Origin of the sequence: Vibrio qinghaiensis (assembly GCF_002257545.1) — a bacterium.
Classification (GTDB): domain Bacteria; phylum Pseudomonadota; class Gammaproteobacteria; order Enterobacterales; family Vibrionaceae; genus Vibrio; species Vibrio ordalii.
Map to the genome: position 1 here is coordinate 460,593 of NZ_CP022741.1, position 57,671 is coordinate 518,263.

At 46.0% G+C, this 57,671-nt stretch carries 51 protein-coding genes (2 of these 51 cut by a window edge); 31 read left to right on the forward strand and 20 right to left on the reverse strand.

All coding sequences use genetic code 11. From position 1 onward, the window contains the following. From CCZ37_RS02340 to luxS, 3 genes are all read left to right on the forward strand, one after another. Positions 1-2,699, forward strand: partial view of a M16 family metallopeptidase gene (locus CCZ37_RS02340; RefSeq protein ID WP_094499649.1) — the 3' portion only. It extends 157 nt beyond the left edge of the window; 2,699 of the gene's 2,856 nt are visible here — the last part of the coding sequence; the start codon falls outside the window, past its left edge; its stop codon occupies positions 2,697-2,699. Positions 2,700-2,801: 102 nt separating this feature from the next. Next, entirely contained in the window at positions 2,802-4,367 is a 1,566-nt protein-coding gene (gshA, locus tag CCZ37_RS02345) for a glutamate--cysteine ligase (RefSeq protein ID WP_094500782.1), read from the forward strand. Positions 4,368-4,431: 64 nt separating this feature from the next. Beyond that, positions 4,432-4,950 (forward strand): S-ribosylhomocysteine lyase, encoded by a 519-nt coding sequence (luxS, locus tag CCZ37_RS02350; protein WP_010319518.1) that lies wholly within the window; start codon positions 4,432-4,434, stop codon positions 4,948-4,950. Positions 4,951-5,044: 94 nt separating this feature from the next. Here luxS and CCZ37_RS02355 read toward each other — a convergent pair whose 3' ends face one another. Together CCZ37_RS02355 and CCZ37_RS02360 are read right to left on the reverse strand one after the other, a co-directional pair. After that, a complete protein-coding gene (locus CCZ37_RS02355; RefSeq protein WP_094499650.1) occupies positions 5,045-6,319 on the reverse strand; it encodes an HlyC/CorC family transporter in 1,275 nt (424 codons plus the stop codon). Positions 6,320-6,402: 83 nt separating this feature from the next. Beyond that, a complete protein-coding gene (locus CCZ37_RS02360) occupies positions 6,403-7,197 on the reverse strand; it encodes a cytochrome C assembly family protein (RefSeq protein WP_026027563.1) in 795 nt (264 codons plus the stop codon). A 306-nt stretch (positions 7,198-7,503) separates the two neighbouring features. On the opposite strand from CCZ37_RS02360, the gene ffh reads away from it, so the two are divergent. The 5 genes from ffh (at position 7,504) to rplS (ending at position 11,102) form a co-directional block, all read left to right on the forward strand. Continuing rightward, a complete protein-coding gene (gene ffh / locus CCZ37_RS02365) occupies positions 7,504-8,886 on the forward strand; it encodes a signal recognition particle protein (protein WP_010319521.1) in 1,383 nt (460 codons plus the stop codon). Between the two features lie 214 nt (positions 8,887-9,100). Continuing rightward, positions 9,101-9,349: a 30S ribosomal protein S16 gene (gene rpsP / locus CCZ37_RS02370; RefSeq protein WP_010319522.1), complete on the forward strand. Its 249-nt coding sequence runs from the start codon at positions 9,101-9,103 to the stop codon at positions 9,347-9,349. A gap of 29 nt (positions 9,350-9,378) precedes the next feature. Further along, positions 9,379-9,933 (forward strand): ribosome maturation factor RimM, encoded by a 555-nt coding sequence (gene rimM / locus CCZ37_RS02375; protein WP_013857691.1) that lies wholly within the window; start codon positions 9,379-9,381, stop codon positions 9,931-9,933. A 27-nt stretch (positions 9,934-9,960) separates the two neighbouring features. After that, entirely contained in the window at positions 9,961-10,707 is a 747-nt protein-coding gene (gene trmD, locus CCZ37_RS02380; RefSeq protein WP_010319524.1) for a tRNA (guanosine(37)-N1)-methyltransferase TrmD, read from the forward strand. A 41-nt stretch (positions 10,708-10,748) separates the two neighbouring features. Then, a complete protein-coding gene (rplS, locus tag CCZ37_RS02385) occupies positions 10,749-11,102 on the forward strand; it encodes a 50S ribosomal protein L19 (RefSeq protein ID WP_010319525.1) in 354 nt (117 codons plus the stop codon). An 80-nt stretch (positions 11,103-11,182) separates the two neighbouring features. Here rplS and yacG read toward each other — a convergent pair whose 3' ends face one another. From yacG to nadC, 8 genes are all read right to left on the reverse strand, one after another. Next, complete coding sequence (gene yacG / locus CCZ37_RS02390; RefSeq protein WP_094499651.1) at positions 11,183-11,380, reverse strand: DNA gyrase inhibitor YacG; 198 nt, start codon at positions 11,378-11,380, stop codon at positions 11,183-11,185. A gap of 89 nt (positions 11,381-11,469) precedes the next feature. Further along, positions 11,470-12,210, reverse strand: coding sequence for a cell division protein ZapD (gene zapD / locus CCZ37_RS02395; protein ID WP_010319527.1), 741 nt, complete (start codon positions 12,208-12,210; stop codon positions 11,470-11,472). Between the two features lie 32 nt (positions 12,211-12,242). After that, positions 12,243-12,851: a dephospho-CoA kinase gene (gene coaE, locus CCZ37_RS02400; RefSeq protein WP_094499652.1), complete on the reverse strand. Its 609-nt coding sequence runs from the start codon at positions 12,849-12,851 to the stop codon at positions 12,243-12,245. Further along, positions 12,842-13,723 carry a prepilin peptidase gene (locus CCZ37_RS02405; protein WP_094499653.1) on the reverse strand — a complete coding sequence of 294 codons (882 nt, stop codon included), beginning with the start codon at positions 13,721-13,723 and terminating at the stop codon, positions 12,842-12,844. Before CCZ37_RS02405 ends, coaE begins: the two co-directional genes overlap by 10 nt. Before the next feature lie 38 nt (positions 13,724-13,761). Continuing rightward, positions 13,762-14,988, reverse strand: a complete 1,227-nt coding sequence (locus CCZ37_RS02410) for a type II secretion system F family protein (protein WP_047688859.1) — start codon at positions 14,986-14,988, stop codon at positions 13,762-13,764. A gap of 42 nt (positions 14,989-15,030) precedes the next feature. Beyond that, positions 15,031-16,719, reverse strand: a complete 1,689-nt coding sequence (gene pilB / locus CCZ37_RS02415; protein ID WP_094499654.1) for a type IV-A pilus assembly ATPase PilB — start codon at positions 16,717-16,719, stop codon at positions 15,031-15,033. Positions 16,720-16,727: 8 nt separating this feature from the next. After that, the gene (locus CCZ37_RS19560) at positions 16,728-17,147 is read right to left on the reverse strand and encodes a type IV pilin protein (protein ID WP_279627423.1); all 420 of its coding nucleotides are present in this window, start codon (positions 17,145-17,147) and stop codon (positions 16,728-16,730) included. A gap of 259 nt (positions 17,148-17,406) precedes the next feature. Then, on the reverse strand, positions 17,407-18,294 hold the full coding sequence (gene nadC / locus CCZ37_RS02425; protein WP_010319533.1) for a carboxylating nicotinate-nucleotide diphosphorylase: 888 nt from the start codon (positions 18,292-18,294) through the stop codon (positions 17,407-17,409). A gap of 124 nt (positions 18,295-18,418) precedes the next feature. Here nadC and ampD point away from each other — a divergent pair, with 124 nt between their 5' ends. Continuing rightward, entirely contained in the window at positions 18,419-18,970 is a 552-nt protein-coding gene (ampD, locus tag CCZ37_RS02430; protein WP_234826552.1) for a 1,6-anhydro-N-acetylmuramyl-L-alanine amidase AmpD, read from the forward strand. 21 nt (positions 18,971-18,991) lie between these two features. Here the strand turns inward: ampD and fldB are convergent, their stop codons facing one another. Next, complete coding sequence (fldB, locus tag CCZ37_RS02435) at positions 18,992-19,510, reverse strand: flavodoxin FldB (protein WP_010319535.1); 519 nt, start codon at positions 19,508-19,510, stop codon at positions 18,992-18,994. 152 nt (positions 19,511-19,662) lie between these two features. Here fldB and xerD point away from each other — a divergent pair, with 152 nt between their 5' ends. The 7 genes from xerD (at position 19,663) to lpdA (ending at position 30,569) form a co-directional block, all read left to right on the forward strand. Beyond that, positions 19,663-20,571: a site-specific tyrosine recombinase XerD gene (xerD, locus tag CCZ37_RS02440; RefSeq protein ID WP_013857679.1), complete on the forward strand. Its 909-nt coding sequence runs from the start codon at positions 19,663-19,665 to the stop codon at positions 20,569-20,571. Between the two features lie 13 nt (positions 20,572-20,584). After that, entirely contained in the window at positions 20,585-21,358 is a 774-nt protein-coding gene (locus CCZ37_RS02445) for a thioredoxin fold domain-containing protein (protein ID WP_010319537.1), read from the forward strand. Positions 21,359-21,399: 41 nt separating this feature from the next. Beyond that, positions 21,400-23,139: a single-stranded-DNA-specific exonuclease RecJ gene (gene recJ, locus CCZ37_RS02450; protein ID WP_094499656.1), complete on the forward strand. Its 1,740-nt coding sequence runs from the start codon at positions 21,400-21,402 to the stop codon at positions 23,137-23,139. A gap of 303 nt (positions 23,140-23,442) precedes the next feature. Further along, on the forward strand, positions 23,443-24,210 hold the full coding sequence (gene pdhR, locus CCZ37_RS02455; RefSeq protein ID WP_010319539.1) for a pyruvate dehydrogenase complex transcriptional repressor PdhR: 768 nt from the start codon (positions 23,443-23,445) through the stop codon (positions 24,208-24,210). Between the two features lie 53 nt (positions 24,211-24,263). Next, entirely contained in the window at positions 24,264-26,939 is a 2,676-nt protein-coding gene (gene aceE / locus CCZ37_RS02460; RefSeq protein WP_010319540.1) for a pyruvate dehydrogenase (acetyl-transferring), homodimeric type, read from the forward strand. An 18-nt stretch (positions 26,940-26,957) separates the two neighbouring features. Beyond that, entirely contained in the window at positions 26,958-28,841 is a 1,884-nt protein-coding gene (gene aceF, locus CCZ37_RS02465) for a pyruvate dehydrogenase complex dihydrolipoyllysine-residue acetyltransferase (protein ID WP_094499657.1), read from the forward strand. A gap of 300 nt (positions 28,842-29,141) precedes the next feature. Next, positions 29,142-30,569 (forward strand): dihydrolipoyl dehydrogenase, encoded by a 1,428-nt coding sequence (lpdA, locus tag CCZ37_RS02470; protein WP_088720890.1) that lies wholly within the window; start codon positions 29,142-29,144, stop codon positions 30,567-30,569. A 101-nt stretch (positions 30,570-30,670) separates the two neighbouring features. On the opposite strand, the gene CCZ37_RS02475 is transcribed toward lpdA, so the two are convergent. Beyond that, positions 30,671-31,288, reverse strand: coding sequence for a LuxR/HapR/OpaR family quorum-sensing transcriptional regulator (locus CCZ37_RS02475; RefSeq protein WP_094499658.1), 618 nt, complete (start codon positions 31,286-31,288; stop codon positions 30,671-30,673). A 367-nt stretch (positions 31,289-31,655) separates the two neighbouring features. On the opposite strand from CCZ37_RS02475, the gene hpt reads away from it, so the two are divergent. Further along, positions 31,656-32,186 carry a hypoxanthine phosphoribosyltransferase gene (hpt, locus tag CCZ37_RS02480; RefSeq protein WP_010319544.1) on the forward strand — a complete coding sequence of 177 codons (531 nt, stop codon included), beginning with the start codon at positions 31,656-31,658 and terminating at the stop codon, positions 32,184-32,186. An 87-nt stretch (positions 32,187-32,273) separates the two neighbouring features. Here the strand turns inward: hpt and can are convergent, their stop codons facing one another. Next, a complete protein-coding gene (gene can, locus CCZ37_RS02485) occupies positions 32,274-32,942 on the reverse strand; it encodes a carbonate dehydratase (RefSeq protein ID WP_010319545.1) in 669 nt (222 codons plus the stop codon). A 250-nt stretch (positions 32,943-33,192) separates the two neighbouring features. Here can and CCZ37_RS02490 point away from each other — a divergent pair, with 250 nt between their 5' ends. From CCZ37_RS02490 to CCZ37_RS02505, 4 genes are all read left to right on the forward strand, one after another. Beyond that, complete coding sequence (locus CCZ37_RS02490) at positions 33,193-34,860, forward strand: SulP family inorganic anion transporter (protein ID WP_094499659.1); 1,668 nt, start codon at positions 33,193-33,195, stop codon at positions 34,858-34,860. Positions 34,861-35,001: 141 nt separating this feature from the next. Next, positions 35,002-35,922, forward strand: coding sequence for an ABC transporter ATP-binding protein (locus CCZ37_RS02495; RefSeq protein WP_026027559.1), 921 nt, complete (start codon positions 35,002-35,004; stop codon positions 35,920-35,922). Between the two features lie 5 nt (positions 35,923-35,927). Then, a complete protein-coding gene (locus CCZ37_RS02500; protein WP_094499660.1) occupies positions 35,928-36,698 on the forward strand; it encodes an ABC transporter permease in 771 nt (256 codons plus the stop codon). A gap of 243 nt (positions 36,699-36,941) precedes the next feature. Continuing rightward, positions 36,942-37,976 (forward strand): HNH endonuclease, encoded by a 1,035-nt coding sequence (locus CCZ37_RS02505; protein ID WP_157729195.1) that lies wholly within the window; start codon positions 36,942-36,944, stop codon positions 37,974-37,976. A 243-nt stretch (positions 37,977-38,219) separates the two neighbouring features. Here the strand turns inward: CCZ37_RS02505 and panC are convergent, their stop codons facing one another. The 7 genes from panC to sfsA all read right to left on the reverse strand — a co-directional run bounded on the left by panC (position 38,220) and on the right by sfsA (position 44,167). Further along, positions 38,220-39,101: a pantoate--beta-alanine ligase gene (panC, locus tag CCZ37_RS02510; RefSeq protein ID WP_094499662.1), complete on the reverse strand. Its 882-nt coding sequence runs from the start codon at positions 39,099-39,101 to the stop codon at positions 38,220-38,222. Positions 39,102-39,112: 11 nt separating this feature from the next. Then, on the reverse strand, positions 39,113-39,907 hold the full coding sequence (panB, locus tag CCZ37_RS02515) for a 3-methyl-2-oxobutanoate hydroxymethyltransferase (RefSeq protein ID WP_010319550.1): 795 nt from the start codon (positions 39,905-39,907) through the stop codon (positions 39,113-39,115). Next, positions 39,907-40,413: a 2-amino-4-hydroxy-6-hydroxymethyldihydropteridine diphosphokinase gene (folK, locus tag CCZ37_RS02520; RefSeq protein ID WP_094499663.1), complete on the reverse strand. Its 507-nt coding sequence runs from the start codon at positions 40,411-40,413 to the stop codon at positions 39,907-39,909. The genes panB and folK overlap by 1 nt, the downstream gene beginning before the upstream one ends. Further along, entirely contained in the window at positions 40,410-41,771 is a 1,362-nt protein-coding gene (pcnB, locus tag CCZ37_RS02525) for a polynucleotide adenylyltransferase PcnB (RefSeq protein WP_026028232.1), read from the reverse strand. The genes folK and pcnB overlap by 4 nt, the downstream gene beginning before the upstream one ends. Before the next feature lie 107 nt (positions 41,772-41,878). Next, positions 41,879-42,748: a tRNA glutamyl-Q(34) synthetase GluQRS gene (gene gluQRS / locus CCZ37_RS02530; RefSeq protein WP_094499664.1), complete on the reverse strand. Its 870-nt coding sequence runs from the start codon at positions 42,746-42,748 to the stop codon at positions 41,879-41,881. A 92-nt stretch (positions 42,749-42,840) separates the two neighbouring features. Beyond that, entirely contained in the window at positions 42,841-43,287 is a 447-nt protein-coding gene (gene dksA / locus CCZ37_RS02535; protein WP_010319554.1) for an RNA polymerase-binding protein DksA, read from the reverse strand. A 139-nt stretch (positions 43,288-43,426) separates the two neighbouring features. After that, positions 43,427-44,167 carry a DNA/RNA nuclease SfsA gene (sfsA, locus tag CCZ37_RS02540; protein WP_094499665.1) on the reverse strand — a complete coding sequence of 247 codons (741 nt, stop codon included), beginning with the start codon at positions 44,165-44,167 and terminating at the stop codon, positions 43,427-43,429. Positions 44,168-44,222: 55 nt separating this feature from the next. Between sfsA and hrpB the strand changes: the two genes are divergently transcribed. From hrpB to CCZ37_RS02590, 10 genes are all read left to right on the forward strand, one after another. Next, positions 44,223-46,691, forward strand: a complete 2,469-nt coding sequence (hrpB, locus tag CCZ37_RS02545) for an ATP-dependent helicase HrpB (RefSeq protein ID WP_094499666.1) — start codon at positions 44,223-44,225, stop codon at positions 46,689-46,691. Continuing rightward, positions 46,688-49,036, forward strand: a complete 2,349-nt coding sequence (mrcB, locus tag CCZ37_RS02550) for a penicillin-binding protein 1B (RefSeq protein ID WP_094499667.1) — start codon at positions 46,688-46,690, stop codon at positions 49,034-49,036. The genes hrpB and mrcB overlap by 4 nt, the downstream gene beginning before the upstream one ends. A 139-nt stretch (positions 49,037-49,175) precedes the next feature. Beyond that, positions 49,176-51,383 carry a patatin-like phospholipase family protein gene (locus CCZ37_RS02555; protein WP_244187292.1) on the forward strand — a complete coding sequence of 736 codons (2,208 nt, stop codon included), beginning with the start codon at positions 49,176-49,178 and terminating at the stop codon, positions 51,381-51,383. Between the two features lie 246 nt (positions 51,384-51,629). Next, entirely contained in the window at positions 51,630-54,227 is a 2,598-nt protein-coding gene (acnB, locus tag CCZ37_RS02560; protein ID WP_094499669.1) for a bifunctional aconitate hydratase 2/2-methylisocitrate dehydratase, read from the forward strand. A 260-nt stretch (positions 54,228-54,487) separates the two neighbouring features. Next, positions 54,488-55,114 (forward strand): PepSY-associated TM helix domain-containing protein, encoded by a 627-nt coding sequence (locus tag CCZ37_RS02565; protein ID WP_094499670.1) that lies wholly within the window; start codon positions 54,488-54,490, stop codon positions 55,112-55,114. 31 nt (positions 55,115-55,145) lie between these two features. Next, positions 55,146-55,661: a DUF2271 domain-containing protein gene (locus tag CCZ37_RS02570; protein ID WP_094499671.1), complete on the forward strand. Its 516-nt coding sequence runs from the start codon at positions 55,146-55,148 to the stop codon at positions 55,659-55,661. Positions 55,662-55,726: 65 nt separating this feature from the next. Then, positions 55,727-56,548, forward strand: a complete 822-nt coding sequence (locus tag CCZ37_RS02575) for a DUF4198 domain-containing protein (RefSeq protein ID WP_029627071.1) — start codon at positions 55,727-55,729, stop codon at positions 56,546-56,548. Between the two features lie 12 nt (positions 56,549-56,560). Continuing rightward, entirely contained in the window at positions 56,561-56,863 is a 303-nt protein-coding gene (locus CCZ37_RS02580; protein WP_094499672.1) for a hypothetical protein, read from the forward strand. Beyond that, positions 56,847-57,431: a DUF6162 family protein gene (locus tag CCZ37_RS02585; protein ID WP_094499673.1), complete on the forward strand. Its 585-nt coding sequence runs from the start codon at positions 56,847-56,849 to the stop codon at positions 57,429-57,431. The genes CCZ37_RS02580 and CCZ37_RS02585 overlap by 17 nt, the downstream gene beginning before the upstream one ends. Positions 57,432-57,466: 35 nt before the next feature. After that, a protein-coding gene (locus tag CCZ37_RS02590) for a metal ABC transporter solute-binding protein, Zn/Mn family (RefSeq protein ID WP_094499674.1) crosses the window boundary here: on the forward strand, positions 57,467-57,671 show its beginning. 719 nt of this gene lie beyond the right edge of the window; only the first 205 of its 924 coding nucleotides appear in the window; its start codon is at positions 57,467-57,469; its stop codon lies off the right edge, out of view.

Here is a 57,671-nt window from a genome sequence, read left to right on the forward strand (position 1 = left end):
AATATCAGCTCGATAATGGCCTTACTGTCGTGCTATCACCGGATCACTCAGATCCTTTAGTGCATGTCGATGTCACTTATCATGTGGGTTCGGCACGTGAAGAGGTTGGAAAATCAGGGTTTGCTCATTTCTTTGAACACATGATGTTTCAAGGAACGGAGCACGTTGGCGATCAAGAACATTTTCGTTTGATCACCGAAGCGGGAGGAACCATGAATGGGAGTACTAACCGTGACCGTACTAATTATTACCAAACCGTGCCTTCAAATCAGCTGGAAAAAGTGTTGTGGCTCGAATCTGATCGGATGGGATTTTTACTCAACGCGGTTTCTCAACGTAAATTTGAGATCCAACGTGACACAGTAAAAAACGAACGTGCACAAAACTACGACAACCGCCCCTATGGCTTGATGTGGGAAAAAATGGCGGAGGCGATGTATGCCGAAGGACACCCTTATTCATGGCAAACCATTGGTTATGTCGAAGATCTTGACCGAGTGGACGTCAACGATCTTAAAGCGTTTTTCTTACGTTGGTATGGGCCGAATAATGCAGTGCTGACCATTGGTGGTGATATTGATGTTCAGCAAACACTTGAATGGGTTAATCAATATTTTGGCACCATACCGGCAGGCCCAGCCGTTGATAACGCACCTAAACAGCTGGCCCAGTTGGCGCAAGATCGTTTCATCACCTTGGAAGATCGCATTCAGCAACCCATGGTTGTGGTGGGCTGGCCGACAGAATATCGCGGTGCTCAAAGTCAAGCCTCGTTAGATGCGCTTGCCAAAGTGTTAGGCAGCGGTACCAATAGTTATCTCTACCAAGCGTTGGTCAAAACTCAAAAAGCCGTCAATGCGGGTGCATTCCAAGATTGCGCCGAATTGGCTTGTACCTTCTATGTTTATGCCATGGCCCCTTCGGGTGAAAAGGCTCAGCTTGCTCCTTTGTATCGAGAGTTAATGCAAACGCTCAGTCAGTTTGAGCAGCAAGGGGTAGATCAGAGTCGACTTGATCAAATTACCGGTATGGCGGAAGCGAATGCGGTCTTTGCGCTGCAAAGCGTATCTGGAAAAGTGACGCAGCTTGCGTCCAACGAAACGTTTTATGGGCAGCCTGATCGCCTAGAGCAGCAATTAGCTCAGATTCATGCGGTCACCCCAGAGTCAATTCAACAGGCTTATCAGCGCTTCATTGCTCATCAACATAAGGTTACCTTAAGTGTTGTACCTAAACATAAAGCCGATCTTGCCGTTCAAAAAGCCAATTTCGTACCACCTAAAAGAGTGCTACCTGAGCATCAAACGATAACCGAAGATCAATTGGCTTATCGCCAGGTTGAAGATCAATTTGATCGCTCAATCATGCCTTCTGTGGCAAAAGGTGTGAAAGCACAAATGCCGACATTGTATGAACTCTATTTTGATAACGGTATTGAGTTATTAGCCACACAAACCAGCGAAACGCCGACCGTGCTAATTAATATCAATTTACCAGCAGGGGAGCGACACGCCGCGCGTGGCAAAGAAGGGTTAGCTAATTTAACCGCGGCGCTACTTGAAGAAGGCTCAACTCGACGCTCAGTGGAAGCGATTCAAGCTCAACTCGACACGTTAGGTTCGACTATCAGTGTTACTGCCAATGAGTATTCGACCAGTATTATCGTCTCTAGTTTGAAGAAGAATGTTGCAGCAACATTGGATGTGGTTGAAGAAGTTTTATTTCATCCTGCTTTCAAAGAGAGCGATTTTACACGGCTGAAACAACAGATGCTGGAAGGGTTGGTTTACCAGCACCAAACACCGGGCTGGCTTGCTTCACAAGCTACTCGTCAAGTGCTGTTTGGCAACTCTATTTTTGCGCGTTCAAGTGAAGGCACTGAGCAATCACTAAACGATTTAACCTTAGAAGATGTAAAACGCTTTTATGCGAAACATTACACGCCACATGGTACGCAAATCGTTGTGGTTGGCGACATTTCCAAAAAAGAGGTCGCTAAACAGTTAACCTTTTTAGGGCAGTGGCGTGGTGAAGCTTCTCCTTTGTTACGTCCCCAAGTGGTGAACTCACTGACAGAGCGAAAGATATATCTGGTTGATAAGCCTGATGCGCCGCAGAGCATCGTCCGTTTTGTGCGAAAAGGGTTGCCTTTTGATGCCACTGGCGAGCTTTTTCTCAGCCAACTGGCTAACTTCAATTTAGCGGGCAACTTTAACAGCCGCATTAATCAAAATTTGCGTGAAGATAAAGGCTACACCTATGGCGCTGGGAGTTATTTCGCGAGCAATCGAGAAGTGGGCGCTATCGTTTTCAATGCTCAAGTACGTGCTGATGCCACCGTAGCTTCAATCGTTGAAATAGAAAAAGAGATGACAACATTCAGTCAAAGTGGCTTAACCGACCAAGAGCTAAAATTTATGCGCCTTGCTGTCGGCCAACAAGATGCACTGACGTATGAAACACCATCACAAAAAGCGCAGTTGCTTAGTAATATTTTGACCTATAGTTTGGATGAAGATTACCTACAGCAACGAAATGAACTGGTAGAAAACGTAAAAAAATCAACGCTCAATAAACTCGCCGCTAAATGGTTTGCACCACAAGAGTATCAAATTATCGTGGTGGGTGATGCGAAAACGTTGAAGCCACAACTTGAAAAATTAGATATTCCCGTAGAAGAGCTTGAAATCATCCGCTAGAGTACACATTTATAGGGGGCAGATTGTTTGCCTCCATTCTACTCTCTTGCTGAGTTAGAGCCGCTTTCATTCGGATCATTCACCTATAAGCGAATCATTATTTTGACTAATTTTGCCGCACGACTTGAACAAGTCACTAAAAAATCAGAAGTGTTTAAGCAGTTTGGCCGAGGCGTTGAGCGTGAAACGTTGCGCTATACCCCGGAAGGCTCGTTAGCTCTGACTCCTCATCCAGAAGCACTCGGCAGCGCATTAACCAACCGTTGGATCACCACTGATTTTGCGGAGTCATTGCTTGAATTTATTACACCAGTCTCTCATGACGTGCCGACTTTACTCTCACAACTGGCGGATATTCACCATTTTGCTCAAACCAAATTGGGTGACGAAAAACTGTGGCCGCTTTCTATGCCTTGTTATGTTGGCAGCGAAGATGATATAGAACTGGCGCAATATGGTTCATCGAATACGGGTAAAATGAAAACCCTTTATCGAGAAGGTCTAAAGCGTCGTTACGGCAGCTTAATGCAGATCATTTCTGGCGTGCATTTCAATTTTTCATTTCCAGAATCATTTTGGGATGCCTTGTATGGCGATCAGACTGAATCCCAGCGCACTGAGACAAAATCGGCAGCCTATTTTGGTGTGATTCGTAATTACTACCGTTTTGGCTGGCTCATTCCCTATTTCTTTGGCGCATCACCTGCGTTATGTTCATCGTTTGTGCGCGGACGTGAAAGCCATCTGCCATTTGAACATATTGGTAAAACGCTTTATTTGCCTCATGCTACCTCGTTGCGCCTCAGTGATTTGGGTTATACCAATAGCGCGCAAAGTGGTTTGAAAATTGGTTTTAATAGCTTGGATCAATATCTAGAAGGGTTGAATCAGGCGATCCGCACCCCATCAAAAGAGTTTGCAGAACTAGGCGTGTATGTCGATGGTGAACATCGTCAGCTCAACAGCAATGTTTTGCAGATAGAAAACGAACTCTATGCACCGATCCGTCCTAAACGTGTGGCCAAAAATGACGAAAAGCCGTCACAAGCGTTAGAGAGAGGTGGAGTCGAATACATCGAAGTGCGTTCGTTAGACGTAAACCCGTTTAGCCCGATTGGTATTACTGAAGATCAAGTGCGTTTTCTCGATCTGTTCCTCACTTGGACAGCTCTTTCCGATTCAGATCCTATGGACAATTGTGAGCTGGCATGTTGGCGAGATAACTGGAACAAAGTGATTTTAGAAGGTCGTAAACCGGGTTTAGAGTTACAAATTGGCTGTCGCGGTGAGAAACTGACGCTGCAAGCGTGGGCGCATAGTGTATTTGATGACTTACGCAAAATAGCGCAAGTGATGGATAGTGCTTGTGGTGGTAACGCATACCAAGCCGTATGCGAGAAACTAAGCTCGTGGATTGATAATCCAGAATTAACCTTTTCCGCTCAACTGCTTGAACAGACTAAACAGTTTGGCGGGCTCGGTAAGGTGGGTTGTGCATTAGGAGCCGAATACCGACAAGCCAACCTGGCACATCACTATCAAACTTATTCTGAGTCTGTGATGGAAGAGGAAGTGCTGCGTTCTCGAGCCGCTCAGCAACAGATAGAACAACACGATACTCAAAGTTTTGAAGAATTTCTTGAAAGCTACTTTTCGTACCTAAAATGATCTCTCGATCATAATCTAACATTGATAGGCAGAGCATCGCTCTTTGCCAAATAAGGAGAAAGCAATGCCATTACTCGACAGTTTTACGGTAGATCACACTCGTATGCATGCGCCTGCGGTACGTGTGGCAAAAAATATGCAGACGCCTAAAGGGGATACAATCACCGTATTTGATCTCCGTTTTACTGCTCCAAACAAAGATATTCTTTCAGAAAAAGGGATCCACACTTTAGAGCATTTATACGCTGGCTTTATGCGCGCGCACTTAAATGGTCATGATGTAGAAATCATCGACATCTCACCTATGGGCTGCCGCACAGGTTTTTACATGAGCTTGATTGGCGCGCCAACAGAAGCGCAAGTGGCGCAAGCGTGGTTAGCGGCGATGCATGATGTGCTAAAAGTAGAGAGCCAAGATCAGATCCCTGAACTAAACGAATACCAATGTGGTACAGCCTCAATGCACTCGTTAACAGAAGCTAAAGAGATTGCTCAAGCGATTATCACGGCAGGTATTGCGGTGAATAAAAATGATGAGCTTGCTTTACCTGAGTCGATGCTCAAAGAGCTGAAAGTGGATTAAAGATCGCCAGATCTGGCCCTTTAAAAACAATTTAAAAACAAAAAGCTTGGCAGTGACCAAGCTTTTTTTCTTTCTTTTATGCAGTGACTGGCGATTAATGTTTTTTGGTTTTGCGTGGAAAGACTTTAACCTGCTTAATGCGGTTTTCTTCTACATCCACAATCTCCATCGCATGGCCAGAAACTTTGACACTTAAATGGCTACTTGGAATATCTTCAAGGTGCTCCAAAAGTAAACCGTTTAAGGTTCTTGGGCCCGTTGTTGGCAGTTTCCACTTCAGCCCTTTGTTAATGTCACGGATATTTGCGCTGCCATCAATCAAGAAGCTGCCATCACTTTGTGGGGTAATTTCATCGGCTAAGCTTGGTGCCATCGAGGTGGTGAATTCTCCTACAATCTCTTCGAGAATATCTTCAACAGTGATCAAGCCATTGATATCACCGTATTCATCAACGATCAGGCCAATCCGTTCTTTGTTGCGTTGGAATTTAAGTAATTGTACGTTGAGCGGTGTGCCTTCCGGGATGAAGTAGACTTCATCAGCGGCACGTAAAATCATCTCTTTATTGAACTCTTTTTTTTCCAACATCAAACGAGAAGCATCACGAAGGCGCAATATGCCCACCGCTTCATCAATTTTGTCTCGGTAAAGCACCACGCGTCCGTGTGGCGAGTGAGTTAACTGACGCACGATAGATTTCCAATCATCGTTAATATTGATACCAGTAATTTCGTTACGTGGGATCATGATGTCGTTCACTGTGACATGCTCAAGGTCGAGAATGGAAAGCAGCATATCTTGGTGGCGACGAGGAATAAGACCACCCGCTTCGTTGACGACGGTTCTTAATTCTTCAGAACTCAAGTGAGCGTCACCACCATGCTTGGCCTTAAGGCCCAGTAAGCGGATGAAACCATTGGTGATGAAGTTAATGAACATCACCAATGGTGACAATATCTTCATTAAGAAGGTCAGTAAGATGCTGCTGGCGTAAGAGACGCGTTCAGGGTAAAGCGCGGCCAATGTTTTTGGTGTCACTTCAGCAAAAACCAGAACGACCAAAGTCAGCGCACCGGTAGCAATGGCCACTCCTAGATCCCCATAAAGGCGCATACCGATTATAGTGGCAATCGCAGAGGCTAAAATATTGACTAGGTTGTTGCCGATGAGGATCAAACCAATGAGGCGATCTGGACGATCAAGCAGTTTTTCGACACGCTTTGCACCTTTGTGGCCGGTATTGGCCAAGTGCTTTAAGCGGTAGCGGTTCAAAGACATCATGCCGGTTTCTGAACCTGAAAAATAAGCCGAAATTACGATGAGACCCGCGAGTAGTGCAAACAATATACCCGTTGAAATGTCGTCCAAAACGTGGTGTTTCCTTATAAATAGTGTGATTAAGTAATGATCTAATTAAATGAGTGTGTCAATACGCTATCAAACGTGTTGAGTTAGCTCAAAATGATTTCTTTTACAAAACGGCTACCAAAGTAGGCCAGTGTCAGTAAGGTTGCACCAGCGACAGCAAACCAAGTCACTTTTCTACCGCGCCAACCTTTTCGGTAATGTCCCCACAACAATACAGAATAGACAACCCAAGCAATGAAAGACAAAATGCCTTTATGCGCTTTGCCTTGAGCAAACATATCACCGACAAAATCAAAACCAGTAATCAAGGTACCAGTAAGTAATACGTTACCTATCAAGATGATTTTAAACAGTTGCCTTTCTACCATCAGTAGTGGTGGTAAATTGGGGTTGATGGTTAGCATCTTCTTTTTCTTTAGCTTGTAGTCCAGCCAAGCCAATTGCAAAGCGTAGAGTGCTCCAATCGAAAGGGTTGAATACGAAAATAGTGCTAGAGAAATATGCAACAACAGCGGCGGATTGTTTTCTAAGTGAGTCATAAACATACTGGGAAGAAATGAGGCGGCGCTGACGTTGATCGCGGCGAAGCTATACACCACCGGCAACAGAAACCACAAGCGCGTTTTTAACATCGCAATGCTCATCACCAGTGAGATGATAAAGCTTATCAATGATGCCACATTGAGCATGCTGAGGTTTTGCCCATTAGCGTTGAAGATTAAATCACTCAGTAACCACGCATGAAAAGCCAGCGCCAGTGCTGAACTGAACAATACTGTCTGCGCACGAATCCCAGTTTGATTAACTAAGCCTGGAATAATGGTCGCTATGGATAAAAAATACAAAATAGTGGCGACTATTGCGATTAAGTTTTCCATACTTCTTACAAAATGGTGGCTGAATTGGCGAATTATACCTTGCATCACGATAATGAGCTACGTTGGATACCGATTGATTTGATATATCACCATCTTAGTTCTACTTAAGGTGCAAATAATTGATAGAGCGAAGACTTTTATTTGCTCTATCGCTGAGATAATGCTTTTTTAACGCTCTGGTTTTTGAATCGAATGTTGTGTTTTATCGGGTTAAGTCGCTTATCGCGAAGCGTCAATGGGTATGACTATTAGATTGGCTAAGGTATACTGACCCCAATTAATCGCCGAACTAGCGAAGAGACAACGATGTTTGAAAATTTAACGGATCGACTATCCAAGACGCTGAAAAATATCAGCGGTAAAGGCCGTCTCACCGAAGAGAATATTAAAGAAACCCTACGCGAAGTGCGCATGGCGCTGCTTGAAGCGGACGTGGCACTGCCTGTAGTGCGTGATTTTGTCGCGCGCGTTAAAGAGGGCGCAGTGGGTGTTGAGGTGTCTAAATCGCTGACACCGGGACAAGAGTTCATCAAGATTGTTCAAGCGCAGCTTGAAGCGGTAATGGGCGAATCCAACGAAGCGCTGAACCTTGCAGCCCAGCCGCCAGCAGTGATTTTAATGGCGGGTTTACAAGGTGCAGGTAAAACTACCAGTGTTGGTAAGCTTGCTAAGCTGCTTAAAGAACGCGATAAAAAGAAAGTACTGGTGGTTTCGGCTGACGTTTATCGTCCAGCGGCGATAAAACAGCTTGAAACGCTAGCTAACGATCTGGACGTTGAATTTTTTCCTTCTTCAGCCGACCAAAAACCGATTGATATCGCCAATGCGGCCATTGACCATGCGAAGAAGAAATTCTTCGATGTGCTGATTGTCGACACTGCAGGCCGTCTTGCGATTGATGAACTGATGATGGCAGAGATCCAAGATCTGCATGCGGCGATTAATCCGATTGAAACATTGTTCGTCGTGGATGCCATGACGGGGCAAGATGCCGCGAACACCGCAAAAGCCTTTGGTGATGCGCTGCCGTTAACGGGGGTTATCTTAACCAAAGTTGATGGTGATGCTCGAGGTGGTGCCGCACTTTCCGTTCGTCATATCACCGGTAAACCGATTAAATTCTTAGGGGTCGGTGAAAAAACTGACGCGCTCGAGCCTTTCCATCCTGATCGTATTGCATCACGCATATTGGGGATGGGCGATGTTCTCTCATTAATTGAAGATCTACAACGTAATGTTGATCACGAGCAAGCAGAACGCCTAGCTAAAAAATTCAAGGAAAAGAAAGGATTTGATTTAGAAGATTTCCGCGAACAGCTCGGGCAAATGCAGAATATGGGCGGCATGATGGGCATGCTCGATAAACTGCCTGGCATGGCAAACCTACCTGCCAACGTGAAAGACAAGGTCGATGATAAGATGTTCAAGCAGATGGAAGCGATCATCTGTTCGATGACCATGCACGAGCGCCAGCACCCAGACATGATAAAAGGTTCACGTAAAAAACGTATCGCGACGGGTTCTGGCACCCAAGTACAAGATGTTAACCGCTTACTGAAACAGTTCACCCAAATGCAGAAAATGATGAAAAAAATGCAGAAAGGTGGCATGAAAGGCATGATGCGTAATATGCAAGGCATGATGGGCGGAATGGGTGGCATGGGCGGCGGCGGTTTCTTTGGTCGTTAACCTAACTCATTGCGATGCTTAAAATTTACTAAAGCGTGATGCTCATCACTGCAAAAGCATAATGCTTCTGCTGGTGAAAAAATAGCTAAACCCCTTGCAAAGCCTCGGAATAAGAGTAAAATTCCGAGGCTTTATTTTGGCACGAGACCCCAGGCTGTTTTTCGTAAATGGTTTTTGGGGTTAATTTTATTATTGAGAAAGCAAAGAGGACGACATGGTAACCATTCGTTTGGCACGTCACGGCGCTAAAAAGCGTCCATTTTATCAAATCGTAGTTGCGGATAGCCGTAACGCAGTAACTGGCCGTTTCATCGAGAAAGTAGGTTTCTTTAATCCTACGGCTACTGGCCAAGAAGAAGGCCTACGTGTTGATCTAGATCGCGTTAACCATTGGGTTGGTCAAGGCGCATCTCTATCTGATCGCGTAGCTAAGCTAGTAAAAGACGCTCAAAAAGCGGCTTAATTCTTACTTTTATAGAAGAACATTAGCTTATGTCGATGAAAGGTAAAGAAACAATGAGCAAAGAAAACGAAAAGATTGTTATGGGCAAGTTTGGTGCTACCTATGGCATTCGTGGCTGGCTCAAAGTTTTTTCCTACACAGACGAAGCTGAAAGTATTTTTGATTACAGCCCTTGGTTTATTAACCAAAAAGGCCAGTGGATCGAGTACAAAGTAGAGAGTTGGAAGCGCCATGGTAAGAGTATGGTGGTAAAACTTGAAGGTTTAGATGTTCGAGAAGACGCACATCTACTCACCAACTTTGAAATTGCTATTGATCCCGCATCATTACCAGAATTGTCAGCAGATGAATTCTACTGGCGTGAATTGTTCGGTATGCAAGTTATTACCACTAAGGGGTATAACCTTGGTGAGGTCACTGACCTATTAGAAACTGGCTCCAACGATGTTCTGGTTGTGAAAGCGAATTTGAAAGATGCTTTTGGCCAAAAGGAACGGTTGGTACCGTACCTTGAAGAGCAAGTGATCAAGAATGTTGATCGCGAAGCTCGACGGATCGAAGTTGACTGGGATCCGGCATTCTAACTCTAAAACGTCAGAGCGAGAGAACACATGTGGGTTGGCGTTATAAGCCTATTTCCTGAAATGTTCCGTTCTGTTACTGATTTTGGCGTAACAGGTCAAGCGGTTAAAAAAGGTTTGCTGTCTATTGAAGCTTGGAATCCTCGAGATTTCACTCATGACAAACATCGCACCGTCGATGACAGACCTTACGGTGGTGGTCCTGGAATGCTCATGATGGTTCAGCCTTTGCGCGATGCCATTCATGCAGCAAAACAAGCCGCACCGGGAAAGACGAAAGTCATTTACCTTTCTCCTCAAGGTCGAAAACTCGACCAAAAAGGAGTCGAAGAGCTGGCGACGAATGAGAACCTAGTTCTTATTTGCGGACGCTATGAAGGGGTAGATGAGCGTATCATCCAATCAGAAGTTGACGAAGAATGGTCGATTGGTGATTTTGTGATGACAGGCGGCGAACTGCCAGCCATGACGTTGATTGATTCTGTCTCTCGGTTTGTTCCGGGAGTATTAGGAGATTTCGCATCAGCAGAAGAAGATTCTTTTGCCAATGGTTTGCTAGATTGCCCGCACTATACGCGTCCTGAAGTGTTAGATGGAAAAGAAGTACCTGCGGTACTGAAATCCGGTAATCACGAGGATATTCGTCGCTGGCGGCTGAAACAGTCGTTGGGCCGAACTTGGCATAGAAGGCCAGAGCTCCTGGAAAACCTAGCTCTGACTGACGAACAGGAACTATTACTGGTTGAGTTCATTAAAGAAACTCAAATACATCAGTAACCTATTTAATTTAGTATCAGTTTATTCTAGGAATTTTTAAAATGAGTAACATCATCAAGGCTCTTGAAGAAGAGCAAATGAAACAAGGCCTACCTAAATTCGCACCAGGTGACACTGTTGTTGTTCAAGTTAAGGTAAAAGAAGGTGATCGTGAGCGTCTACAGGCTTTTGAAGGCGTTGTAATCGCAATCCGTAACCGTGGCCTACACTCTGCATTCACTGTTCGTAAGATCTCTAACGGTGAAGGTGTTGAGCGTACGTTCCAAACTCACTCTCCAGTGGTTGATAGCATTGAAGTTAAACGCCGCGGTGCAGTACGTCGTGCCAAACTGTACTACCTACGTGAGCGTTCTGGTAAGTCAGCTCGTATCAAAGAGAAACTTGCTAAGAAGTAATGCTATAAACTAGCGTTCTCATAGTAATAAACAGGGGTCGAGTAATCGACCCCTGTTTTTATATGTGTTTTATATGTGCGCTAATATTGATCTTCTGACCAACCATCACTGTCTGACATATCCGGTGCACCGGAAATACTTTTTTCCTCATCGGCCCACTCGCCAAAATCGATCATCTGACACTGTTTGGAACAAAAAGGACGATAAGGGCTCTGTTCTCCCCATTCGACATCGGCTTTGCACTGCGGGCATTTTACAATGGTAATTTTCTTTGACATAACGGACTTCAAGTAACGATGGATAGGCGTAAGTGTATTACCTAACGCAATGGAAAGTAAGAGTCAGTCGGGAATTGAAGCGGAATTGATTAACAGCAGACGGCGAGATCAAACTCGATATCGCACCCTGTTGCTTGGCCTGATTGGAATTCGATAAACTTAATCGCGAAGCGATTTTTATGGCCAGAGATCATGGGATATACCCCATACTCAAGTGGGATCGACAAGCGCAAGATATTAGCGTCTTCTGCATCGCTTTGATAAAAACCTAATCGTGCTAGGCGTGCTTTAAAATGGCCCGTTTCGCGGGTTAATTTCAGCCAAAGTTGCAACGCATCTGATAACGGTCGCAGCGTTTCCATCCATTGGTGCGCATCTTGGGTCTTCTTTTCTATCGGAATGTGTAGCCAGTAGTGCAGGGCTGGTAGGTCGAAACAGCACGACCCGCCCGGTAAATTAAAACGTTGGCGAATCGTGCTTAAGAAACGATCTTCTTTGAGTGATTGACCAAAGCGTTCAGCGCTCATTAAATTACGATGGACCTCGTCGATCTCTTCAAGGAGCGATAGCAACATTTCTTGATCAACACCATCCACATTGAGCCAGCTACGGTAGTTCAAACGCTGTTTTTCAATATCTTTAGCCAACTCGCTTTTGAGTTGGATCTGTTCGAAGATTTCGAGTAAATCAAACAATGAACGAAAGAAGAGTTGGTGTTGAATACCGTCACGAAACTGAGCGGAATGCATCAACTGGTTAAGCAGCGCTTCGACTCTTAAATAGATACGAGTTTTTTCGTTCAGTGGGTGTTCAAACTTATGCGTGGTCATCTAGCTAGCCTTAGGTCCGGTCTGGGTTATTCTTACAGACTTAGGCTGCATATGGCTAGATACTTTTTGTGTAATTCTGTGATTTGAGGCAAAAGTTTTTGGTTTTCTGCGCTATTTTTAATCACATCGTCAGCGTATTGCAATCTTTGTTCACGGCTCGCTTGAGCGGCTAAGATCGAACCGACTTGTTGCTCTGATACCTTGTCTCTTGCCATAGTGCGAGCGATTTGGGTTTTTAGATCAACATCAACCACTAAGATGCGATCGACTAAGCTTTGTAGGTTATTTTCTATCAATAATGGCACAACCAATAAAGCATAAGGCGAGGTGGTTTTTGCTAAATCAGCAATCATTTTTGCACGGATCATTGGGTGAAGAAGCTGATTAAGCCAAGCCTTTTCTTGCTCATCAGCAAAGATCTTTTCTCTTAACGCGGTGCGATCCAATTGTCCATCGGGCTTTAATATGGTGAGGCCAAAGTGCGCGCAAATCGCCGTTAATCCTTCACTACCTGGTTCGACGACTTCTCGAGCGATGATGTCAGCATCCACGACATCAATCGAGAAATGCTGCTGAAATAAGTGAGCAACGGTGCTTTTTCCGCTGGCAATCCCGCCGGTTAAACCCACTACTAACCCCATGACGATAACCCCATAATTGAACCTAAATACCAACTCATCATATCGTTACCCCACAACAAGGTTAGCCAGCCAGCAATGGCGAGATAGGGGCCAAAAGGAAAGGCTTTGTCGATCCCTTTTTTTTGCAAGCGCAATTGAATTAGGCCAAAGACAATGCCAACCACAGATGACATGAGAATGATGATGGGCAGATATTGCCAGCCCAACCAAGCGCCGAGAGCAGCCAGCAGTTTGAAATCGCCATAACCCATTCCTTCTTTGCCTGTGACAAGTTTAAACAGCCAATAGACCGACCATAAGCTCAGATAGCCAGCAATGGCGCCGATCACCGCATCTTGCAAACTGACTGGGCTAATGTGCATCAATGATAAGCTGAGGCCCGCCCACAGTAGTGGCAGTGTCAGCTTGTCGGGTAATAGCATGGTATCGAAATCGATAAACGTCGCCGCGATGAGCACAAAAGTGAAAAACAATAGCGCTAGTGAAAAATAACTAAAACCGAAGTGGCTAGCCACGACAAAGCTCATACTGGCGGTGAGCAGTTCAATCAAAGGATAGCGTGCACTGATCGGGCCTTGGCAACGGGAACATTTCCCTTTTAAAAAGAGCCAACTGAGTAGCGGAATATTGTCAATAATACGAATTGGCGTATCACAGTGTGGGCAGCTAGAACGAGGGACACTGAGCGTGAGTTGCCCTTCCGGTGGCGCAATGTGATATTCGGGAAAGCAGTCAGCGCACTCTTGTCGCCATTCTCGCTCCATGATTTTGGGTAGACGATAAATGACCACATTGAGAAAACTCCCCACGATTAAGCCAAACAACGCTGCAAAAAGTGGAAAGAGCCAAGGGTAATAAATAAAAACTTCCATGCACAGACTCGATAATTAAAAGATTAGCAGTGCTAATACTATCCTAATACACTCATTAAGTTAAAGATGGGCAAGTACATTGCCACCACCAAACCACCGACCACCGTACCCAAAAAGACAATGATCAATGGTTCGAGAATTTTACCTAAGTTATCGACGGTATTATCAACTTCAAATTCGTAAATGGTGGCGACTTTATTGAGCATGTCATCCAATCGGCCTGATTCTTCACCAATCATCACCATTTGCAGCACCATTTCAGGAAAGGCTTCGGTATTACGCATCGCAATATACATTGGCATACCGGCTGCCGTATCACGATAGACCTCATTAATCGCCGTCTCAAAATGGACATTGCCAGCGGTTTTGGCGGTGGTTTTTAAGCTGGCTAAAATCGGAATGCCTGCACTAAAACTGGTGGCGAGTGTGCGACTGAATTTAGCAATAGAGGCTTTGCCTATTACCCCGCCAAGAATGGGAAACTTTAATCCTAATCGGCTGGTTTTTAAGCGTATTAAAAAAGATTTTTGCCGTACTGCTTTCACGGCAATTGTGGTGAGGATTATGATGATGAGTACCCACAAACTGTAACTTTGCACCCAATGAGAGAGTTTCAATACTTGCTGTGTAAACCAAGGTAATTCGGCGCCGAATCCTTTGAACATGCTTTCAAACTCAGGGATCACCATAGTAAGCATTAAGTAAGAGACACCTAACGCGACCAACACCACCATGGTTGGGTAGATGAGTGCTTTAATGACTTTAGCGCGCAGTTGTTCACTTTTTTCTCGATAAGTCGCTAGCCGCTCAAACACTTCAGCCAAGTTACCTGACTGTTCACCTGTGTGAATGAGATCAACATACAAGGTATCGAAATGAGTGCTGGCAGTACGCATCGCTTTGGAAATTGGCGTTCCGGCTTCAACCCCTTTAGTGACTTGCGACAAAATGGATTTCATTTCGGCTTTACGATGGTTATCTCCGACCAGTTTTAAGGCTTGCACGATGGGCACGCCCGTGGTCAGCATGGTCGCTAATTGGCGTGTCAGAATGGTGATGTCTCTGGCCTTGACGCGATGAGTCAAGCGGGTGATAAAAGAGACGCCCCCTTTTTTGATTTTTTTGATCTGAATGTGCTGCTCTTTAAGTTTGTCACGCACTTCCAGTTCGGTTAAAGCGAGAGTTTGGCCAGATACTTTTTTGCCCGAACTATTGATGCCTTTCCAACGATAATTTTTGAGTTCTGATTTGATTTTTGTGTTCATACAATAGAGTCACTCAATGGCTAGCTAAGAGGGATCAAAGCGTTAGAAATAGAGCACGCGTTGCAGCTCTTTGAAGCTGGTGACGCCGTTTTTGAGCTTTTCAATGCCTGATTCTTGTAGTGTCTGCATTCCGTTGGCTTTCGCGATCTGTTCTATTTGATGAATGCTTGCTTTTTGCATAATCGCTTCGGCCAGCTGTGGGTTAAACGCCATCACTTCATAAATGCCGACTCGACCTGAATAGCCCCCTGTGCATTCGTTGCAACCATGCGGGTTCGCTTCATAAATGGTTTCTGTCGCTAGCAGCTGAAAATGTTGCTGCAACTGCATTGAGGGCACGACGGCAATTTTGCAGTGCCGACAAAGGCGACGAGCTAAACGCTGGGCAATAATTAAACTGAGTGAAGAGGCTAAGTTAAACGCTTCAATTCCCATATTACTTAAGCGAATCACCGTTTCAGCGGCGGAGTTAGTATGCAAGGTAGAAAGGACTAAATGCCCGGTTTGTGCTGCTTTTACGGCGATTTCGGCGGTTTCTAAATCGCGGATTTCGCCAACCATTACAATGTCGGGATCTTGCCGTAAGAAGGAGCGTAATGCTTGCGCAAAGCCAAAGCCAATTTTTGGCTGCACTTGAACTTGGTTGATGCCGGATAAGTTAATTTCAACCGGATCTTCGGCGGTGGAAATGTTCACTTCAGCAGTATTTAAAATGCGTAGCCCCGTATAGAGCGAGACGGTTTTTCCGCTGCCCGTCGGGCCCGTCATTAAAATCATCCCTTGTGGTTTTTTCAGCGCAGCTAAGTAGAGTTGTTTTTGCTGGTCGTTATAACCCAATTTGTCGATATCTAAGTTAGCAGCGCTGCTATCAAGTAGGCGCAGTACGATTTTTTCACCCCATAAAGTGGGGAGGCTGGAAACGCGCATATCGATGGCGGTGTCTTGATTCAACCGCAGTTTAATTCGTCCATCTTGTGGTAAGCGCCGCTCGGCAATATCGAGTTTGGATAAAATTTTAAGCCGCGCGGCAAGCCGGCGACTTAAGTTGCTTGAGGGACGCTGCGTTTCCACCAAAATACCATCACAGCGCAATCGTACTCGGTAAAGCGCTTCGTACGGTTCGAAATGGATGTCTGATGCGCCTTTTCGCACCGCATCAAGCAGGATTTGGTTAATAAAGCGACTGACTGGGGCGTCATCTTGGCTGAGGTCTTCAATCGATTGAATCTCATCATCAGAGAGCTTAACTAAGTTCGCCAGTTCATCTTGGCTGATCTCTTTCCCTGAAGAAGAGGATCCTTGAATTGTTCGGCCATACAAGCGCCGGATGGCTGCTTGCAGCGCTTTGTAGTCGGCTAAAACAACTTCGACTTGTAAGCCTGTCGCAAAGCGAAAATCATCTTCCACTTGTAAATGGGTCGGGTCGGAAACCGCGATGGTCAGGGTTTGGCCATTATGGGCAATCGGCAGTGCTTGGTAACGGGTGATGAGATCACGCAAACCAAGCTGTTGGCAGAGCTGTGGGTAGTCGTAGCGGGTTAAGTCGGTGTCCGGTAGGCCAAAAAGGGTACTTAACTGCTCAGTCAGATCATCGGGATGGAAAAAATCCAAAGCGAGCAAAGCGTCTGGCACACTCGCACCAGACGCTTTGATATGTTCAATAACAGCTTGCTCTTGCGCAAGGCTAATAAGATTTGCTTGCCGAAGAATTGCGGGTAGGTTGGTTAGCATATTTTTTACTAGAATGTGCTTACTAAACAGCTCTTTAATGTTTGTGCTGTATCGTGTCGGCAGCTCCAACCTGATGAACTTTTGGTAAAGCGAACAATTTTATTTTGCATCGTCGATTCGCTACCAAACTTAAACTGAATTGCAGAAGAGACACCGGAGGGGAATTCAAGTGTACCAAGATTATTAATGGCACTTGATGCGCCAATATTGGTTAAATTTGAAGGAAAAGACCCTGTTTCTTGCTCTTCCATATCAATATTGGTTAGTAGCGCTCTTAGCGTACTTAAAGCGACAGCGGTTTCAGATTTTTTAACATAATTTTTATACGCAGGCACCCCAATCGCAGAGAGTGCGCCAATAATCGCTACCACAATCATCAATTCAATTAAGGTAAAACCACTTTGTTTCGTTTTCTTATTTGTGTTCATTATTTGATTTGCTCCGTTTGAACGCATAAGGATGGGCAGAGCATAAGAAGCTTGTGGGTTGGTGGGAATGAGATAAAGAGCAGTGCGCGAGTGATTTGGATTTTTTACCTGTTTAGTTGCATATATCAATCACTGAAATACGACTGACTTAAAAATGCCGTCTTGCTTTTGATACGCAAGCGATAAAAAAAGGAAGCTCGTCAGGCTTCCTTAACTATTTGAAATTTTTGATCTTTATTTCAATAATTGATGTAATTAATTACTGAAAACGCATTGAGAGATCGAGTGCTTTAATGTGCTTAGTCAGCGCGCCGACTGAGATGTAATCAACACCGGTTCGCGCGTAATCGCCAATGGTTTCTAATGTGACGTTACCAGAATTTTCTAAAGCCGCGCGGCCTGCGTTAATTGCTACCGCTTCGCGCATCATCTCAATGCTAAAATTATCCAGCATAATGATGTCAGCGCCCGCTTGAATCGCCTCTTCTAACTCTTGCAGGCTTTCGGTTTCGACTTCGACGGGTTTACCGGGGTTGAGCTGTTTAGCGGTGCCGATGGCTTGGGTAATACCGCCACAAGCAATGATATGGTTTTCTTTAATTAAATAAGCATCAAACACGCCAATACGATGGTTAAAGCCGCCGCCACACGCGACAGCATATTTCAGTGCGCTGCGCAGGCCAGGGATAGTTTTGCGTGTATCAAGTAGTCGGCATTCGGTGCCTTCTAGCTGTTTGGCATACTGAGCAGTAATGCTGGCGCAACCTGACAAGGTTTGAATGAAGTTCATCGCATTGCGTTCACCAGTCAGCAGCGCGCGAGCAGGGCCTTCAAGAGTGCACAAAATTTGGTTTGGCTTAACGTGATCACCATCTTGGACATGCCAGTCAATTTTCACTTCACCACCAAGTTGTTTGAAGACTTCCTCTGCCCATGCTTGGCCACAAAATACGCCATGTTCACGGGTGATGAGAGTCGCGCTATTGCGCGCATCCGCTGGAATAAGGTTTGCGGTGATATCAGCAGTCGCATCCAAGCTGCCACCGAGATCTTCTCTGAGTGCATCGCTAACGGCACGAGTAATTTCCAATGGGAGTTGCTGTTTCAGATAATCGAGGCGTTGTTGGCTGTTATGTGTATTTTTCATCGCAAATCTAATATGGTGTTGAACAGAGTGAGAATGATACGCTGAGTTTTACTCAAATTCAGCCACTAATCTCGCATTTCCTCTGGCTAAGGTTCATTTTTGTTTGAGTGTAAGGGGTCAACTGATGATCGATAAAAAGGGTTGGTATCAAAGCGCACGTCGAGTGCCATCGCCGTTTTATGATCAGCGAAGCGATGCGCAAGATATTTCATTGCTGGTGGTACATAATATCAGCTTGCCTCCGGGCCAGTTCGGCGGCCCATATATTGAGCAGTTTTTCACTGGCACGCTTGACCCGAATCAACACCCTTTTTTTCAAACCATCCACCAGATGCGCGTCTCGGCTCACTGCCTTATTCGGCGAGAGGGAGAAGTAGTGCAATTTGTGCCATTTAATGCCAGAGCTTGGCATGCGGGCCAGTCAAGCTTCGCTGGCCGTGCAAAATGCAATGATTATTCGATAGGGATTGAATTGGAAGGGAGCGATGAGACGGCTTATACACCTGCGCAATATCAAGCCTTAGCGACTTTGACGTGTGCATTGCAGCGGCGTTATCCGCTCATCACCAATCAACGCATTACCGGGCATCAATACATTGCACCACTACGCAAAACTGACCCCGGTTTGGTGTTTGATTGGCGTTGCTATCGAGCCTTGTTGGCAGCAAATGACTAACAACAAATAGCGAACAACGAATTAAATCGAATCGTGATATTCCACTAAAATTTGCTCAACCCAGCATTGAATGCGTTCGTCGCTTTGCTCGTATTGCGAATCTTCATCGAGTGCGAGACCAACAAAATGGCGGCCATCTTTCGTTAGGGCTTTTGACGCTTCAAAATGGTAGCCTTGGTTGGGCCAGTAGCCAATCAATTGAGCGCCAATTTTTTTTAGCTCATCATGCAGCATCCCCATCGCATCGAGGTACCATTCGCCATAACCTTCTTGATCGCCTAAGCCGAATAATGCGACGTACTTGCCGTTTAGCGACACGCCACCGATTTGATCCCATATTGCGCTCCAATCTTCTTGGATTTCGCCAAAGTCCCAAGTTGAGATGCCCAGTATTAAAAGATCATAGTTGCTCATCAAAGAGAGTGGCGTTTCTTTCACATTGTGAATCTCCACCAAATCCTCACCGATGAGCGCACGGATCTTCTCTGCTGCCATTTCGGTATAACAAGTTGTTGAGCCGTAGAACAGACCGATCTTCATAATTTTGTGTTCGTTTTAAATCAAGAATAGTGAATTCTAACCATAAAATGACGCGCTTTGCAGCGATTATCCTGCCGATGATGTTTTTTTATGGTATTAAACCAGTGGCTCACATAACCTAAGCAACTTGATTTTCACCACAGAGGTTTGATGTGTCTGAATATATTTCTCCTGATCAAGGGGTTGTGGAGCAGTTTTTAGATGCGATGTGGATGGAGCGTGGTTTAGCTGAAAACACGCTCTCATCGTATCGCAATGATCTGACGAAATTGTTGCAATGGATGCAGCACAATAATTATCGCCTCGATTTTATTAGTGTCACTGGTTTGCAGCAGTACCAAGCGTGGCTCGCTGATCAAGACTATAAGCAAACCTCGCGGGCGCGCATGTTGTCGGCGATTCGTCGTTTATTTCAATATCTGCACCGAGAGAAACTCCGCGGCGATGATCCGAGCGCGCTCTTAATTAGCCCTAAATTGCCACAGCGTCTGCCTAAAGATTTATCTGAGCAGCAAGTGGAAGATCTATTGAATGCTCCCGATACCAATAATCCTCTAGAATTACGTGACAGAGCGATGTTGGAACTCTTGTATGCAACAGGGCTACGGGTGACCGAATTGGTTTCACTGACCATGGAAAATATCAGTTTACGTCAAGGCGTAGTAAGAGTGATTGGTAAAGGTGGCAAAGAGCGTCTTGTACCGATGGGCGAAAATGCCGTTGATTGGATTGAAACTTTTCTTGAACAAGGGCGGTCTACTCTGCTGGGTGAACAAACGTCGGATGTGGTTTTCCCTAGCCGACGCGCAAGGCAGATGACTCGCCAAACCTTTTGGCACCGAATTAAACATTATGCGGTGATTGCACAAATCGATGTGGAAAAACTCTCTCCACACGTGCTAAGGCATGCTTTTGCCACACATCTGCTCAATTACGGAGCCGATTTACGTGTAGTGCAAATGCTGCTCGGCCATAGTGACTTATCGACCACGCAAATTTATACTCATGTTGCGACTGAGCGACTTAAACAATTACATAGCGAGCACCATCCAAGGGCTTGAAAAGGTGAATTTAATGAGCGTATTACGCCAACTGACTCTTCTTACATTGCCACTTTTTGCTGTGGCGTGTAACGCCGAAACCACAGAGCAAGTGACGTCAACAGCTGTGCAAGCGGCTGCGTTTGATAAAAGCGTTTTTGAACAACGCTTTGCTAAACTCGGATTGGAAGTGCTGAATGTTCAAGCCTCTGATATCCCCGGAGTGATTGAAGTACAAACTTCCGGTGGCGTGCTGTTTTCTGCCCCTGACGCAAGCCATTTTATCGCCGGAACCTTGTATGAATTAGATAAGAATGGTGGTTATGTCGATGTGTTAGCCAAACGCCAAGCGCCGGTTAATGCGGCGAAGATCGCGCAGTTTGAATCAAGTATGATCGAATACAAAGCCGCTAACGAAAAATACGTGGTGACTGTTTTTACTGATATTACCTGTGGTTATTGCACTCGCTTGCATAGTCAAATGAAAGGGTATAACGACCTAGGGATCACCGTGCGTTACATGGCTTACCCGCGTCAAGGTGCTACGGGGCAAGTAGCCGATCAAATGGCGGCTATTTGGAATGCAGATGATAAAGCGGCTGCAATGAATGAGGCAAAAAACGATCATAAATTGCTGGAAGCAGGGCAAAACATCCAACAAGCTAAGCAATTGATTAGCAAGCACTATCAGCTCGGGCGTGAGTTAGGCATCAACGGCACGCCTGCGATTTTCCTACCGAATGGCGAAATGGTTGGCGGTTATTTACCACCAGAGCAACTGTTGCAACGCCTTCAGCAGATTCAATAACTTTAGGAGTCGGGCTTGAGTGTTCTTGAGCCCGCTGATTTATGATTGAGATAAAACAAAGACCAGCCCCCGATCTTTCGCAACTTCCTGACACGATTCCAACACTGCTTAAACGTATCTATATCAACCGTGGTATCACGAACCTTGAACAACTCGACAAGGCCGCTAAAGCACTGCATTCCTACCAACAATTAGGTGGTATAGAACGAGCGGTACAACTACTTTTTCACGCCATCGAGCAGCAGCAGCGCATCATAGTCGTCGGGGATTTTGATGCTGATGGTGCAACCAGTTGCGCCTTATCTGTTTTGGCGTTGCGAATGTTGGGATCGCACAATGTGGACTATCTCGTGCCTAACCGTTTTGAAGATGGTTATGGCTTAAGCCCTGAAGTGGTCGATCAAGCGATTGAGCTTGGCGCGCAGATGATCATGACGGTCGATAACGGCGTCTCCTCTATCGACGGGGTGCGTTATGCCAAGCAGCAAGGACTGACCGTCTTGGTGACGGATCACCATTTACCGGGACACGAGTTGCCAGAGGTTGATGCGATGGTCAATCCCAATTTGGCTAACTGCCCGTTTCCCTCGAAGGCATTAGCCGGCGTAGGGGTGGCTTTCTATTTGATGATGGCGCTGTGCGTGCATATGCGAAAAAACGGCTGGTTTACTCGACAAGGCATGAGTGAACCTAAGTTGATGGAGCTGATTGACTTAGTCGCACTGGGTACTGTCGCTGATGTTGTGCCGCTCGATGAAAACAACCGCATTTTAGTGCATCAAGGTTTGCAACGCATTCGCGCCGGGCATGCAAGGCCGGGTATTCAAGCTTTGATTGAGGTTGCTAAACGTGACGCGAGGCGTTTAGTTGCCTCGGATTTTGGCTTTGCGTTAGGGCCACGCATCAATGCGGCAGGGCGCTTGGATGATATGTCATTTGGCGTTGAGCTGTTAATGTGCAATGACATTCACGCTGCGCGTAGAATGGCCAGTGAGCTGGATGGCCTTAACCAAACTCGTAAAGAGATTGAAGAGGGGATGAAGCAAGAGGCGCTGGCTTTTTGTGAGCGCTTACAACTGAGTGAAAATAGCGAATTGCCGCACGGTTTAGTGCTGTTTCAACGCGATTGGCACCAAGGTGTGATTGGTATTTTAGCCTCACGTATTAAAGATAAATATCATCGCCCTGTGATTGCGTTTGCCGATGGTGGCGATGGCAGTATTAAAGGGTCATGCCGCTCTGTTGCTGGGTTACACATGCGCGATGTGCTGGATCGCATTGATACACAAAACCCCGGTTTAATCGCCAAATTTGGCGGTCACGCGATGGCGGCAGGTTTAACTATTGCCGAAAAAGAGTTTGAGCGTTTTGCTGAGCTGTTTGATCAAGCTGTACGTCGCGAGTTAGATGAAAGCGCGCTCAAGGGCGTGATTTTATCCGACGGGGAGTTAACACCTGAAGAGTTCTCGATGCATACCGCAGAAACCTTGCGTTCCGGCGGCCCATGGGGGCAGGCGTTTCCTGAACCTCTCTTTGACGGTGAGTTCAAACTATTGCACCAAAAGCTGGTGGGAGAAAAGCATTTGAAACTGATGCTTGAGCCGTTATTCAAAGGCCACCCAACCAACATTATGATCGATGGTATCGCTTTTAATGTCGATTTAAGACGCTGGCCAGATGCGTCGGTGAAAACGGTGCGTCTTGCGTATAAGCTTGATATTAATGAGTTTCGCGGCAATCAGTCACTGCAATTGATGATTGATCACCTCGAAGCGAAGTAACGGCTTGATATTTCTCTTCTTTCGATGTGCAACACAACCTTCCCTTCCCTAGAAAGGGGAGGTCCCAACCAATGTTTCCGCATGTCTAGCCTATTCTTCCCCATCTGTAGTAATTTTGTAATTGGTCTGACCAATAATATTGCTGTTTTAATCGACTATTGTTATCAGAGTGTTTAGGCGTGGGCTGTTCTATGATTTAGGTCAACTTTTGGCTGGACAGCCACGTTTTAATTATGTTAATTTCTGCACCAACTTGAAATTGGTATTACCAATTGACTGCAAAGAGTAGAAGAATAATAAATTATGGCTTATCAAAGGATTCGTCAGCCAAAACTCTCTGATGTAATTGAACAGGAGTTAGAAAGGCTGATCGTGGAAGGAACACTCTCTCCGGGGCAACAATTGCCTCCAGAACGAGAACTGGCAAAACAGTTCGAGGTGTCTCGTCCATCCATTCGTGAAGCCATTCAACGCCTCGAAGCCAAGCGTTTATTAACCCGCCGTCAAGGTGGAGGTACGTTTGTCAGTGAGAACATTTGGCAGAGTTTTTCTGATCCTCTGCTAAATTTATTGTCTAGCCACTCTGAAACCCAGCTCGATCTATTGGAATCGCGCCACGCGATGGAAGGTATTTCAGCGTATTTCGCAGCATTGCGTGGTACTGAGGAAGATTTTGCTCGCATTCAAGCCTGTTTGGCGAGAATTGGTGAACAACAAGTAAAAAAAGAGGTCGAAGCAGAAGCGTCTGCTGTAGTCGCGTTTTTAGTCGCGCTTACAGAAGCTGCTCATAACGTGGTGCTTTTGCATATCGTCCGCAGCCTTGCCCCTTTGCTTGAGCAAAATGTTCTACAGAATTTAAAACTATTACACCGCCGCCATGAAGTGGTGGAGAAAGTAAGTAGACACCGAGCTAATATCGTGGATGCGATCGTTTCTGGTCAGCCGGAAAAGGCGCGCGAAATGTCCCATTCTCACTTAGCTTATATCGAAGAAACATTGTTGGATTTGACCAAAGAAGAGTCTCGTCGTGAGCGTTCGTTGCGCCGAATTCAGCAGGGTAATGAGTCGTAACCTACGGCGAATTGCTTGTTTTATAGATCCAACCAATAGAAGGATAGATCGCCATGTCTGACATGAAGCATGACGTAGATGCACTGGAAACTCAGGAATGGCTAGCCGCCCTTGAGTCAGTTGTACGTGAAGAAGGTGTAGAACGCGCTCAGTTCTTACTTGAGCAAATTCTAGATAAAGCACGTCTAGACGGTGTTGATATGCCAACCGGTATTACCACCAACTACATCAACACCATTCCAGCTGCGCAAGAACCAGCATACCCAGGTGACACAACGCTTGAGCGTCGCATTCGCTCAATCATCCGTTGGAACGCGATTATGATCGTTCTACGTGCATCGAAAAAAGACCTCGATCTTGGCGGCCACATGGCGTCATTCCAGTCTTCTGCTTCGTTCTACGAAACATGTTTTAACCACTTCTTCCGTGCGCCGAATGAAAAAGATGGCGGTGACTTGGTTTATTATCAAGGTCACATCTCTCCAGGGATCTACGCACGTGCGTTCGTTGAAGGCCGCCTAACGGCTGAGCAACTTGACAACTTCCGCCAAGAAGTGGATGGCAAAGGTATTCCTTCCTACCCACACCCGAAATTGATGCCTGAATTCTGGCAATTCCCGACCGTATCTATGGGTCTGGGTCCAATTTCTGCAATCTATCAAGCGCGTTTCCTCAAATACCTTGATGGCCGTGGCATGAAAGACACTTCTGAACAGCGTGTATACGCGTTCCTAGGTGATGGCGAAATGGATGAGCCAGAATCACGCGGTGCGATTTCATTCGCCGCTCGTGAGAAGCTTGATAACCTATGTTTCCTTGTTAACTGTAACTTGCAACGTCTAGACGGCCCTGTCATGGGTAACGGTAAGATCATCCAAGAACTTGAAGGCCTATTTAAAGGCGCAGGTTGGAACGTTGTTAAAGTGATTTGGGGTAACAACTGGGATTCTCTACTGGCGAAAGACACCACAGGTAAGTTGCTTCAGTTGATGAACGAAACCATCGATGGTGACTACCAAACATTTAAAGCGAAAGATGGTGCTTACGTGCGTAAACACTTCTTTGGTAAATACCCAGAAACAGCGGCGCTTGTTGCTGACATGACTGACGATCAAATTTTCGCGCTCAAGCGTGGTGGTCACGAGTCTTCTAAACTGTACGCCGCCTTTACTAACGCTCAAGACACGAAAGGCAAGCCAACCGTGATTCTGGCGAAGACTGTTAAAGGTTACGGCATGGGTGAAGCGGCAGAAGGTAAGAACATCGCTCACCAAGTGAAGAAAATGGACATGACTCACGTGCTGCACCTGCGTGATCGTCTTGGTCTGCAAGATCTTCTGACAGATGAAGCTGTGAAAGAGTTGCCATACCTAACATTGGCAGAAGGCTCGAAAGAGCACGAATACTTACACGCTCGCCGTAAAGCGCTAAAAGGTTACACGCCTCAACGCTTGCCTAAGTTCACTCAAGAACTTGTGATTCCAGCGGTTGAAGAGTTCAAGCCTCTGCTTGAAGAGCAAAAACGTGAAATCTCAACCACAATGGCGTTTGTCCGTGCGTTGAACATTTTGCTCAAAGATAAGAGCATTGGTAAAAATATTGTGCCAATCATTGCAGATGAAGCACGTACTTTCGGTATGGAAGGTCTGTTCCGTCAAATCGGTATCTATAACCCACACGGTCAGAACTATACTCCTCAAGACCGCGACATCGTTTCTTACTATAAAGAAGCGACTTCAGGTCAGGTGCTGCAAGAAGGGATCAATGAGCTGGGTGCTATGTCTTCATGGGTTGCTGCTGCAACTTCATACTCGACAAACGATCTGCCAATGATTCCGTTCTACATCTACTACTCTATGTTTGGTTTCCAACGTGTTGGCGACATGGCATGGATGGCAGGTGACCAACAAGCACGTGGTTTCCTATTGGGCGCTACAGCCGGTCGTACGACGCTGAACGGTGAAGGTCTACAGCACGAAGATGGTCACTCGCACATATTGGCAGCAACGGTTCCTAACTGTATTTCTTACGATCCAACATTTGCTTACGAAGTTGCAGTCATCATGCAAGACGGTATTCGCCGCATGTATGGCGATCAAGAGAACGTGTTCTACTACCTAACGCTGATGAACGAGAACTACGCAATGCCTGAAATGCCACAAGGCGCTGAAGAAGGTATTCGTAAAGGTATCTACAAATTAGAAAGCTACGCTCCACAAGGAACGACTGGCTCTAAAGGTAAAGTTCAGTTAATGAGCTCAGGTACGATCATGAACGAAGTACGCAAAGCGGCTCAAATCTTAAGTGATGAGTACGGCGTGGCTTCTGATGTTTACTCAGTAACATCATTCAACGAAGTGACTCGTGATGGTCAAGCATGTGAGCGTTACAACATGCTTCACCCTGAAGCGCAGCCGCAAGTACCTTATATCCAAACGGTAATGGGTAGCGAGCCTGCCATCGCAGCAACTGATTACATGAAGAACTACGCTGAGCAAGCGCGTGCGTTTATCCCGGCTGAATCATACAAAGTACTAGGTACTGATGGTTTTGGTCGTTCTGATAGCCGTGAAAACCTACGTCGTCACTTCGAAGTGAACGCAGGTTACGTGGTGGTTGCCGCGCTAAGCGAACTAGCGAAACGTGGTGATGTTGAGAAATCAGTTGTGGTTGAAGCGATTAAGAAATTCAACATCGATACTGAAAAAACAAACCCGCTATACGCTTAATTAAGGTAGGAAAGAATAATGGCAATCGAAATTAATGTACCGGATATTGGTGCGGATGAGGTTGAAGTTACTGAGATTCTTGTCAGCGTTGGCGACAAGGTTGAAGAAGATCAATCGCTCATTACAGTAGAAGGTGATAAGGCTTCTATGGAAGTACCGGCTTCTCAAGCGGGTATTGTAAAAGAAATCAAAGTAGTCGCGGGCGATAAAGTATCGACCGGTTCACTTATCATGATTTTTGAAGCAGAAGGCGCAGCGGTCGCAGCGCCAGCAGTGGAAGCTGCACCGGTTGTGGCTCCTGCTGCCGCGGCTGTCGCTGAGCTTAAAGAAGTTCACGTGCCAGATATCGGCGGTGACGAAGTGGAAGTCACTGAAATCATGGTTGCAGTGGGTGATTCAATCGCAGAAGAGCAATCTCTACTGACGGTTGAAGGTGACAAAGCCTCAATGGAAGTACCTGCTCCATTTGCTGGTGTACTGAAAGAGATCAAAGTGGCCGCTGGCGATAAAGTATCGACAGGCTCACTGGTGATGATCTTTGAAGTGGCGGGTTCTGCTCCGGCGGCAGCTTCTGCTCAAGTGGCAGCACCTGTTGCCGCAGCACCAGCCGCTTCGGCAGCAAAAGAGATCCACGTACCAGATATCGGTGGTGATGAAGTCGAAGTCACTGAAATCATGGTGGCGGTTGGCGATACTGTGAGTGAAGAGCAGTCTCTTATCACCGTTGAAGGCGATAAAGCATCAATGGAAGTTCCTGCGCCGTTTGCTGGTGTTGTGAAAGAAATTAAAGTGGCGGCTGGTGATAAGGTGTCAACAGGCTCTCTTATCATGGTGTTTGAAGTTGCCGGTGCAGCGCCCGTTGCCGTAGCGGCCCCTGCGCAAGCCGCGGCTCCAGCCGTATCAGCGCCAAAAGCGGAAGCGGTAAAATCAGCTGTGGCAGCACCTGCCGAGTTTGAAGAGAACAATGAGTACTCTCACGCATCACCGGTTGTGCGCCGTATTGCGCGTGAATTTGGTGTTAACCTAGCGAAAGTCAAAGGTTCTGGCCGTAAGAGCCGCATCCTAAAAGAAGACGTGCAAAACTACGTGAAAGAAGCGCTTAAGCGTCTTGAATCGGGTTCTGCCGCGGTAGCTTCTGGCAAAGGTGATGGCGCAGCGCTTGGCTTGCTACCTTGGCCAAAAGTGGACTTCAGCAAGTTTGGTGACACCGAAGTACAACCGCTTTCGCGCATTAAGAAGATCTCTGGTGCTAACTTGCACCGTAACTGGGTGATGATCCCACACGTTACCCAATGGGATAATGCGGATATCACCGAGCTTGAGAACTTCCGTAAAGAGCAAAATGCGATTGAAGCGAAGAACGATACGGGCATGAAGATCACCCCACTGGTGTTCATCATGAAAGCGGTAGCGAAAGCATTAGAAGCATTCCCATCGTTTAACTCTTCACTTTCTGAAGATGGCGAAAGCTTGATTCTGAAGAAGTACGTGAACGTGGGCATTGCTGTTGATACGCCAAATGGTCTTGTTGTTCCTGTCTTCAAAGATGTGAACAAAAAAGGCATTTATGAGCTATCAAGAGAGCTGGCTGAAGTATCGAAGAAAGCCCGTGCAGGTAAACTGACCGCTGCAGACATGCAAGGTGGCTGTTTCACTATCTCTAGCTTAGGTGGCATCGGCGGTACAGCGTTTACGCCTATCGTTAACGCGCCAGAAGTCGGTATCCTTGGGGTATCTAAGTCTGAGTTTAAGCCAGTGTGGAACGGTAAAGAGTTCGAACCACGCCTACAACTGCCACTATCATTGTCATACGATCATCGTGTGATTGATGGTGCGGAAGGTGCGCGTTTCATCACATTCCTAAATGGCGCGCTATCAGACATTCGTCGTCTGGTTCTGTAAGCCAAGTTTAGTGAAAGAGAGGGCGGCCGTTAAAGCCGCCCTTGTTAACACGAATAATTGAACAATTGGATTATGAAGGGTTTTTTCTTAATCGAATTGTCGTCTAGCTCACAGGCTAAATGGATTTACTTTTCACACCATTAACATCTCTGTAAACTGTTGCGGTCTGAAAATAATTCGTTTTAATTCATTTGTTTTAAGTAATTGGCTCAGTCATGGGTTTAATTCATTGGATTAAACACTAAAAACAACGAGAACACCCACTCAGCCTGTTAGGGATAATGACTACAAGAGGTCAAAATGAGCAAAGAAATCAAAGCCCAAGTCGTCGTACTTGGTGCCGGTCCTGCTGGTTACTCCGCTGCATTCCGCTGTGCAGACTTAGGTCTTGAAACAGTAATTGTTGAACGCTATAGCACCCTTGGCGGTGTGTGTTTGAACGTGGGTTGTATCCCATCAAAAGCGTTGCTGCACGTTGCAAAAGTTATCGAAGAAGCGAAAGCATTGGCCCAGCACGGTATTGTGTTTGGTGAACCACAAACGGACATCGATAAAATCCGCCTTTGGAAAGAAAAAGTTATCAACCAGTTAACGGGCGGTCTTGGCGGCATGGCGAAGATGCGCAAAGTGACTGTTGTGAACGGTTTCGGCAAATTTACTGGCCCTAACGCCATTGAAGTTGAAGGTGAAGACGGCAAAACCGTGGTTAACTTTGATAACGCCATCGTTGCAGCTGGCTCTCGTCCAATTAAACTGCCATTCATTCCTCATGAAGACCCACGCATTTGGGATTCAACCGATGCACTTGAACTGAAAGAAGTTCCTGGAAAACTGTTGATCATGGGTGGTGGTATCATCGGTCTAGAAATGGCGACGGTTTACCACTCGCTAGGTTCTAAGATTGATGTGGTTGAGATGTTTGACCAACTTATCCCAGCGGCGGATAAAGACATGGTTAAAGTCTACACCAAACGTATCAAAGACAAATTTAACCTGATGCTTGAAACCAAAGTAACCGCTGTTGAAGCAAAAGAAGATGGTATCTACGTTTCAATGGAAGGCAAAAAAGCACCAGCGCAAGCTGAGCGTTATGATGCCGTTCTTGTGGCTATCGGCCGTGTACCAAATGGTAAGCTGATGGATGCTGAAAAAGCAGGTATTGAAGTGGATGAGCGTGGCTTTATCAATGTTGATAAGCAAATGCGTACTAACATTCCTCATATCTTTGCGATTGGCGATATCGTTGGTCAACCTATGTTGGCGCACAAAGGTGTACATGAAGGCCACGTAGCGGCAGAAGTAATTTCTGGTAAGAAGCACTACTTCGATCCTAAAGTTATCCCTTCAATTGCGTACACTGAGCCAGAAGTGGCTTGGGTTGGTAAAACTGAAAAAGAAGCCAAAGCAGAAGGCATTAACTACGAAGTCGCGACATTCCCATGGGCTGCTTCTGGCCGTGCTATCGCTTCTGATTGTGCTGATGGTATGACTAAGCTTATCTTTGATAAAGAGACTCACCGCGTGATTGGTGGCGCTATTGTTGGTACTAACGGCGGCGAACTGCTTGGTGAAATTGGTCTTGCTATCGAGATGGGCTGTGATGCAGAAGATATCGCACTGACGATTCATGCTCACCCAACGTTACATGAATCGGTAGGCCTTGCTGCGGAAGTGTTTGAAGGCACGATTACTGATCTGCCAAACGCAAAAGCGAAAAAGAAAAAGTAACTTCAACGCTGATGCGTTAAATTGCTAGTTAGTTAAATAGTAAAAACCGCTGAATTCAGCGGTTTTTTTATGCTTATGATTCAAAGACTAGGAAGTTAAGCCTAGTGATCCTTTTTATAGATGCAGAGCATGCTGAGGTAGCTTTTCACAAGAGCATTCATGCTATCTTCATCTCGTACGCGATTTGCTTGTACAAATAGCGAGTAGAAGATGCCAAGAAAGAGCGTAGCAAGATGTTCTGGATCATGTTGATCGCACACTTCGCCACGTTCAATCGCTTTGATGAACATATTCTGCACCAAAAGTTGATTAGTACGGTTGGTGGAGACAAAAAGTGGCCACACTTCTTCGCGCGTTGAAGCGCTCCATTCAAACCATACTTTTAACCAGTGACAATCTTCAATCACAAGAGAAATCATCTCAGTGGTTAGGTTGGTTAAGTTATCTTTCGCATGTAAATCTAGGTCAATATTGTCTGCGAGGAAATTTGAAAACTGACGTACAACATGGGTGAGGACGTCGTCGACTAAATCTTCGCGGGTTGGAAAGTAGTTAAAGACAGTGGCTACTGAAACTTGGGCGATTTCAGCAATATCTGCGTGACCACCTCGGCCTATTCCCCGTGTAGCAAACACTTCAAGAGCGATCTCCATCAGTTGAAGTTTGCGTTTTTGTGGTGATAAGCGAGTTCTGTGGCGTTTTTCTATCGATGTTTCCATGAGTTGTTAATCCTTGCCAATGACTGTTGAATTGAGTTTTTCACTCTAATGATTATTTTGTTAGTTGCTTTAAAGCTTTATGAGTGTACTGCTGCATATGGTTGAGGTCAACGTTTCTAGTTTGTTTTTTGTGCGATCGTGTTAAATTCCATCGGATTCAATGTGTTTTATTGTACGTTTTATTGATGTGGTGTATTTGTTGTGGGCCTCGCCGCTAGTAAGAGCTTTATTTCATCATATCCAGAGTGTTGCTAATTATTTAACTATCCTGTGTGGCAGTGGTACTATACGCGCCAAGCTAGTTACGCGACGCCATCATGAAACTGCGATGATCGTAGCGTGTCGCATCACCCGAAAAGAGAACAGTATGAAACATACAGTTGAAGTGATGATTTCTGAGCAAGTGGTTCAGGAACGAATTCGTGAATTAGGCAAACAAATCACAGAGCATTACCAAGGTAGTGAAGATCTGGTGCTGGTGGGCTTGTTACGTGGCTCATTTGTTTTCATGGCAGACTTAGCTCGCGCGATCGATTTAGTTCATCAAGTCGATTTTATGACCGCGTCAAGCTATGGCAACACGATGCAAAGCTCACGAGATGTGCGTATTCTGAAAGATCTGGATGATGACATTAAAGGCAAAGATGTGCTGCTGGTAGAAGACATTATTGATACGGGTAATACGCTGAACAAAGTAAAAGAAATTTTGTCTTTGCGTGAACCTAAATCGATTCACATCTGTACTTTACTGGATAAACCTTCACGTCGTGAAGTACCTGTAGAGGTCAAGTGGATCGGTTTTGAAATCCCAGACGAATTTGTTGTGGGCGTAGGTATCGACTACGCGCAAAAATATCGTCACCTACCTTACATTGGTAAAGTTGTGCCGCAAGCGTAATTTTGCCAGCGATAATAGAATGCCCACTAAAATAGTGGGCATTGTGCATTTTTAGGTGTTGCTTTTAACGGTAATTAACACGCGATGTTATCGACACAGTAATTTATGCTGTGAATTAAGGATTTTTTCCATCGCTTTTTGATAGGTGTCGTTGACTCGCTCACGTGAATCGCAGCGAACGCCTAAGTATTCCAAACGTCCATCTTCAATACCGTAGACCACGCCATGCAACTCGACATCTTGGCCGCGCTCCCATGCGTTTTGCAGTACGGTTGAGTTACCTAAATTATACACTTGCTCGGCAACGTTGATTTCGCACAATTTGTCGGCTTTATCTTGTTCTGGCATTGCATCTAAGTAGGTACGGTGCTTAAGGTATAAGTCACGCACGTGCAGTAACCAGTTGTTGATCAAGCCCAGCGGTGGGTTATCAATCGCTGCGTTGACGCCACCGCAGTCATAGTGCCCGCAGATGATGATGTGCTTGACCTTCAGTACGTCAACCGCGTATTGCACCACAGAAAGGCAGTTAAGGTCAGTGTGAATCACTTGGTTTGCAACGTTGCGGTGTACAAACAGCTCACCAGAATAAAGCCCAGTCAAACGCTCGGCTGGAACTCGGCTATCAGAACAACCAATCCATAAAAAATCTGGGTCTTGCCCGCGAGCGAGTTTTGCAAAGTACTCAGGACGTTCAGCCTTAATCGATTCAGACCAACGTGAGTTATTTTCAAAAAGCTGTTTCAGTTCTGGCATCTCACTTCCCTTAAAAATAGTTCAATCGCATCAATGGTAATGCGCAAGAATAGGCCTGACTATACACAATGTTACAATTCTGTTCTCTTATAAAATGACAAAACACTCACTCATCTGACGAGTTTTCGCTGTAAAAAAATTAAACTATTTCCATTTCTATTTTGCTGGTCAACAGAGAATCAAACACATGTAAACTAATGGTTAATGATTAGAATGATGATTTGCTACAGTGAGACAACCTATTTTGAGTATGAGGAAAAGCATTGTGTTTAGAGGCCGTTTTGCCGATATCGACCTAAAAGGTGACGTATTTGGTGGCGTCACGACCGCGATTATTTCACTGCCACTTGCCTTGGCTTTTGGTGTGGCATCTGGTGCTGGCGCAGAAGCAGGGCTTTGGGGAGCAATATTGGTGGGGCTGTTTGCTGCCTTGTTTGGTGGTTCATCTACATTAATTTCTGAACCCACTGGGCCAATGACGGTCATTATGACGGCCATTTTAACCAGTATGGTGGCGCGTTATCCTGAGGCAGGGCTTGCAGTCAGCTTTACGGTTGTCATGATGGCTGGGGCTTTTCAGATTTTACTCGGTACCCTAAAGCTTGGGAAATACATCACCTTAATGCCCTATAGCGTGATTTCAGGTTTTATGTCAGGAATTGGGGTGATTTTGATTATCCTGCAGTTGTCACCGCTGCTTGGTCAGGCAGCTCCCGCTGGGGGAGTGATGGGCACGTTAACCGCGTTGCCCGAGATCATTAGCCAGATGAAGTTCAGTGAGCTCTTTCTTGGTTTGTTAACCTTAGGCATTTTATTTTTTCTCCCGGCTCAATATCGCAAACAAGTGCCCGTTCAATTGGTCGCTTTAGTCGGCGTGACGCTTGTTTCAGTACTGTTATTTGATAGCGATGAGATCCGCCGTATTGGTGTGATCCCTGCTGGCTTACCCTCTTTTGTTATTCCAACCTTTAATGCCGAGATGTTCACCACCATGGTGATTGACGCTTTAGTACTCGGTACGCTCGGCTGCATTGATACGTTGCTCACCGCGGTAATTGGCGATTCTCTAACGCGTAAAGAGCATGATTCCGATAAAGAACTGCGAGGGCAAGGGCTCGCCAATATGATAGCAGGGCTATTTGGGGCGTTGCCGGGTGCTGGCGCAACTATGGGTACGGTGACCAATATTCAGGTCGGCGCGCGTTCTCCTCTGTCGGGTGTAGTTCGTGCTTTAGTATTAGCCTTAGTGGTGTTGGTGGCGGGAGGCTTAACCGAACCGATTCCAATGGCGGTATTGGCAGGGATTGCGGTGTATGTTGGTTTCAATATTCTTGATTGGAGCTTTATCCAACGCGCGCATAAAGTGAGTGTGCAGGGTATGGCCATCATGTATGGTGTGATGCTGTTAACTGTCTTTGTCGATTTGATTGTTGCGGTTGGTTTGGGCGTTTTTATCTCAAATATTTTGATCATAGAACGCTTGAGCCGCGAGCAAGCTCGCCAAGTGAAAGCCATTAGTGATGCTGATGAAAACGATGTGCCATTGACTGACAGCGAACGAGCTTTATTGGATCAAGCCAATGGTAAGGTGCTGTTTTTTTATCTCTCAGGGCCGATGATTTTTAGTGTATCTAAAGCGATCGCTCGCCAGCATAATCACATCAGTGACTATGAAGCGATGATTTTAGATCTTACTGATGTACCTATGATTGATGTGACGGTTGGGCTTGCTTTAGAAAACGCGATTAATGATGCCTTAGATGCCCACTGCGCGGTCTACTTACTTTGCCCAAATGTGCACACCAAACAGCAACTGGAAAAGTTTCATATTTTGGATTTGGTGCCAACCGAGCAGACTTTTTCGTTTCGTTATGAAGCGCTCAATGCTGCGGTTAAGCAGGTAGCCCAAAATCGTTAAGCGTTAAGCTTGTGCAAGAATGAATTACGCAGATCGCTGGATCTGCGTTTTTTTATTTTATCAATTTCTAATATTGGGTTGAAAAACGCGAGCCTTAGCAGCACATTGGATAGGTTAACATCACAAAGAGTGATCCGTGGAATGTACGCATTAGAAATAGAACAATTACGAAAAACTTACGCTGGTGGGTTTGAGGCCCTAAAAGGGGTCAGTTTACAGGTTGAAAAAGGTGATTTTTACGCACTGCTTGGGCCCAATGGGGCCGGGAAATCAACCACCATTGGCATTATCTCTTCGCTGGTCAATAAAACCTCTGGCACCGTTAAAGTGTTTGGTTTTGATATTGATAAAGATCTTGAGCTTGCCAAACAGCACATTGGTTTAGTGCCGCAGGAGTTCAACTTCAACCAGTTTGAAACGGTTGAGCAAATTGTGTTGCAGCAAGCTGGGTATTACGGCGTGACGAAAGCGTTAGCGAAAGAAAGGGCAGAGAAGTACCTCTCAAAACTCGATTTGTGGGAAAAACGTAAAGAGCGTGCGCGTAATCTTTCTGGTGGTATGAAACGCCGTTTGATGATTGCTCGAGCCTTAATGCATGAGCCTAAGTTGCTGATTTTAGATGAACCAACCGCCGGTGTGGATATTGAACTGCGTCGTTCGATGTGGGAGTTCTTAACCGAGATTAACGCGCAAGGGATCACCATTATCTTAACCACGCACTATTTAGAAGAAGCGGAGATGCTGTGCCGCAATATCGGCATTATTAACCGAGGTGAGCTTATTGAAAATACCTCGATGAAGGATTTACTGGCCAAATTACAGCTCGAAACCTTTATTTTAGATATCGCAGAGAATTCTCCGCCAGCGCCACAACTCAGTGGTGTGATCTCGCAAACCATGCTCAATGGCTCGTTGCAAATTGAGTTGGAGAAAACCAAAGGGCTAAATTCAGTCTTTTCACAGTTAACTGAACAGGGAATTACGGTGCTTTCGATGCGTAACAAAGCGAACCGCCTTGAAGAGTTGTTTGTCAGCATAGTTCAACAGCAAAGCCGAGGGTAATCATAATGTATCGTTTATATTGGACGGCTTTTTGCAGTTTGCTGACTAAAGAAATCAACCGTTTTACGCGTATTTGGGTGCAAACCTTAGTACCGCCAGCCATCACCATGACGCTCTATTTCATTATTTTTGGCAACCTAATTGGTTCGCGTATTGGCCAGATGAACGGCTTTAGCTATATGGAATATATTGTCCCGGGCTTAATCATGATGTCGGTGATCACTAACTCATACTCGAACGTCGCCTCTTCTTTCTTTAGTGCGAAGTTTCAGAAAAACATCGAAGAGTTGTTAGTTGCGCCTGTCCCTAACTACGTCATTATCACCGGATTTGTGATGGGCGGGGTAGTGCGTGGCTTGCTGGTGGGCACGATAGTAACCCTTGTGTCGCTGTTCTTTGTTGATCTCAAGGTGGATCATTGGGGGATTATTGCGGCGACGGTTTTTCTCACCTCTGTTGTGTTCGCTTTAGGTGGCATGATTAACGCCATTTTTGCTAAAACCTTTGATGACATTTCGATTATTCCTACCTTTGTATTGACGCCATTAACCTACTTAGGTGGGGTGTTTTATTCGATCAGCCTATTGCCTGACTTTTGGCAAGCGGTATCGAAAATCAACCCAATCGTCTACATGGTTAATGCCTTCCGCTACGGTTTTCTTGGTGTGTCGGATGTGGGGATTGTTACCTCGTTCACTGTGCTTGGTATTTTTGTAGTGGCCCTGTATGGGGTTGCGCATTATCTGGTTTCGCGTGGTATCGGGTTAAGGACTTAATAGTTCCTCCCCCTTTTAGGGGGAGGCTAGGAGGGGGTTACCCCACCCTAACCCTCCCCTTGAAGGGGAGGGAATTAGTTTAGTGAGCGTTGAGAGTATGCCATTAATGACAAGGGATGCAGTTTGCTAAAACAGTTTTGTCTCATTTTAGTTAGAGCTTTTATTAGCTAAAATTTTGACTGCGTTATTTAGCAGGTATATTTTGATATGCAGATATCTTGCTCAGTTATGAATAGTGAAAACATGCATCAGAACCCAATTGTCCCTGTAAAAGCTATAGTCGATAGAATTGAAAGAAATGGCTTATCTGTTTCAAAAGAACAGATTCTGGCTCTAAGATTCATGCAAAACAAAGAATTTATAAAAGTAAAGCAATGTATTGAAAAGAATACAAGAATTCAAATTAAAGCATCATTTACACAGGGTTTAATTGATAGTCTGCTAGTTCTTGACGTTAAAATTAGTAAGCTAGTAGCAGAATTGATATCTAAAGGGCAATTAGAAAATGAACTTGAAGACGATGAACTTCCATGGGAAGACGGCGATATAAAACATTCACAAATTAATCGTAAACCACTGCTATATGTAAAACCTTATCGCCGTGACAACAAAGATGTGTTAGCTACACCTCCAAGCAAAAAATCTAAGTTATTAGATCTAACACCTCTCCCCTTACATCGCATTATAGAGACAAAGCCTTTTTTAGAAAAATCAACTGAGTATATTTATACGCTAACAGATGAACAAGTGAACGATTTAGTTAAAACAGGGACTTCAACGAGTATAAGTAAGGTTCTGCGGGATAGCACTATTAATTTAACTGAGGAACAAAGCCTTGAATTGCGTAAACAACTAAAGGCTCGATCATCGTCGCCCCAACTTCCAGAGAGAAAAGGCACTATTGAAATACGTGAAGGCATTCAGAGAGTTCGCCTCAACCAAGCTGCTTTTCGAGATAGAGTTCTTTGCGAGTACAACTATCAATGTGCAATTACAGAAATTGCTATAACGGCTATATTGGAAGCTGCGCACGTGATACCAGCAGATGGGGACAACGATCGTGTTGATAACTCATTATTGTTGAGCAAAAACATGCATGGTTTATTTGACCGATTTCTTATCAGTATCAATCCAGATACCAGCAAACTTGAACTCGCGCCAAGTATTCGAGGTAAAGGGTTGGATGACTATCAAGATAAGTTCATTAAACATTCGTTATCGGAAGAAAGCCTACGATGGCACTATTCTCAGTTTAAAGCTGATATTTTAGATCCTTAGTATTGATATTACCTGTTTCTTTGACCTCAAACGTCTAGCACGTTTCTGTCTAAAAATGATCAAATTTTAGCTCTCGTATCGCTACGGGTAGCTTGAAAAAGGCACATTTCCGATCTGTTCTCCGACAATCGCGTTCGACTCAGTTAAATAACGATACAAAAAAGGTCGCTCCTTATGGGCGACCTTTGCAATATAGGGTTTTGAAGTGAGAATGAGTCATCACTTCATCACTCGAAATAGCAATTACTCTTCTTCAGGGTCCGCTTTCGTTTCGGCGCTAAATTCCAACACTTGGTTGTCGATTAAGCGTACTTTACCCAGAAATGCAGATACTAAGATCACCGCTTGTGTGGTCTCTTTCGAGATCAATTGCAGCGTTTTCGCATCGCGAATAAACAGCTCATCAGGGTGCAGACCTGCGGCGCGCAGTTGATCACTGGCATCTTCAATGATCGACGCGTAATCGTCGCGGCCACCACGCAGTGCACTGCTTATCCAACGCATGGTGCGAGCAAGGACAGGAGCACGTTGGCGTTCATCTAACGTCAGCAGCCCGTTACGTGAACTCATCGCCAAGCCATCCATTTCACGGACGGTAGGGACGCCGACAATCTCAATATCCATACAAAGATCGCTGACCATTTGGCGGATCACCGCTAACTGTTGAAAATCTTTTTCACCAAAACAGGCAACATTCGGTTGCACTATGTTGAACAGCTTAGCGACTATGGTTGCAACGCCACGGAAATGCCCTGGTCTTGATGCGCCTTCGAGCATATGAGAAAGCCCCGGTACTTCAACAAAGGTCTGTTTTTCTAATCCTTGCGGGTACATTATTTCTGGGGTTGGGGTAAAGACCAAATCAACCGCTTCCGCGTTGAGTTTACTTAAGTCTTCATCCAGTGTTCTCGGGTAGTTATTTAAGTCATCCGCGCGGTCAAATTGCATCGGGTTAACAAAAATACTGACCACGACCACATTGCCCTCTTCACGTGCTTTACGCACTAGGGTTAAGTGGCCTTCATGTAAATTGCCCATGGTCGGCACAAAAGCGACTCGGCGGCCTTCACGCTTATACTGTTTGATCTGCTCGCGAAGAGCTGAAATGTCAGCAAAAGTTTGCATGAATATCTCCTTTAGGCGATGGTATGAGCGTCATCAGGGAAAGCGGCACTTTCTACATCTGCGATGTATTTTGCGACGGCTTTACGCATATCCCCTGTTTCAGCAAGAAAGTTTTTCGAGAATTTTGGCATGTAATTCGCCGAAATTCCGAACATATCGTGCATTACTAGAATTTGTCCATCGGTCACGTTACCTGCGCCAATGCCAATCACTGGCACATCAAGCACTTCGGTAATGCGCGCTGCTAGGCTGGCCGGTACACACTCTAATAACACAATTTGTGCGCCCGCTTCTTGGAGCGCCAACGCGTCTTTGACCATTCGGTCTGCTTTTTCTTGGTCGCGGCCTTGTACTTTATAGCCACCAAAAATATTGACCGATTGTGGTGTTAAACCAAGGTGTGCGCAAACCGGAACCGCGCGTTCAGTCAGCATTTTCACCGTCTCGACCAGCCAATCACCACCTTCGATTTTGACCATATTTGCACCCGCTTGCATCAATTTAGCGGCGCTTTCACAGGCTTGTTGTGGTGTGGCATAGCTCATAAAAGGCATATCAGCCATCAATAAACAGTTAGGGCTACCGGCACGCACGCTGCGTGTGTGGTAGGCAATCTCTTCGACGGTGACGGGTAGGGTATCTGTGTGACCTTGTAGCACCATGCCCAGAGAATCGCCCACTAATAATACAGGCATCTCTTGGCTTTCAAAAAGCTGAGCAAAGCTTGCGTCATACGCGGTGACGGTTGCAAATTTACGACCTTGTTGTTTCCATTGGATCAGATCGTTTATGGTGATTTTTTTCATTAAATGTCCTTACGAGGCGCTGGCGAGTGCCAAATACCGAGCCCGTTACGTTCGACGAGCTGTAACAGTTGATTGAGCTCAGTCCCATCAGGGAGTTGTAAACTTGGTGCAATTTCGGCGAGCGGATAGAGCACGAATTCACGTACTTTCATTCCGTAGTGAGGAATGGTCAATCGCTCGGAATCGATCACCTCATTGCCGTAAAGAAGAATATCCAGATCGAGCGTTCTTGGCCCCCAACGTTCTTCTTTGCGAACTCGCCCTTGCTCTAACTCGATATTTTGGGTGCAATCGAGCAGCTCAAGTGGCGTTAAATCGGTTTCTATCGCAACCACCGCATTGATGTAATCGGGCTGGTTTTGTGGCCCCATCGGTGTACTACTGTACAAGGATGAGGCGCTTAAAAATCGAGAGTGTGGCAAACATTTCAAGGCTTCAATGGCCTGCTTAGCTTGCGCGATTGGGTCGCCTAAATTACTGCCAACAGCAATATAAACGAGAATCATGATTCTGGGCGGCTCTTTTTATTACGTGGGCTTCTGCGGCGGCGTACATTGGGTTTGTTACTTGCGCCACTTTCCAAATCATTTGCCATCGCTTGGCGCATATCTCGTCCAGCGCTTTCAAACGTTGTCCACCAGTCAGCCAGCTTCTTCGTTTCTCCGCCTTCGATCTCGCCACGCATTTGTAGAAAATCAAAACCCGCTCGGAATTTGTTGAGCTCCATAAGGCGGAAGGCACGTTTCCCATTGCGACGTGGTAAGCGCAACTGCAATTGCCAAATTTCGCGAATTGTCGCGGTATGACGACGAGGTATCGCAAGGGTTTTCACCACTTGATCAAGGATGAGGTTACTCGCTTCCATGACGGCGTCGTAATAGGCGAAATTACGCTGCTGCATTAACGCATCAGCCAGTTTCACCGTCGGGTACCAGAACATGGCAGCAAACATGAAGGCTGGGTTGATGCGTTTACCTTCTTCAATACGCAGGTCGGTTGAATCTAAGACCAGATCCAACATCTGTTCTGTGTGCGAGTCGTAGTCTGGAGTGAACTCTTGAGCTATCACAGGGAACAACTGCTGGAACAGGTTGTACTCACGCATTAAGTGGTAGGTTTCTAAACCGTGGCCGGTTTGCAGCATCTTTAGCGATTCTTCGTACAAACGTGCCGCAGGAATATCTTGCAGTAAAGGAGCAAGATGTTCGATTGGGTCGGCAGTCTCTTCTTCGATATCGAAATCGAGCTTGGCCGCAAAACGAATCGCACGCAACATGCGCACTGGGTCTTCACGGTAGCGCGTTTCAGGATCGCCAATTAAGCGGATGAGCTTATCTTCTAAGTCGTCCATGCCGCCAGCATAATCATGAATGCTGTAATCACCGATGTTGTAATACATGGCGTTAATCGTGAAGTCCCGGCGTTCTGCATCTTCATCAATGGTGCCATAGACGTTGTCACGCAGCAGCATACCCGCTTCAGATTGTGCTGAGACGTTTTGGCTCGGCTCTTGATGGTGTCCACGGAAAGTCGCCACTTCCACTACGTCGCGGCCAAACATGATGTGCGCTAAGCGAAAGCGACGGCCGATCAAGCGGCAATTGCGAAACTGTTGGCGTATTTGCTCTGGTGTGGCATTAGTGGCGATATCAAAATCTTTTGGTGTCTCACCTAATAGTAGGTCGCGTACTCCACCACCGACTAAATAGGCGTCAAAACCTGCGCCATGAAGTCGGTATAGCACCTTGAGCGCATTATCGCTGATTTGCTTGCGCGAAATATTGTGTTCATCACGAGTGATAATATTTAGAGCTAAGTCTTGGTAAACGCGATTTTCGCGTGGTGTATAGTCGTTTTTATTCATGTGCATCTGGCAATAATTGGTTTTTGCCAACCTTGCTTTGGTTATTTAAAGTGCCCGTTCGGGACGATTTTGCGGCTAATCATAGCGTAAGGATAGCCTTTTGAGAATCACGGTGTGATCTCGGTCTCCCGAGGGAGTTGTTCAACGTGCCAATTCTGACTGCCCCAAAAGATAATTTCATCGATGGAAGCGTCACTAATCTCTTGTTTTATCTCAAACCCTAAAAAGCGCATTGCCTTAAGCAAGGTAGGTTTAGGATTTTGAATATCAATGGCAGTGGCATGATTCTGTTTGGATAATTTATTGCCATTACCATCCATCGCGAGCGGCAGGTGAAGGTAGCTTACCGGAGTTTTATGTAAGCAATGATACAAGCTGATTTGTCGTCCCGTTGGTTCAATTAAATCGGCTCCCCGCACCACTTCCGTCACTCCTTGATCGATATCATCAAGCACTACGGCAAGATTATAAGCAAATAAACCGTCACGTCGCTTAATGATGAAGTCTTCCTGTGCTAATGCTTTAGGAATGTGAATTTCGCCATGTTTTTGATCGAAAAATGACTCTACCGGTGTATCAACACGCAACCTAACCGCGCAATCTTCGGTTAATGTTGGTTTTTTATAGCGGCATGTACCGTGATAAAAGCCACCCATCTGTTTAATTTGTTTACGCGTGCAATCACAATAATAGGCTTGCCCTGATTCAAGCCAAGCCTCAATTTTATCTTGGTATAAAGAGTGGCGCTGGCTTTGATAAACCACCTCGCCATCCCAATGCAAACCATAGACTTCGATGGCTTGAAGGATCAGAGTGTCCGATCCCGGCATCTCTCTTGGAGGATCTAAATCTTCGATGCGAACTAGCCACTTACCTTGCTGTGATTTTGCTTGAAAGTAGCTACCAAGTGCAGCGATCAAAGAACCAAAATGAAGTGGGCCTGAAGGTGATGGGGCAAATCGGCCAATATAGTGCATTGCGATTCATCCAAGTTACAAGTTATTTGGGTATCGAGTGAAAACAAAAAGGGAGCTTTAGCTCCCTTTTTTAACACAAACAAAAGCTAAGATTAACCTTGCATCTGTTTTTCTTTAAGTTCGGCTAGCGTTTTGCAGTCAATGCAAAGGTCTGCCGTTGGGCGAGCCTCTAATCGACGAACACCGATTTCAACGCCACAAGATTCACAAAAACCAAAATCATCTTCTTCAATTTTGCTTAATGTTTTTTCAATTTTCTTGATCAAACGACGTTCACGGTCACGGTTACGCAATTCCAAGCTGAATTCTTCTTCTTGAGAAGCGCGATCAACGGGATCGGGAAAGTTTGCCGCTTCATCTTGCATATGGTGAACGGTACGTTCAACTTCTTCACGAAGTTGGTTGCGCCAAGCACTTAAAATTTTTGTAAAGTGAGTTATTTGCTCAGGTGACATATATTCTTCACCTGGCTTTTCCTGATACGGCTCAACGCCTGCAATGGCTAGGATGCCTATCGCTTTTTTCTTCAATTCTGGCATGCAGCATCTCCTACTAACACCTAGTCAGCTGCGCGAGCAGCTAATTTTAGGCGGGTATCTATAGCAAAAAGATCTATAGGAGGCAAACACTCAATCGTAAACTTATTGTCAATGTGAAGGCGCCATCAATTTTTTGTCGCTAATGGGCGAATTCTACAGTGTTAACGAGCTTGATTTCATTCCTTGAAAGTACAGCCTTGTAGCACAGTACTTCCACTCCTTCTTTTTGCGCTTGTTTCAATAATAGTGAATAGTTTGCGTCTATATGGAGTGCAGGCGAGACTTTTTCAATCCCTGAATGCAAAACAGCAAACAAAAGTACTGCTCTGCTTCCATTTTTTGCCATTTCCGTTAATTCACGCAAATGCTTTTGTCCACGCGTTGTGACGGTATCGGGGAAATAACCTTGTCCTGAATTGCAGGCGATATCGTCGAGTGGAGAGTAGCGCTCATCCAATAAGGTGACGCTTTTTACTTCTATATAGCACTTAGGTTTGGATGGTGATTTGAGCAAGATATCAATTCGGCTATTTTCTTGGCCGTAGCGCACTTCAGTTTGTAATTGCTCATAGCCTTGCAGCTCTTTGATGATGCCGTTTTGAATCGCTTCTACCGCCAGCGTATTCGCCCGAGCCGTATTGACGCAAATGCAGTGGCCTTGCTGGGTTTCAGTCAGCTCCCAACTGTGTGGGTATTTACGTTTAGGGTTGTCTGAGGTGGAGAACCAGACACGATTACCCGCCTCGGCGCAGCCCGTCATCGCGCCAGTATTGGCGCAGTGAATAGTCTCTTGTTGACCATCGGCAAACTCAATGTCGGCCAAAAAACGCTTGTAGCGTTTGAGTAAGGTCGCGGATCGAAGTGGAGGATTGAACTGCATTTATCTACTGTTTTTATGTACAATGTTGCCGCCATTTAACCATAAGGATTGCACATTGTCACAATTGCCCATTCAAGCTGTGATGCCCGAGCTGCTGGCGGGAGTACAAGCTCACCCACAGATGATTGTCAAAGCCGCTCCCGGTGCGGGTAAGTCGACCCATTTCCCGTTACAGCTATTAAAAGCGCAATTATTCACGGGTAAGATCATCATGCTTGAACCGCGTCGTTTGGCGGCGCGCAGTATTGCTTGCTATTTAGCGCAGCAATTAGGTGAGAGTGTTGGGCAAACCGTCGGCTATCGTATGCGTGGTGAGAGTAAAGTCAGCGCAGCGACGCAGCTTGAAATTGTGACAGAAGGGATCATGACACGTATGATCCAAACCGATCCTGAGTTAAGCGGAATCGATCTCTTGATCTTCGATGAGTATCACGAGCGGAGCATTCACGCGGATACGGCTCTCGCACTCAGTTTGGAAGTGCAATCAGCGCTGCGAGAAGATCTTAAAATCGTCGTAATGTCGGCAACCTTAGATCAACTGGCACTGCAGTCATTATTACCCCAAGCGCTTTATGTGCAATCTGAAGGACGCGCTTATCCGGTTGAAGTGCGCTATGCACCGCTGCGAGCCAATGATTATCTTGTGCCGACGATGAGCAAACAGATTGAAGGCTTGATGCGAGCTGAAAGTGGCTCTCTGCTGGCTTTTTTACCTGGCGTTTCAGCCATTAAACAGCTTGAACAGCAGCTCGCACACTTAGCCGATGAGTTTGATATTTGTCCTTTATACGGGCAGTTGAGTCTACAAGCGCAGCAAAAAGCGATTGCGCCTGCAGTAGCAGGCAAACGGAAAATTGTGCTAGCGACTAATATTGCCGAAACATCGCTGACCATTGAGGGGATACGCTTAGTGGTGGATGCGGGGCTAGAGCGGATAGCGAAGTTTGATCTTAAAACGGGCATCACTCGTTTAGAGCAAGTGAAAATTGCCCAGTCATCGGCGCAGCAACGTACGGGGCGCGCTGGACGCCTAGAACCCGGCATCTGTTTGCGCCTTTACAGCGAAGCACAATATAAGCAGCAACCCAATGTACCGAGCGCGGAAATATTGCACAGTGACTTAGCGCCTTTGGCGATGGAGCTTGCGCAGTGGGGTGTGGTGTCGGTCAACGATTTGCCTTGGCTGGATACTCCACCACCAGCAGCGATGCAGCAAGCTTGGAGTCTATTACATACGCTTGGTTTGATGGACAGCAAACAGCAGCTCAGCGCATTGGGTAAAAAAGCGCAGTCACTCGGTGTGGAACCAAGGCTGGTGAGTATGTTGCTCAAAGCCCATCAAACGAGTAATTCAATGCTAAATACGGCGCTCGCTGTGACCGCTTTATTGGAAGAGCCTGAGCGTAATGTGCTGGATTTACAACATAGCTTAATGCGTTGGCAGCAAGCGACTCACCCTAAAACACAAAACTTACATCAGCGTGCCACGACGCTTGCGCGCGCCCTCGGTGGCCAATTTCAGCTAAAAAAAGTGGATGAATCATTGCTGGCGTTAGTGCTGAGTTTGGCTTTTCCCGATCGCATTGCTCAGCGCCGCAGCGAGTCGCAACGGGGGCAGTTTTTACTGGCGAATGGTCACGGCGCGCAAATGCGTGACGATGAACGCCTCGCGGGCGCGCACTATTTAGTGGTGGTGGATTTAATGCGCAGCGGTTCACAAGCGAGCCAAATCTTTGTTGCGACAGAGTTGGATATTGATGCACTGCAAGCCCATTTTTCGGAGCTATTTAGTACGCAAGAACGAGTCGATTGGGATGAGAAAGCAGGGAAACTGTGCGCGGAAAGGCTAACCCTGTGCGGTAAATTGGTCATTGAGCGTGAAGCGCTGCCAGAGCCTGCTCATGAAAAAATGACGCAAGCCTTGCTCAATTATGTCCGTCGCAAGGGGCTATCGGTATTACAGTGGAGCGAAGCGGCGAGCGCTTTATTAACGCGCATACGTTGCGCTGCGCAATGGCTACCGGAAGCGGCGTGGCCTGCTGTCGAGGAACAAGCGCTGCTTGATGATCTTGAGGTTTGGTTAGCCCCCTATTTAGTCGGAGTAAAATCGGTCAAAGCGTTAGCAAAAGTACCGATTTTTGATGCGCTCAATGCCTATTTAGGTTGGCCATTAAACCAAGAGATTGATCGCTGGCTTCCAACTCACCACCCGCTACCCACAGGTAATCGAGCCGCCATTCGCTATCAACTGGGCGCGGAGCCGATGTTGTCGGTTCGTATGCAGGAGATGTTTGGCGAGCAAGATTCCCCCACCATCGCTCAAGGGCGCAAAAAAGTGGTGATGGAACTGCTCTCACCTGCGCAGCGGCCTTTGCAAGTAACTCAAGATCTCGCCGGTTTCTGGCAGGGTGCTTATAAAGAAGTACAAAAAGAGATGAAAGGGCGTTACCCAAAACACGTTTGGCCTGATGATCCTGCCAACCACATCGCGACGACGAAAACTAAGCGGCAATTAGCACAATGACAACCCAGAAAAAGCCTACGGGCACTCAAAAAAATAGCGTAAAAAAACCTTCACGTCGCCCGGCTAAGAAGCCTTCAGCGCCACGCAAAGCATGGTGGAAAATTGTGTGGGGTATTGGCTGGAAACTGAGCCTTGCACTGGCCGCGGTGCTGTTGTTCGTTGGTATTTACCTAAATAGCGTGGTCAAACAACGCTTCGAAGGCCAGCTTTTTGATTTACCGACCGTCGTGTATGCGCGCATTTTGAATTTAGCACCCGGTGATGACATCCCGTTGCAAGAGCTGCGCAATGAGCTTGATGTACTCAACTATCGCAAAGTGAACCAGCCACGCTATGCTGGCGAGTACTCTTCATCATCAAGCAAAATTGAGATCATCCGCCGCCCTTTTGAGTTTGCCGATGGCCCTGAGCCTGACCGCCATGTGATGCTCCATTTTAATGACAGCGGTTTAGTTCGTATTCAATCTCTTGAGCAAAAAGGGGATTTAGGTTACTTGCGTATTGAGCCCAAAATGCTCGGCATGCTTGAAAAAGGCAACGATGAGCAGCGGCTATTTTTACGTCGTGATCAGTTTCCTGAAGTGATGGTGGATGCGTTGCTTGCGACCGAAGATCGCTATTTTTATCAACATGATGGCATCTCTCCATTTGCGATTGCCCGTGCTTTAGTGGCCAACATTAAGGCTGGGCGCACTGTGCAAGGCGGCAGCACGTTAACTCAACAGCTGGCAAAAAATATTTTCTTATCCAGCGATCGAACCTTATGGCGTAAAGTGCGTGAAGCTTATATGGCGCTCATTATCGACTATCGCTACAGCAAAGATCGCATTTTAGAAGCCTACTTAAACGAGGTCTATTTAGGGCAAAGTGGCGGTGAGGCGATTCACGGTTTCGGCCTCGCCTCACGGCTTTATTTCGGTCAACCATTGCAAGAATTGCGTATTGATCAACTAGCGTTGTTGGTGGGCATGGTTAAAGGGCCTTCTTATTATAACCCGGCGCGTTACCCTGAACGTGCTAAAGAGCGTCGCGACTTGGTTTTAAAGCTGATGATGCAGCAAGATATTTTGACGGCTAAACAGTTTGAACAAGCGGCCAGTCGACCGTTAGATGTGCAAAAGCATCCTCACATTGCCAGCCGCCAGCCAGCGTATTTTCAGCAGTTAAAAATTGAACTGAAAGAGAAAGTGGGCGACGCCTTCAAAGCGGATACTGGCTTGCGCGTTTTTACCTCGCTCGATCCTGTTTCGCAAGCCAAATTGGAGCTGGCGATTGATCGACAAATTCCAGTGCTTTCCAAAACAGCGGGGAAAAACTTAGAAGCGGCGGCGATTGCTGTTGACCGAACCAGTGGTGAGATCCGCGCTATGGTTGGCGGTAAACAGACCGGTTATGACGGCTTTAACCGCGCTTTAAATGCAAGCCGTCCTATCGGCTCGTTAGTCAAGCCAGCGGTCTATCTCACCGCACTCGCACAGCCAGATAAATACAACTTAGCCAGCACGCTTATCGATAAACCCATCACACTCAAAGGGAACAAAGGCGAAGTGTGGTCACCGCGCAATTTTGATCGTCAGTTCCGTGGTGAAGTGCCGCTGTATCTCGCGTTAGCCAAATCACTGAATGTGCCTACGGTACAATTGGGCATGCAGCTTGGAATTGAACAAGTTTCTGACACTTTGGTGCGGCTTGGTGTCAACAAAGAGGAGATCCGTCCTGTACCGTCGATGTTTCTTGGCGCGTTCTCTCTGACGCCTTATCAAGTGGCGCAGATGTACCAAACCTTAACCAACTCGGGTAAAAAAGCGCCCTTATCGGCGCTGCGCTCGGTATTGGATTTAGAGGGCAATGTGCTCTATCAATCGATTCCCAAAGTATCCCAAGCCGTTGAGCAGCAAGCGGCGTGGCTTACCACTTATGCGATGAAGCGAGGAGTACTTGAAGGGACTGGGCGCTATCTCAATAACCAGTTCGCTTGGGCAGCATTGGCGGGGAAAACTGGCACCACTAACGATAGCCGCGACAGTTGGTTTGTCGGCGTCGATGGTCGTGAAGTTACCACGGTTTGGCTTGGCCGCGATGATAATCAGCCGATCAAACTTACGGGTTCGAGTGGTGCATTACGGGTGTACGCGGAATATTTACAACATCGGATCCCGGAAAAATTACTTCTTCCTTGGCCGCAAGGCATTACTACAATTGGCTTTAAAACCAGTGCCGAAGGGGAATTAGTCCAAGACTGCCACAACGAATTTAAACTGCCCATGTGGGATAAAAACGGCGCATTGAAACAGGGCTGTGATAAACAACCGGGGCAATGGTTAAAAAATCTCTTTCAGTGGTAGCGGGGGGAGTTTATAGTAAATTGATTTTAAAGGGATTTAAGGAAAAGTCGTGAAACGGTTTTTAAGTAACTTATTGTTCTTGGTATTCATGTTTGCTGCGACTTTCGCGGTGGCCGATGAGCCACCAACTAAAGAATCTATGTTGAACAGTACTGCGCGCCCCAAGATTGCTGTGGTACTTGCTGGTGGCGGAGCAAAAGGTGCAGCGCACATTGGTGTTCTCAAAGCATTGGAAGAGATGCACATCCCCGTTGATTTCATTACTGGTACCAGTATGGGCGCTTATGTCGGCGGTTTATATGCCAGTGGCATGAGCGCCGATGAAATTGAAAGTTTAATTTACAGCGTAGATTGGAATGAAGGTTATCGTGACCGGGTCAACCGTAGCCAACGTCGTGTTCGAGATAAAGAGTACGAAGACCGCTATCAACTGACCACCGACCTTGGACTGCGTTGGGGCGAGATCCGCGCACCACGCGGTGTGGTGCAAGGGCAGAATATGTTGCGTATTTTGCGAGAAACGTCGGGCAATCTCTCTGAATTTCACTCCTTTGATCAACTGCCTATTCCTTATCGCGCGGTAGCCACTGATATCATTGCTCTTGAGGAGGTGGTGTTGGATCGTGGCTATTTAGTGGATGCGATGATGGCGAGTATGTCAGTACCCGGAGCACTGCCGCCTTACGAAGTTGATGGTCGTTGGTTAGTCGATGGTGGTGTGACCAATAATATGCCTGTTGATGTTGCACGGGCCTTAGGGGCTGATATTGTTATCGCGATAGATATCAGCACCGATTACAAAAACCAAGAAGCTTTCACCACCTTTTTGACGGTCGCCGATCAGCTTTCCAACTATCTCGTACAAAGAAGTACTCAAAAACAAGCACGTTTATTGAATGAGCGAGATGTATTTTTGCGCCCTGATGTCGGCAGTATGGAAACCACTGAATTTGATAAAATGCCTACCGCTTATGAAAAAGGGTATGAGATTGCGATGGCAAATAAATCGGTGTTGGCTTCGCTCTCCTTATCTAGCGCAAACTATCAACATTATGTAGAAGTAAAACAAACTCGCCGCAGGGCTTTAATTTATGGCGATGATGTTAATGTTGATGAAATCGTACTCAACAACCGCAGTCATTACAGCGATCAATTATTGAAAAACCGTTTGCATTTAAAGACAGGACAAGCGCTATCAACCGAGCAGATTGAAGCGACGGTCGAAAATCTCTATGCATTAGATCGCTTTGAGTTAGTGACCTATGAATATCGAGAATTTGAAGGAAAGAACCAACTGGTCATCGATGTGAAAGAGAAATCTTGGGGGCCAAATTACCTCAATTTTCGCTTTTTCTTAGAAGATGATTTTCATACGGATAGTCAATACGCGTTGGGCATTTCTTCCAATTTTACTGACTTAAACTCATTCGGATCTGAATTGCGTTTCAACCTAGAAATGGGCACCGATAAGATCATTGAAGCTGAGCTATTTTCGCCTCTTTTTTCTGGACAAAAAGCGTTCACCTCAGCTTTGATTTCCTTTAGCAATGATAAACGTAATAAGCCAATGCAAGGGTTTGATGACACCAGTCTAAAAGCCAGTAAAGACTATTTGCTGATCAGCTATTTAGAATGGATTGGAGAGTTATCGATTGGTTATCAAGATAAATTATGGCGAGAGTTTAAGTTAGGGATCCGCTATACCGATGGGGAGGCTGAAGTGTCACATTGGCCATCCATGGGAAATATGGATTACACCCGTGTAGGGGTGTTTGTTAACTACCGCATTGATACTTTGGATGACTTTAGTTTGCCTACCCAGGGTGTTTATCTTGATCTTGAGTATCTTGCATCGCACGATAGAGCTTCTAATGTGCCTTCTGAACCTGAATCAAACGATACCGTGTATGAATTTTCCGGTGAACTGATCGCCGCTTACAGCTTTGGTCGCCATACTTTGGTCGGCAACCTAGATTACGGTGTGGTGCAAAGTAAAAATTCCAGTGAACCGATCAATCCTAAATCGATTGGTGGTTTCTTAAATTTATCGGGTATCCCTCGCAACAGCTTAATTGGCCAGAATAAAGCGTTCACCAGTTTGGTGTATCGTTATCGCTGGTTTGATAATGACTTTGGCCTGTTCAGTTCTCCATTTTATGTTGGTGCATCGATAGAATACGGCGGTGTATGGTCTGATCCTAATCTAAGCTTTGATACCGCTCCATTGTACGGCGCGGGGTCAGTGTTTGCCGGAGTTGATTCGCCGATTGGACCGATTATGTTTGCTTATGGTCGAACCGAAGATAATTTTGATTCGATATACTTGAGTATTGGCACTACCTTTTAGCGAGAATTGAGCTGAAAAGTGGGCGGTAAGTGACTCAAAAATCATAGAACTTTAGTCTTAAGTTGCTATGTTGGTCAAAATGATAAGATTTTAATTTAAAGTTAAATTTGCTATTCTTCGTCCCACAGTTTGGCCTCTCTGCCGCTGATTACATAAAAATATCTGGCAATGGAGAGCCAAGTTTCCAAGGATGTTTGCCCATCATGTCAATAATAATGGGGTAAACCGCAATGAGAGGAAAAAGTCGTGCTTGAAGCCTACCGTAAACACGTCGCAGAGCGTGCTGCAGAAGGAGTTGTTCCTAGACCCCTAAATGCTGAACAAGTCGCAGGACTTGTTGAACTGTTGAAAAATCCCCCTCAAGGTGAAGAAGCGTTCATGCTTGATCTCCTTGAAAATCGAATTCCTCCCGGTGTGGATGAGGCCGCTTATGTTAAAGCGGGCTTTTTAACCGCCATCACTAAAGGTGAGGTCTCTTCACCGTTAGTGAGCCGCGCAAAAGCGGCGCAACTACTCGGAACTATGCAAGGCGGTTATAACATCGAGCCGCTAGTCTCATTGCTTGATGATGCTGAGCTGGCACCGATTGCGGCTGATGCACTATCGCGTACTCTACTGATGTTTGATGCGTTCTATGACGTTGAAGAGAAAGCAAAAGCGGGTAATGCACATGCACAAAAAGTGTTGCAATCATGGGCAGACGCGGAATGGTTCCTTTCAAAACCGGCGCTTCAAGAGAAGATCACGCTAACCGTATTTAAAGTTACTGGCGAAACCAACACTGATGATCTGTCACCAGCGCCAGATGCATGGTCACGGCCAGATATTCCAGTGCACGCACTGGCTATGTTGAAAAATGAACGTGAAGGCATTCAACCCGATAAAGCAGGCAGCATTGGCCCTATCACTCAAATCGAAGCGCTAAAAGAGAAAGGCCATCAGCTAGTCTACGTGGGTGATGTGGTCGGTACAGGCTCGTCTCGTAAATCCGCGACTAACTCTGTTTTGTGGTTTATGGGTGACGACATTCCATTTGTGCCTAATAAACGCGCGGGTGGCTACGTGCTCGGCGGTAAAATTGCACCTATCTTCTTCAACACCATGGAGGATGCTGGCGCGTTGCCGATTGAAGTTGACGTTACCAAGCTCAACATGGGGGATGTGATTGACGTTTACCCATTTGAAGGCAAAGTGTGCAACCATGACACTGGCGAAGTGCTTGCCACGTTCAAGCTTAAAACCGACGTATTGATTGATGAAGTGCGCGCTGGCGGCCGTATTCCACTGATTGTTGGCCGTGGTTTAACGGATAAAGCACGCGAAGCACTAGGCTTAGAAGCGTCAACAGTATTTCGTCGCCCAGTTGCAGTGGCTGATACAGGTAAAGGTTATACACTGGCTCAGAAAATGGTCGGTAAAGCATGCGGCGTGACGGGTGTTCGCCCGGGGACTTACTGCGAACCTAAAATGACCACGGTTGGATCGCAAGATACCACTGGCCCGATGACACGTGATGAATTGAAAGATTTGGCGTGTCTTGGTTTCTCTGCTGACTTAGTCATGCAATCTTTCTGTCATACCTCGGCTTATCCAAAGCCTGTTGATGTAAATACCCACCATACCTTGCCTGATTTCATCATGAACCGTGGCGGTGTTTCACTGCGTCCGGGTGATGGCGTTATTCACTCATGGCTAAACCGTATGTTGTTACCTGATACCGTCGGTACTGGTGGTGACTCGCATACACGCTTCCCGCTTGGCATTTCATTCCCAGCCGGTTCTGGCTTGGTTGCTTTTGCGGCCGCAACGGGTGTGATGCCACTGGATATGCCAGAATCTATCTTGGTGCGTTTCAAAGGTGAAATGCAGCCGGGCATCACGTTGCGCGATCTAGTGCACGCGATTCCTTATTACGGGATTAAGCAAGGCCTGCTCACGGTGGCGAAAGCGGGGAAAATTAACGAATTCTCTGGCCGTGTGCTAGAAATCGAAGGGGTTGAGCACTTAACAGTTGAGCAAGCGTTTGAACTTTCTGATGCCTCGGCAGAACGTAGTGCGGCGGGTTGTACGGTTAAATTGTCACAAGCCTCAATTGAAGAGTACCTCAACTCTAACATCACTATGTTGAAGTGGATGATCGCCGAAGGTTATGGTGACCGCCGTACTATCGAGCGCCGCATTACAGCGATGGAAGCGTGGCTAGCCAATCCTGAGTTGATGCAAGCGGATAGTGATGCAGAATACGCACATGTGATTGAGATTGATCTTGCTGAGATTAAAGAGCCGATTTTATGTGCGCCAAATGATCCAGACGATGCGCGCTTACTTTCTGATGTACAAGGTACGCCTATTGATGAAGTCTTCATCGGTTCTTGTATGACCAACATTGGTCACTTCCGTGCGGCAGGTAAATTGCTTGAGAAGTTCAATGGTCAGTTAGATACGCGTTTGTGGGTTGCGCCACCGACTAAGATGGACAAAGATCAGCTTATCGAAGAGGGCTATTACGGCATCTTTGGTCGCGCTGGGGTACGCATTGAAACTCCAGGATGTTCGTTATGCATGGGTAACCAAGCGCGTGTTGCCGATAAAGCGACCGTCATGTCGACGTCGACTCGTAACTTCCCGAACCGTTTAGGGACCGGCGCGAATGTTTACCTTGCTTCGGCTGAGCTGTCGGCCGTGGGCGCCATTTTAGGCCGCATTCCGACACTGGAAGAGTATCTAGAGTACGCGAAGCAGATCAACGCAACTGCAGCTGACACCTATCGCTACCTCAACTTCCATCGTATGGCGCAATACACTAAAAAAGCAGACAGTGTGATTGTCCAGCAAGCGGTGTAAGAGCTATCCAAGCTAACCTCCTAATAAAAAAGCCACCGATTCGGTGGCTTTTTACCATTCTAGCTGCTCACTTATGTCTACTTCTCACTCATGCTGAAGCTGAAATAGCCTCAAATGAAGCTTGAACCGGCGGTATTCTCAAACAAAGCATGACGTCATCCACTGTGCAGAACTCTGTAATGTAAATAATGTAAATTGAATCAAAATGAGTTTGATTATCATATAGAATGAGGCGTGATTTTATCTGATGATAGCAAGGCATGTTTTATAAACAGCGAACTTTCCAACTTTGGGCCAGACGCCTACATATCTATGTATCGATGAGTGTTATCGGGTTGATGCTCTTTTTTGCTATTACTGGCATTACCTTGAATCGACCCGATTTGTTTGTAAAAAGCCAGCCCAGTCGTGAACAACTGCAATTCACCTTGCCTCAATCTCTGTTATTTGAAGATGAGCGTTTGGTTTTAAATGCTGACACTCTACTCAATTACCTGACGGCGCATAGCTCGGTGCGAGGTGAAATGTCTCGTTTAGATACTTACACTGATTACCAAAATGGTGTGTTACAGCAAGGAGAAGTGAGCGCCAGTTTCAGTGCTCCGGGCTACAGCGCTGCTCTGTATATTGATTTAACCACCGCTCAGGCTGAACTGGATATGACCGATTATGGCTTTGTCGCTATGTTTAATGATCTGCACAAAGGGCGTCACAGCGGTGAGGTTTGGAAGTGGGTGATTGATCTCTCTTCTGTATTGATGCTGGTGTTTATTCTGTCTGGTATTGCATTGCTTTTACCTAAAAAAAGTACTCTAAGCTATGCGCTGCGTTGGTGCAGTTTAGGTTTGCTTCTCACTTTCAGCGTCTATTGGCTTGCGGTTCCTTAGCCATTACTTACTCAATTTAAAAGGAAATGTGATGAATATCATTAAGTGGATCCAGCCTTATGCTATCGCATTCGTCTGTGTGGTGACCAGTTTCAAGCTGGCGGCGAATCCTCTGGGCAAATTGGACATTGAATTTGAATTACCACGTTTAGAAGTTGGCATGTACGCGCGACCTTATGTTGCGGTTTGGATTGAAGATAGCCAAGGAAAGCCAGTGCGAACCATCGCGCTTTGGCAAAAGGATGACACATGGTTAAAGGATATTCGTCGCTGGTGGCGTCAAGTAGGACGCTACGATCGTCAGTTGGTTGATGCGATCACCTCGGCAACCCGCCCGGCAGGCCAATATAAAATGTTTTGGGATGGCAAAAATGACCAAGGCGAGATACTTGAGCAGGGAAATTACGTCTTTTTTGCTGAAGTGGTGCGTGAACATGGTGGCCGAGATGTAGTGCGCCAAGTGATGTCCTTAACTCACTCTGCGCAGCAGTTTTCCCTCGCTGCAACTTATGAAACGGGCGTCATTCGTTTGCACTATCAACCTTAATTTTAGGCTCTACTAAGGAGTCAAGCTTGGTAGTTCAAGCTTATCCACTCACAGGAAATGATCTTATGTCTTATCGCTTTATCTGTAAAAGTTTGTTGATTGCTTCGGCCTTTGTTTCTGCGTCATTGCAAGCGCACCCTCGTTGGTTATTGCCAAGTGAATTTACCATTTCTGCCAAAGAGGGTGATTGGGTTACTACCGATGCTACGGCATCACATGGCACTTTTGTGTTCGATAAGCCGTTGAGTGTCGATTCAGGTTATGTCCTTACTCCGAGTGGCAAGCGAGAGCGTTTTGCTTTTAGTGCCAAGCATAAGCGTAAATCGACTTTTGATTTCTTTTTCTATGAGCAAGGCACTCATAAAATTGCGTTGGTGGGAACACCATTTTATATGACCAATTACACCGTAGGTGCGCGTAATACGGCGCGACGCATTGCCGCGAATTCAGTTGAGCGCCAAGCCTTGTTGCCCGAAGGTGCACAAAACGTCAAAACAGTGTTGATGTTCAACCGAACAGAAGCTTACATCACGGTGAATGAGCCTTCTGCGCAAGTGTTTGCTTTGGAAAATCAACTTTTAGAATTGGTTCCCGTTACACACCCAGCTGATATGGTTGAAGGTGAAGAGATTGTGTTGCAGTTCTTCTTTAACGGCCAAGCTCAAGCGGGTGTTGAAGCCGAAATTCGCCAAGATGGCACCTTATATCGTAACCAACAACAGGCGCTGATCATCCACAGTGATAATGAAGGCAAGATTCGTTTCACTCCAGAACAAGCGGGGCGTTATTTGCTAATCGCAGGCTTTAGTGGAGCACTTAGCGATAATGCTTTAGCGGACGAAGCGCGCTCTAGTATTCATTTAACCTTTGAAGTGGTTTTGAAATAACGAGGTTGTATTGTGCAAATAATCCGAGCAAGCGCGTTTGCTGCGCTGTTGGTGAGTGGGACAAGTTGGGCTCATTTCCCCGTGATGGAGTGCAGCAAGCAAGAAACAACCATAACCTGCCAAGCCGGGTACAGTGACAGTAGTCCTGCCCTTAATGAAACCATACGTCTGTTTGATTATGACGATGTGTTATTAGATGCCCAAAAAACCGATGCATTGTCGAAGGTGACTTTTGAGCAGCCAGAGGGGGATTACTACATAGTATTTGATCCAGGCCATGAATCGGCGATTGAGGTGGATGGCGTTGAACTCTGATAATCCACCTAGAGCGGCCGTGAGTATGGTGGTGAAAGCGGATAAAGGTAGCGCTGAAACAGGTTGGGTCATCATGGCGATAGCGAGCATTTTGTTGCTCGCTTGGGCGTTGTTTCAATGGAATCATTTATCGGAAAAGGCACAGAAAACCACCACTTTACAGAGTGACTTAAGTGCTCAGGTTCTCAGTGAAAAGCAAAAAAGCATACTGACGGAGCTTAGCCTTGCTCATCAAGAGTTGCTTTTTTTCTATCAAATGGACGCTCAACTGCCGTCGATCCAGTGGCTAGAGGATGAGGCGATCGCGCCATTTGTCAACGATGTCAGTTGGCACTATTTAGGTGAACATCAATGGTATCGACTGGTGAATGGTTACCTTGGTATAGCTCAACAGCCTGACGCGGTAGGACACGTGATTTTGTGGTATCCACCGAACTCGATGGACTCTCCTGAAGTGTGGTTCTCATCTCAAGCTTTGGTGACGCATGTTGCTATCGAATCATTGCAAGAGAGCCATCATTTACAACAAGTGGGTTGGAAACGTTGGTTATTAGTGCGTTCCTTCTAATGCTTTGTTCTGCATTGAAATCAAAAGAGACAGTTATGATAGGTCGTTATAAGTTAGGGCATTGGCTGGGTTGTATCTCCACACTGCTGGTCTGTACCCTTAGCTACGCACAAGAGAAGTTAACTATTGGTATTACTCTGCATCCGTATTACAGCTATGTCAGTACTATAGTGCAAGATAGGGCGAATGTGCTGCCATTGGTCGACGCTGGGTTTAATGCTCATAACTACCAACCGCAGC

Excerpts from the sequence above, each read along its gene's own strand:
- aceE (WP_010319540.1), top strand. The coding sequence starts at position 24,264 with ATGTCTGACATGAAGCATGACGTAGATGCACTGGAAACTCAGGAATGG.
- recJ (WP_094499656.1), top strand. The coding sequence starts at position 21,400 with ATGATTGAGATAAAACAAAGACCAGCCCCCGATCTTTCGCAACTTCCT.
- rpsP (WP_010319522.1), top strand. The coding sequence starts at position 9,101 with ATGGTAACCATTCGTTTGGCACGTCACGGCGCTAAAAAGCGTCCATTT.
- CCZ37_RS02555 (WP_244187292.1), top strand. The coding sequence starts at position 49,176 with ATGTTGAACAGTACTGCGCGCCCCAAGATTGCTGTGGTACTTGCTGGT.
- CCZ37_RS02565 (WP_094499670.1), top strand. The coding sequence starts at position 54,488 with ATGTTTTATAAACAGCGAACTTTCCAACTTTGGGCCAGACGCCTACAT.
- rplS (WP_010319525.1), top strand. The coding sequence starts at position 10,749 with ATGAGTAACATCATCAAGGCTCTTGAAGAAGAGCAAATGAAACAAGGC.
- pilB (WP_094499654.1), bottom strand. The coding sequence starts at position 16,719 with ATGCTAACCAACCTACCCGCAATTCTTCGGCAAGCAAATCTTATTAGC.
- sfsA (WP_094499665.1), bottom strand. The coding sequence starts at position 44,167 with ATGCAGTTCAATCCTCCACTTCGATCCGCGACCTTACTCAAACGCTAC.
- dksA (WP_010319554.1), bottom strand. The coding sequence starts at position 43,287 with ATGCCAGAATTGAAGAAAAAAGCGATAGGCATCCTAGCCATTGCAGGC.
- mrcB (WP_094499667.1), top strand. The coding sequence starts at position 46,688 with ATGACAACCCAGAAAAAGCCTACGGGCACTCAAAAAAATAGCGTAAAA.
- panC (WP_094499662.1), bottom strand. The coding sequence starts at position 39,101 with ATGCAAACTTTTGCTGACATTTCAGCTCTTCGCGAGCAGATCAAACAG.
- yacG (WP_094499651.1), bottom strand. The coding sequence starts at position 11,380 with ATGTCAAAGAAAATTACCATTGTAAAATGCCCGCAGTGCAAAGCCGAT.
- hpt (WP_010319544.1), top strand. The coding sequence starts at position 31,656 with ATGAAACATACAGTTGAAGTGATGATTTCTGAGCAAGTGGTTCAGGAA.
- aceF (WP_094499657.1), top strand. The coding sequence starts at position 26,958 with ATGGCAATCGAAATTAATGTACCGGATATTGGTGCGGATGAGGTTGAA.
- lpdA (WP_088720890.1), top strand. The coding sequence starts at position 29,142 with ATGAGCAAAGAAATCAAAGCCCAAGTCGTCGTACTTGGTGCCGGTCCT.
- gluQRS (WP_094499664.1), bottom strand. The coding sequence starts at position 42,748 with ATGCACTATATTGGCCGATTTGCCCCATCACCTTCAGGCCCACTTCAT.
- rimM (WP_013857691.1), top strand. The coding sequence starts at position 9,379 with ATGTCGATGAAAGGTAAAGAAACAATGAGCAAAGAAAACGAAAAGATT.
- CCZ37_RS02405 (WP_094499653.1), bottom strand. The coding sequence starts at position 13,723 with ATGGAAGTTTTTATTTATTACCCTTGGCTCTTTCCACTTTTTGCAGCG.
- CCZ37_RS02500 (WP_094499660.1), top strand. The coding sequence starts at position 35,928 with ATGTATCGTTTATATTGGACGGCTTTTTGCAGTTTGCTGACTAAAGAA.
- fldB (WP_010319535.1), bottom strand. The coding sequence starts at position 19,510 with ATGAAGATCGGTCTGTTCTACGGCTCAACAACTTGTTATACCGAAATG.
- CCZ37_RS02410 (WP_047688859.1), bottom strand. The coding sequence starts at position 14,988 with ATGAACACAAAAATCAAATCAGAACTCAAAAATTATCGTTGGAAAGGC.
- zapD (WP_010319527.1), bottom strand. The coding sequence starts at position 12,210 with ATGACCACGCATAAGTTTGAACACCCACTGAACGAAAAAACTCGTATC.
- CCZ37_RS02505 (WP_157729195.1), top strand. The coding sequence starts at position 36,942 with ATGCATCAGAACCCAATTGTCCCTGTAAAAGCTATAGTCGATAGAATT.
- CCZ37_RS02445 (WP_010319537.1), top strand. The coding sequence starts at position 20,585 with ATGAGCGTATTACGCCAACTGACTCTTCTTACATTGCCACTTTTTGCT.
- CCZ37_RS02495 (WP_026027559.1), top strand. The coding sequence starts at position 35,002 with ATGTACGCATTAGAAATAGAACAATTACGAAAAACTTACGCTGGTGGG.
- pcnB (WP_026028232.1), bottom strand. The coding sequence starts at position 41,771 with ATGAATAAAAACGACTATACACCACGCGAAAATCGCGTTTACCAAGAC.
- coaE (WP_094499652.1), bottom strand. The coding sequence starts at position 12,851 with ATGGGGTTAGTAGTGGGTTTAACCGGCGGGATTGCCAGCGGAAAAAGC.
- folK (WP_094499663.1), bottom strand. The coding sequence starts at position 40,413 with ATGATTCTCGTTTATATTGCTGTTGGCAGTAATTTAGGCGACCCAATC.
- ffh (WP_010319521.1), top strand. The coding sequence starts at position 7,504 with ATGTTTGAAAATTTAACGGATCGACTATCCAAGACGCTGAAAAATATC.
- ampD (WP_234826552.1), top strand. The coding sequence starts at position 18,419 with ATGATCGATAAAAAGGGTTGGTATCAAAGCGCACGTCGAGTGCCATCG.
- CCZ37_RS02360 (WP_026027563.1), bottom strand. The coding sequence starts at position 7,197 with ATGGAAAACTTAATCGCAATAGTCGCCACTATTTTGTATTTTTTATCC.
- luxS (WP_010319518.1), top strand. The coding sequence starts at position 4,432 with ATGCCATTACTCGACAGTTTTACGGTAGATCACACTCGTATGCATGCG.
- CCZ37_RS02490 (WP_094499659.1), top strand. The coding sequence starts at position 33,193 with ATGAGGAAAAGCATTGTGTTTAGAGGCCGTTTTGCCGATATCGACCTA.
- CCZ37_RS02575 (WP_029627071.1), top strand. The coding sequence starts at position 55,727 with ATGTCTTATCGCTTTATCTGTAAAAGTTTGTTGATTGCTTCGGCCTTT.
- CCZ37_RS02570 (WP_094499671.1), top strand. The coding sequence starts at position 55,146 with ATGAATATCATTAAGTGGATCCAGCCTTATGCTATCGCATTCGTCTGT.
- panB (WP_010319550.1), bottom strand. The coding sequence starts at position 39,907 with ATGAAAAAAATCACCATAAACGATCTGATCCAATGGAAACAACAAGGT.
- trmD (WP_010319524.1), top strand. The coding sequence starts at position 9,961 with ATGTGGGTTGGCGTTATAAGCCTATTTCCTGAAATGTTCCGTTCTGTT.
- can (WP_010319545.1), bottom strand. The coding sequence starts at position 32,942 with ATGCCAGAACTGAAACAGCTTTTTGAAAATAACTCACGTTGGTCTGAA.
- CCZ37_RS19560 (WP_279627423.1), bottom strand. The coding sequence starts at position 17,147 with ATGAACACAAATAAGAAAACGAAACAAAGTGGTTTTACCTTAATTGAA.
- CCZ37_RS02475 (WP_094499658.1), bottom strand. The coding sequence starts at position 31,288 with ATGGAAACATCGATAGAAAAACGCCACAGAACTCGCTTATCACCACAA.
- pdhR (WP_010319539.1), top strand. The coding sequence starts at position 23,443 with ATGGCTTATCAAAGGATTCGTCAGCCAAAACTCTCTGATGTAATTGAA.
- nadC (WP_010319533.1), bottom strand. The coding sequence starts at position 18,294 with ATGAAAAATACACATAACAGCCAACAACGCCTCGATTATCTGAAACAG.
- CCZ37_RS02585 (WP_094499673.1), top strand. The coding sequence starts at position 56,847 with ATGGCGTTGAACTCTGATAATCCACCTAGAGCGGCCGTGAGTATGGTG.